Source organism: Ectothiorhodospira mobilis (assembly GCF_900114895.1).
Classification (GTDB): Bacteria; Pseudomonadota; Gammaproteobacteria; order Ectothiorhodospirales; family Ectothiorhodospiraceae; genus Ectothiorhodospira; species Ectothiorhodospira mobilis_A.
In genome coordinates, this window is the sequence record NZ_FOUO01000014.1 from 1 (window position 1) to 55514 (window position 55514).

The window sequence follows — 55514 nt, forward strand, 5'->3', positions numbered from 1 at the left end:
AGAACGGGGTGAACCCCCGTCACTATCTGATCGATGTGCTTGAGCGCATCCAGGATCATCCCGCCAATCGCCTCCAAGAACTGCTGCCCTATCACTGGGCACCGCTGGCCCAGAGTTGCGGGGAGCATGCCAGCCCCGACTGACGGCTGGCTATACGGGGGCTACCGGACGGATACAGTTCTCCGCCGCCCTGACGGGGCTGGTGGGGGAATCCCTGGACGTGCCGCCGGAGCGGGTCTATATCGAATTCGCCTCCCCCGCCCGGCATCTGTTCGGTTTCAAGGGGGGCACCTTCTGAGCCCCACCTGGCGGAAGATGGGGCCGCCTCAACGCACCCGTGGCAGGGCATCCCAGCGGGTGGTGTAGGCGGGGGAGAGATGGGCGCGGCGCATGGCCCAGGGCCGCTGCATGCCCTGGCCGGCCAGCCACACCCGGCCCCTGCCCTGCCCGTTGATGCGGTCCATCACCCGCATCAGTTCGTCGCTGCGGGCGGTATCCCCCGCCGGGGCGAAGAGATCGGACTGCCAGGTGCCGGGGGCGTGCAGATCGGCCAGCAACACCCCCGCCTTGGCATAGGCATGGCCTTCCTTCCAGATCCCGTCCAGCAGCTCCAGGGCCAGGCGGCTCAGCACCCGAATATCCCGGCTGGGCTCCGCCAGGGCCCCGGTGGCGGTGCGGGCATAGCGGGGTTCGTCCTCCCGGTACAGGGCGGTCTGGATGAACACGCTCACCTGCCGGGCCAGGCGGTCGTCCTGGCGCAGCTTCTCGGCGGCCCGGGCGACATAGGTGCTCACGGCCTCGCGCATGCGGCCCTTGCAGGTGATGCGCTCGCCAAAGGAGCGTGAGCACAGCACCTGCTGCCGGGCCTCGTCCCCGGGGTCAAGATCCAGGCAGGACTCCCCGCGCAGCTCCCGTACCGTGCGCTCCAGCACCACGGAGAAGCGCCGCCGGATCCAGCCCGGTTCCGCTCGGGCCAGTTGCCCGGCCGTGTCGATCCCTGCGGCCTGCAACCGCGCCCCCAGGCGCCGCCCCACCCCCCAGACCGCGGTCACCGGCATCCGCGCCAGGGCGGCCTCCCGCTGGCGGGGATCCTGCAGCAGCATCACCCCACCGGCGCCCGCATCCGCCTTGGCCAGGGCATTGGCCAGCTTGCTCAGGGTCTTGGTGGGGGCGATGCCCACGCAGGTGGGGATGCCGGTCCAGCGCCCCACCGTCTCCCGCAGCTCGCGCCCGAATCCCTCCAGATCCCGCCCCCCGAAGCCGGAGAGATCCAGGAACGCCTCGTCGATGGAATACACCTCCACCCGCGGCGCCAGCCCCTCCAGGATCTGCATCACCCGCGCGGACAGATCCGCGTACAGGGCATAGTTGGACGAGAATACCGCCACCCCGTGGCGCCGGATCAGGGACCGCACCTGGAACACGGGCACCCCCATGGGGATCCCCAGGGCCCGGGCCTCCGGCGAGCGGGCCACGACACAGCCATCGTTGTTGCTCAGCACCACCACCGGGCGATGGCGCAGGTCCGGACGGAACACCCGCTCGCAGGCGGCATAGAAGTGGTTGCAGTCCACCAGGGCGAACAGGCCGGACCGGCTCATGACGACCGCGCCAACTGCCGCACCACCCCCGTGACCACGCCGAAGACCTCGAACCCCGAGTCCTCGGTGATCTCGATGGGGGCATAGTTCGGGTTGCGCGGTACCAGCCGCGCCCGGGGGCGCAGCTCCAGCGCCTTGACCACCATCTCACCGTGGATGCTGGCGATGACGATATCGCCATGGCGGGCCTTCAGCGAGCGGTCCACCACCAGCACGTCCTCCGGCTGGATGCCGGCCCCGGCCATGGAATCCCCAGACACCCGCACGAAGAAGGTGGCCGCCGGCCGCCGGATGCACAACTCGTTGAGATCCAGGGTCTGTTCCACGTAATCCGCGGCCGGCGACGGGAACCCCGCCGACACCCGCTCCAGGAACAGGGGAATGCGCAACGCACGACCAGGACCCGCCCGGCCCAGCACGCAAGCGGACACAGACACCTCCTGCAAATACTGTTTATTTTTACAGTATAGCAGGAGAGGGATGCACATAAACCACGCCCGGCCCGCGGGACCGCGCCGGGGGAGATCCGTTGCCAGCGCCGCCCCTTCAGCCGGCGGCGTCGTCAGCAGATATCATCCCGCAGCATGAGTTCGTCGGCCATATCGGCCTGCAGGACGTCGTGGTCGTACTCGCTCAGATGCAGATACTCCAGGACCGGGCCGCCGACGGCGGGCCATTCGGTGTCTTCCTTCTGGTACTTCACCCGGCTCAGCACGTTGACGGCCACCTTGGCCAGGGCATACAGGGTCTTCTGCGCCTCGGATACGCGGGTGTCTTCGAGGAAGGATGGATCGTGGTGGCGCAGGATGAGCTGGGCCAAGGCATCCGGCAGGTGCCAGGACTGGGTCACATAGTAGCCGATGATGGCGTGATTGACGGGGTAGTGCCGTTCCTCCACGTCGGTGAAGACCTGCTGCGGGGCGTCGTTGGCCTCCATCAATACCTCCCGGTAATCGGGATAGCGGATGGCCATGATGGGGATGCCGCAATCCCGGAACAGGCCAAAGCTGTAGGCATCTTCCGAAGGGCAGGCCGAGCGCAGACCCAGGTGCTCCCTGAGCACGAGCATGACCTGGGCGGTCTGAGTGGCCGTGTCCCAGAACTTCTCCAGGGAGATGGACGACTTGCCCCGGATGGACTGGCGCAGTAACTGCCCCGCCACCAACTGGCTCACCACCCGGGTGCCGAGCAGATTCACGGCATTGTGGATGTCCGTGATCTGCCGCCCCAGGCCGAAGGCGGGGGCATTCACCGTCTTGAGCACACTGGCGGAGAGCCCCACATCCCTGGCGATGAGGTCGGCGAACTGCCCCAGGGAGGCATGGGGGGATTGATTCAATTGCTGAAGTTCCGAGAGCACAGCGGGGTGGGCGGGGATGCTGAATTCCCGGAAGGCCTGTTCTTGGTGCATGCATCACTCCATGTCCATGGGGGAATGTCCTGCAAAGCAGGACAGCGGTGGGGGCATCTCACCGAGCTGGGCCGGCACACATCGAACCAACGGACGCCAGGGACAGCAAAGCCCCGGGTGCACACTACACCGACATGGGGCCGATGCATCCCCGCTCAGCCCGTACCATACCAAACCCACCGACCTGCCAAGCGAGTCGAGTCATGAACTACTCACCTCAAAATCCACACTCATCGGTCCACTGCCTTGGTGCTTGAGATACCGCACCGGCCCGTAATAGGTGAATGGCGCGGCCTTCCCCTGCTCCAGCTTATGTTCCCGGATGAAGAGATGGATACCGATGCCCATCTCCTCATGATGGATGATCTCGCGGCCCCGCTTGCTCTGGGGCGTTGTCTGATTCTGGGTCTGCCAGTGGAAATGGCTGTCGTCCACCCAATGGTCCAGATAGCGATGATCGGCCACCCTGCCCTGCTTGTTCAGGGTCACCAGCAGCACATGGACCTTTTGCTCCCCAAGCACCACATGACCGCTGTTCCAGCTGCCCGGATTGAATTCCACGTTGAAAAGGCCGGGGATCTCTTCCCGGGCAAACCGCTCCCCCACCGCCATCCACAACGGATCCAGCACGCCCTTGAAGCGGGCAAAGGTGCGGAGCTGCCCCTGTAGCTCCGGCGTGACCACGATATCCTCGTAATCCGGATTGCTGGCCCGGAGCCGGTACTGACCACTGGGGTCCTTGAGCACCTTGCGCAGCAGGTACTGGTTGTCGCCCGCCCCGTCCTGACGCTCGATGGCCAGGATCTCGCCGGTGATCCGGCCCGCACTCTCGGCACTGGCCAGTTCCAGCAGCAGATAGTCGCCATCCTTCACCGGCTGCTTGCCGCCGTTCATGGAGTTTCCGGAGGCGCGGGCGATGAAGTGCCGACCGGGATCCAGACGACCGTAACCCTCCAGCGGCAGACTGCGGTATTCCTCACAGTCGGCGGTACCCGTCTTGAAGTGGCCACAGGCGATCTTAAGGTTGGAGAAATACGGCAGCGAGACCTGCTCCGGCCTGCGGCTGGACAAAGACGTGACCGTGGCGCCACCCAAACCCTGCCTGACCTCATAGGTGGCCAACCGGTAATCCACCACTTCCTGCACCAAGGCCGTCAGGGTGGAAATGCGGTCTGGAGAAACCGCTGTCGCACCGATGAAACGATCTCCCTCAAGGGTGAAAAAAGACCCTCCGGCCCAGGCCGCCACCGGATTCTTCCGCCAATAGCTCAGCCAGTCATCCGGCGGTTCGGCAAGCCCCTGATACGCCTCCGGCAGGTCCGCTAGCAGCGGGCGTCGGCGCTGCAACACCTGCCAGGAGCGCGTGGCCAGATCCGCCAGGGTGGGCGCCTCCCGCCAGCCATCCAGCTCCTGGAAGGCCTCCAGTAGGACCATCTTGTAACTCTTGGTCATGGCGGTGTTCTCCAGCTCCCGGAGCAGGTCCGCCTGCTGCTGGATCACCGCCTGCGTCTCGGCATCCAGCTCCGTTTCCAGAGCGGCAATCAGTCCGAACCAGTCACCATACTGCCGGCGCACCGCTTTCAGGCTGGCACCGGCGCGGTAGAACTCGGTCAGGGTCGGCCGACGGCCTAGGGTGTCGCGCAGGCTGTGGTACTGATCCTGAAGCTCGGTGCCGCCCGCACCCAACGACTTGAGAAAATCAATGAACCGCAGGTCGTAATTGACGTAGCAACCCTTGGGCAGATCCAGGGTCTGCTTCTCCAGGTCGCGGGCAAACCGGGCCAGTTGTTGATGGGTCATGGTCCGGTTCATCAGCGCCATGGGCTTGTGCAGAAAGCTCTGGTGATTGGCCACGAAATCCAGCACCACCAGTCTCTCCTTCGCCTCGGCCTTGCGCAGGCCCCGACCCAGTTGCTGCAGGAACAGGATGCGGGATTCGGTGGGACGCAGCATCATCACGGTGTCGATGGCCGGCAGGTCCACCCCCTCGTTGAACAGATCCACGCAGAACAACACCTGCAGATGGCCACTGGCCAGCTGCTCCAGGGCCTCACCCCGGGACAGCTGGGAATCGGCATAGACCGCCGCCGCCCTCACACCCTGCCCGGCAAATTGCTCTGCCATGTAATCGGCATGGCGCGTGGAGGCGCAAAAGGCCAAGGTCCGGTGCTGGGCCTGCGCCCGCCAGGTCTTCAGGGCATGTCGAGCGCGGGCCAGGGTGGCCAGCCGGTTGCCCAGCAGATCCGGGTCGAAACGGCCGTTGCGCCAGGGGATGCCTTGGTAGTCCACATCCTCATCAAAGACCCCGTAGTAGTGGAACGGCACCAGCAGATCCGCGTTCACCCCGGCAAACAGATCGCTCTCGAAGACCAGATTATCGTCACACAGCGACAGGATGCTGGCGTTGTCGGTGCGGTCGGGGGTGGCGGTGAGGCCCAGCAGGAAGGTGGGGGCAAAATGGTTCAGCAAACGGTGATAGGTGGGCGCGGCGGCGTGGTGGAATTCATCCACGACCATGTAATCGAAATGCCCCGCCCCGAAGCGCTCCAGGTGATCGACCCGGCCCAGGGTCTGGATCGAGGCGCAGAGGATATCCACTTGGGTGTCGCGCTGGCGGCCGTGATAGAAGCCGATCCGGACACTGGGGTGGATGCGGGCGAGGGTGGCGGCGGCCTGGTTGAGAATCTCTTCACGGTGGGCCACAAACAGGATCCGGCGGGCGCCCATCTGCTGCGTATCGAAGGCAGCAAGCCAGGTCTTGCCCAGGCCGGTGGCCATCACCACCAGCCCGCGCTGGTAGCCGTCCCGGCGTGTCTGCGCCAAAGCCTCCAGGGCCTGCGCCTGGAGATGGGTGGGCGTGGGCGGCGGCTCCGACTCGGTGCTGCCTGGCTCCCATGAACGATCCGGCGGGATGCGGCGGGCATCGTAGGCATCGATCCACTCATCCGACAGGGCCACCGTGGCCGGATCGTTGAACAGGGCCTGGAAATGCTCACGGGCCTCGAGAAATCCCTTGTCCCCCGGATAGTTGATCCGGTAGTTCCATTCCAACCCCTGCTGCAGTGCCTGACGGCTAATGTTGCTGGAGCCGATGAAGGCGCAGCCCCAGTGGGCATCGCCATCCTGCGAGCCGGCAAACAGGTAGGCCTTCAGGTGAAAGCTCCCTCCCTGGCTCTGGTAGACCCGCACCTGAGCGCCCCGCTCTTGCAGCAGCATGAGGGTGCGCAGGGCCTGGGGATCGGTGATGTCCAGATAGTCGCTGGTGAGGATGCGGATACGGACGGGTGTGCGGCCAGTGGCTTCGCGATCCAGCGCAGCCTGCAGATCGGGCAGCAGCAGGCGCAGGCCGGTGTGCTTGATGAAGGCCACCGCCATGTCGATGGCATCGGCCCGATGGATGCTGCTGCACAGATGGGGCAGGAAGGGATGGTCATCACCGCCAGTGATCAGCTTTTGGGTGGCCTTATGGAGCAGACAGTTCAGCCAGTGCTCTTCCCGATCCGGGCGCCGATCCTCGGTGAGCCAGCATTCCAACTCGGCCAGCCCGGTGAGATCCTGGGCCCAGGCGCGGATCTGCTCTTCGTTGGCATCGGTGAAGTGGCGGCCCTTACGGGTCCGCTCGCCCGTACCCAGTTTGAATCTGCAATAGAGGACACCGCCGGGTTTCAGGGCCTGCCAAAGCGCCTGGAAGTTGGCGGGCATGTGGGCGGCAGGCACATGCAGCAGGCTGGCGCAGGCCCAGATGCCATCGTACCGCTCAATCTCGTCCACCTCATCGAACCGGCGAACGGGCACCGGCTGGCCAAGCAGTTGTGAGGCATAATCCGCCAAGGCCTGGCTGGCATCGAATGCACTGACGCGATAACCCCGCCGCTGGAAGGCCAGGGCATCGCGCCCGGCACCGCAACCGGCATCCAGTACCCGCGCGCCGGCCGGCAGGTGGCTGAGAAAGCGCTGGTACAGGGGGTCCATATCCACGTGCAGGGTGTCGGCGATGAACTGGCCTGCGTGCTGGTTGTAGTGGTTGATGGTGCTGTTCACGTCCCTGATGCCCTGGGTTTAGCGAGCCGGTACATCTTATTGTCCCGTCTCATCCACCGTATCAAGACCCAGCGCGCTGCGCAGATAGGCCACCAGGTCGGCCTGCTTCCCGGGATCGTAGGGCTCCGGATCGCCGTATCCCCAGACAGGCCCCGGCCAGGCGGGATCACCCGCGTGGCGGCCCACCACATGCCAGTGCAACTGCGGCACCAGGTTGCCGAGTGTGGCCAGGTTCGTCTTTTCAACGCCAGGCAGGACTGCCAGCACACGGGCACACTCGGCAAGCACCCCGTCCATCACCATGCGCTGACCGGGGGCGAGTTCCCACCATTCGCGAAAGCAACCCATCGCCGGGATCACCAGTAGCCAGGGATAACGCGCGTCCCGAAACAGTCGCACCAGACAGCCATCCCGCGTTCCCACGGACACGCTGTCTGCCTCCAGACGTTCATCCAACTCGAACAAGGTCATTCCTCCTGTCTATCCATGCGCACCCGGGAGCTGTGTATCATTCTGCACCCTGGGCACACAGTACCATCCCAAGTAACCAGGCAGCGCCCGGTTGACCTTTAGCCCCTTCCGGATACCTGGCCATCAAGGGATGTCGGCGCGCCTTTGAGGTATCCTCCCGGGAGGATCCGGCAATGACTGCGGTCGAGTATTGGCGCCACCGCATCCCGTCCCCGGGCATCACCCCAGGCGAGACCAGCTTCCCCATGACCCATCACGACAACAGCTACAAGCTGCTCTTCTCCCATCCGCGTATGGTGCACGATCTGTTGACCGGCTTCGTCCGGGAAGCCTGGGTGGAGCAGCTCGATTTCACCAGCCTGGAGAAGGTCAGTGGCTCCTACGTGACCGATGAGCTGCGGGATCGCGAGGACGACGTCATATGGCGCATCCGCTGGGGGGAGGACTGGGTCTACGTCTATCTCCTGCTGGAGTTTCAAAGCAGCGTGGACCGGTTCATGGCGGTGCGCATCATGAGCTATGTGGGACTGCTCTACCAGGATCTGATCCGGCAGAAGGCGCTGACCCCCACAGGCAGGCTCCCGCCTGTCCTGCCGGTGGTGCTCTACAATGGGGAGGAACGCTGGCATGCGGCACCCAACGTCGCCGAACTGGTCGAACAGGTACCGGGAGGACTGGAGCACTACCGCCCTGCCCTTGGCTATCTCCTGCTGGACGAGGGTGCCATCGTCAACGACCCGGCCTGGTCGGAGCCGGCACGCAATGTGGTCGCCGCCCTGTTCCGGCTGGAGAACAACCGGGACGAGCAGGACATGCTCCATGCCCTAGGCAGGCTGGTGGACTGGCTCAAGGCCCCCGAACAGACCAGCCTGCGCCGGGCCTTCGTGGTCTGGATACGGCGCGTATGGCTCCCCCATCGGGCACCCGGCATGGAGCTGCCCGAGTTGAACGATCTACAGGAACTGCATGAGGTGCACACCATGTTGGCTGAACGCATCAAGAAATGGCCCGAACGCTGGCGCCAGGAGGGCCTTGAACAGGGCATTGAGCAGGGCCTTGAGCAGGGGCGGGAAGAAGGCACCCGCCGCATGCTCACCCGACTGATCGTCAAGAAGTACGGCGTGATCCCCACCTGGGCGCAGAACCGACTCGACCAGGCCGGTACCGAGCAGTTGGAAACCTGGGCCGAGGCCATCCTGGAGGCCGAGACGCTGGAAGCGTTGCTGAGCGGGACGCCCGGACACTGATTCCCATCATCAGTGATGGGATCGGCCATTTCGGTGCCGACGGAGAGGCTATAAGCCTTTGATCTTAGGGGAGATGGCGCGCCCGGCAGGATTCGAACCTGCGACCCCTGCCTTCGGAGGGCAGTACTCTATCCAGCTGAGCTACGGGCGCGTTACGAAGGAATTGTACCACACCCCAACCGGGCCGTGGACCAGGCCGGTGGGTCAAGGATGCGGGAGCATAGCCCAATAGACCCCGTTCGCCAAGCCCCCGGCCCCGGTCCTTCCCTGAACGGGGTCAACGCGCGTCGGGGCCGGGGCGCTCCCGCACAGGATCGAGCCGGTAGAGTCCGCCATCGGGCATGTCGGTCAGGAGGTAGAGGCGGCCATCCGGACCCTGGGCCACGTCGCGGATGCGTCCGATCTCGCCGCGGAGCAATGCCTCCTGGTGGACCACCCGGTTGTGCGCATTGAGTTCGATGCGCAGGATCTGCTGCTGGGCGAGGGCCCCCATAAAGAGGTGGTTGCGCCAGCGGGGGAAGGCTTCCCCCGTGTAGAACGTCATGCCCGAGAAGGCGGGGGAGGGGTCCCAGGACGCCACGGGGTCCGTGACACCGGGGGCCGAGGGCACACCGATGGGCCGCTGATCCGAATAGGTGTCGCCGAGGCTGACGTCGGGCCAGCCGTAGTGGTTGCCGGGCTCGATGAGATTGAGTTCGTCGCCGCCGTGGGGCCCGTGCTCGTGCTGCCAGATGGCGCCGGTCTCCGGGTGGATGGCCATGCCCTGGGCGTTGCGGTGGCCATAGCTGTAGACCTCCGGGCGGGCCCCCTCCTGCCCCACGAAGGGGTTGTCGTCCGGTATCGAGCCGTCCGGATGGAGGCGCACGGTGGTGCCCACCGAGGTGCTGGGCGTGGGGATATCCACCACCCTTTCCCGCCGCTGCCCCCGCTCCCCCAGGGTCACCAGCAGGGTGCCGTCTTCCAGGAACGCGATGCGGGAACCGAAGTGGTAGTTGGGCGCAAGGAATGGCGTCTGCCGGTAGAGCTCCTCCAGCTGGGTGAGCCTCGTGCCCTCCAGGCGCGCGCGGGCGAGCACGGTACCCCCCTTGCCGTCCTCCCGCAGGGTGTAGGTGAGGTAGATCCAGCCCGTCTTTGCGTAGTCCGGCGCCACCGCCACGTCCAGGAGACCGCCCTGATTCTCGGCCCAGACCTGGGGCACCTGGGAAACTGCGGTGGCCTTGCGGCCATCCACCAGGTAGAGGCTACCGCCGCGCTCGGTGATGAGCATGCGGCCATCCGGCAGCCAGTCCACGGCCCAGGGGTGCCGCAGGCCGTCCACCACCCGTACCACGTGAAACGTCGCCAACTCGGACTCCACCCGCGCCCGGACGATCTCCCCCTCCGGAAAGACCCCGTCCGGAGCGGAATGCGCAAGGGACGCAAGGCACAGGAGCGGTAACGACCACAGGAAAAGGCGTGCCATGGACATGATGTGCACCATCCATTGATTCCGATCTCAACCTATCGGCGGGGCGTTTTGGGCGATGGATGGGGCCTTCGGGGCTGAACTCCAACGCCGCGCTGCCGACCAATCAGTACTGGGACTGCCTGCAAGCGGTCCCTGCCCATCCATCCGTCCAGACAGGTGTTTCCATGGATTCCAGCCCCATCGCCGCCCTTTCCACCCAGCTCGTACAACAGCAGACCGCCCAGTCGGCGCAGATATCCGTGGCCAAGAAGGCCATGGACAGCCAGGCCCAGACGGCTGCGGGTCTGATCGAGGGCATGAACAAGACCGCCGCCGCCCTGCCCGATCACCTGGGCAACACCATCAACACCACCGCCTGAGGCCATCCCGGCCCGGAAGAGGGCCCGGCCCCGACGCCCGCAGCTGATGCACGGGTCGGGGCCGGCTCATGCCCCTTCCTCCAATTCCAGCACCGTATAGCGCCAGAAGGCCAAGTCCCCGAACCCGTGGTGCGGGGACAGGCCCGCCTTGCGCCCCAGGGCCGCGACAAAATCCGCCGGATCCGGCAGGTCCTGCCACACCGCGGGCAGGAAGGTGGCCCGCAGCGCCCCGCAGGAGAGGATCAACCCGTCCACACCGGGGCGCAGGGTGCGCAGCAATTCCGACTCATCCTCCACCTCCAGGGGCTGCGCCGGTCCCAGCAGCGAGAGGACGATGCGCACCGCCGTCGCCTCCTCCCGCTCCAGGGGCGGGAAGCGGGGATCCCGGAAGGCGGCGGCCCAGGCGTTGTGGGCCACGTCCCGGGCCAGGGGCCGGTGGGCCTCCAGGGTGCCGATGCAGCCCCGCAGTTGCTCCTCCTTCTTCAGGGTGACGAAGGTGGCCGCCGGCCGGGTCAGGGGTTCAGGCAGGCGTTCCTCCTCCACCGGCGGCGGGGCCGGCGGGTGCTCCAGGGCGCCCCGCGCCAGATCGAACAGCAGCCGGCGTTCCGCTTCCCGCAACTCAATGGAATGCATAGGCACCGTACCCCACCACGGGCTCCCGCGGACCGGCGGTATCCCCGGAACTGCGCTGATCCAGCACCCGGGCCTCGAGACCGTGGCGGCGGGCGCTGAGCAGCAACCCCTGCACGGGCACATGGCCGCAGGCCTGGCCGGGCTGGATGGCCTCGGGGCGCAGGGCGGCGATGGCCTCGGAGGTGCGGGTGTCCACCTCCCGGGCGGTGGCGTAGTCCAGGTAATGGCTCAGGTCGGAACTCACCACCACCAGGGTGTCCTCGCCCCCCCATACGGTCTCCAGGGCCCGGGACATCTCCTCGCCGCTGGCGCTGCCCACCAGCAAGGGCACCACGGTGAAATCCTCCAGCAGACACTGCAGGAAGGGCAGCTGCACCTCCAGGCTGTGCTCACTCTCGTGGGGATCATCGAAACGGAATACCGTAGGCAGGCGCACCACCCGCTCCACGGTCTCCTGGTCCACCGGCACAGCCCCCAGGGGGGTCTCGAAGGCCTCGGCGGTGGGGGCGGCGATGCCGTAGAAGCCCACCCGGTGGGCCGGCCCCACCAGCACCACTCGGCGGATGGCGGCGAGTCGCTCTTGCGGAAGGGCGTTGTAGGCGCTGCCCGCCACCGGCCCGGAGTAGATATAGCCCGCGTGGGGGGCGATGAGGGCCTTGGGGGGTGCCGGCAGCGCGGCGCGCCCGCGGGATTCTTCCAGATAGCCCCGCACCGTGGAGGCCAGGGCCTCGGGTCGGGCGGGATAGAACTGCCCCGCAACGGCGGGGGGACGAACGCTTGCCACGATCATCTCATCCTCCTGAGGCCTTGTATCGCCGGCTCACACTGCCGGCGCGTAACAGGATCGGGAACCTTTCCCCTTGGGACCGTATCGGATGCGGATGGATCCCTGGACCCGGGCCCCGGAAGGCCCGGCCCCGGCAGACCGTACGGGGTCATCAGGAAGAAGTGTAATACCCGACTGATCTACTTGGTTTGACGCAGGTCTCACCCCGAACCGAAAGGGGATGCTAGAAGAGCATCATGCAGATCGACGCCGACACCCCCATGGTCCCCACCCGCCACTGGCACCGCCTGGCGGACGGGCGCCTGCAATGCGATGTCTGCCCCCGGGAGTGCAAGCTACAGGAGGGGCAGCGGGGGCTGTGTTTCGTCCGGGGCCGCTATGGCGATCAGGTGGTGCTCACCAGTTATGGCCGCGCCTCCGGCTTCGCGGTGGACCCCATCGAGAAGAAGCCCCTCTACCACTACCTGCCCGGCAGCCGGATCCTGTCCTTCGGCACCGCCGGCTGTAACCTCAGCTGCCGCTTCTGCCAGAACTGGGACATGAGCCGTTCCCGGGAGATGGACCGCCTGCAGGCCCGGGCCACCCCGGAGGAACTGGCGCAGATGGCCCGGCAACACGGCTGCCGCAGCGTGGCCTACACCTACAACGATCCGGTGATCTTCCTGGAATACGCCACCGACACCGCCCGCGCCTGCCACGAGGCGGGGATCCGCAGCGTGGCGGTCACCGCCGGCTACATCAACCCCGGGGCACGGGAGGACTTCTTCGCCCCCATGGACGCCGCCAACGTGGACCTGAAGTCCTTCGACGAGGCCTTCTACTGGAAGCTCTGCGGCGGCCATCTGGAACCGGTGCTGGAGACCCTGCGCTACCTGCGGCGGCATACCGGCATCTGGCTGGAGCTGACCACGCTGCTGATCCCGGGCCAGAACGACGACCCGGCAGAACTGGATGCCATGACCCGCTGGGTGGTGGAGACCCTGGGGCCGGACGTGCCCATGCACTTCACCGCCTTCCACCCGGACTGGCGCATGACCGACCTGCCGCCCACACCGCCGGAAACCCTGCGCCACGCCCGGCGCATCGCCCGGGACAACGGCGTGCACCACGCCTACACCGGCAACGTGCGCGATCCCGAGGGCAGCACCACCTGGTGCCCTGCCTGCGGTGCCCCCCTGATCCGGCGCGACGGCTACCGCATCCTGGAGATGCGCCTGAAACCGGGAGGGCACTGCCCCGACTGCGGCAGCGTCTGCGCCGGCGTCTTCTGAAGGCCCCCTGAAGGCTCAGCCGCCCCCGCCCAGGGGGCGGTCGCCATAGCGGACCCGGTACCAGGCCAGCCCCAGGTATTCGTGCAGGGCGAAGCGGGTGCGCTCCATGGCCTGCGCCTGGGGGATCAGGCCGCGCCAGTCGAAGCCGGATTCCTCCTGCGGACGGCTGCAATAGACGGGCATGGCCCGGATCTGCAGCGGCGTGCGCCGAAAGCACCAGCGGGCCCGGGGCACATGCAGGGCGTGGGTCACCAGGATGGCCTCCCCGATGCCCTCGGCGGCCAGGAGGCGCGCCGTGTAAAAGGCGTTCTCGCAGGTGTTGCGGCTCTCCTCCTCCCGCCAGCGCACCGGCACGCCGAATTCCGCCTCCAGCACATCGGCCATGAGCGCCGCCTCGCTGCGGGGCTCATCCCCCTCCACGCGCCCGCCGCTCACCAAAAGGGGCAGCCCCGTACGCCGCTGCAGCACCGCCCCGTAGCGGGCCCGTGCCAGGGAATAGCGGTTCACCGTATCGCCGCCGTACTCCGGGGCATCGCTGCGCCGCCCCCCGGCCAGGACGACGATGGCCTCCGCCTGGGGGGCCTTGGCCACCGCCCCGGCCCGTTGTTGCAGGCCCCCCACCAGGGCATGGGAGACCATGGGCAGGGAGGCCAGATACAGGCTCCCCAGCCCCAGCAGCACCAGGAGGCGCCCCGCGCCGCGGCGCCACAGGGCGAGCCCCAGCAGGGTCAGGATCAGGCCGCTGGCGGGGGGCATCAGCAGGAGTTCGAGGGTGTGCATGCGGATTTCCTTGCCCTTGGGTCCGTGCCGTCCAGGCCCACCTTCCCCTAGAATGGCGGCGGGAGGTGCCCCGGCATGAAGAGCCTGCGACAACGGCTGGCGGAACACGGGTTCGTGGCCAACGAGGAGTATGACCATGCGGTGCGCTGTCTGCTCGGTGCCCGGCACGATCACCTGCGCTGTCTCAATGTGGAGGGCACCCAGGGGGGACGCCGCACCGCCTTCGCCCATGCCCTGGGCCAGGCCCTGGGGTATGCCCACATCCTCTACCACGAGTTCACCCCGCCGCCGCCCGAAGAACCCGTACGCCTGGTCCCTGCGCAGGAGGCGGAAGAGGCCGTGGGGGAGCCGCCGGTGGCCCCCCTGGACCGGGTGATGGCCGAGGCCTGTGCCCTCAGCGAGGGGGATCCCACCCTGCTCATCCTGGACGCCCTGCACCGGGCCCCCTTTCGCGAGCACCTGCGCCTGGCGGAATTTTTGGGCAACGGCCTGTGGCGTTACGGCGAGATCAGCCTCAAGGCCCACCGGCGCCACCTGATGGTCTGCCTCCTCAGCGACGACCCCCTCTACCACACCCTGGGACGGCGATGCTTTCGCATCTGGGTGGACCCGGACCCGGCGCAGGCCGTGCGTCCCGCGCCGGCGGACCTGGATCTGCCCGAGACCGCCGCCCCCATGCTGGAGGCCCTGGCGTCCCTCTTCAGCGAACTGAAGGTGAACCCCACCCTGGAGGAGTACCGCCGTCTGCTGGACGACCTGCAACGCAACGTGCACTCCCTGGAGGACCTGCGCCTGTCCATCTACGGCTGGGTGGAGGGGGTGGACCGGGAGCACCTGATGTCGGCCCCCATGCGCCGTTTCCTGGAAGGGAAGCTCCCCGACCTGGGGATCCCGCCGGCGCAGCCGCCCCCGGGGGATCGCTGACGCATGCGGCCGAATTCCGCTATCATGAACCCCTTGCAACATCCCTTGCCGCGGCACGGACGGGCCGCGAGACCGTCTTCGTCCTGAACGGTGGCGGAACGGATTCCCACCGCCCGCCCCACCCCGCGCCGCTTCGGGGGACGGGACTTCCCGTGGAGGAACCGATGAAATTCGAGACCCTGGCCGTGCATGCGGGCTTTCGCCCGGACCCCACCACCAAGGCCGTGGCGGTACCCATCTACCAGACCACCTCCTACGCCTTCGACGACACCCAGCACGGGGCCGACCTGTTCGACCTGAAGGTCGAGGGCAACATCTACACCCGCATCATGAACCCCACCACCGACGCCCTGGAAAAGCGGGTGGCGGCCCTGGAGGGAGGGGTGGGGGCCCTGGCCCTGGCCTCGGGCATGTCGGCGGTCACCTACGCCATCATGACCCTGGCGGACGCGGGTCACAATATCGTCACCACCAGCACCCTCTATGGCGGCACCTACAACCTCTTCGCCCACACCCTGCCCCGCTACGGCATCCAGGTGCGTTTCGCCCCGCCGGGGGACCTGGACGCCATGCGCGCCCTCATGGATGAGCACACCCGCGCCGTCTTCTGCGAGACCATCGGCAACCCGGCGGGCAACGTGGCGGACATCCAGGCCCTGGCGGACCTGGCCCATGCCCACGGCGTGCCCCTGATCGCCGATAACACCGTGCCCACGCCCTACCTGTGCCGCCCCTTCGAATTCGGCGCCGACATCGTGGTGCACGCCCTTACCAAGTACATGGGGGGCCACGGCACCACCATGGCCGGCGCCATCGTGGACTCCGGCCGCTTCCCCTGGGACGAGTACAAGGACAAGTTCCCCCAGATGTGCGAACCGGACCCCTCCTACCACGGTGTGGTCTACACCGAGGCCTTCGGGGAGGCCGCCTATATCGGCCGCGCCCGGGTGGTGCCGCTGCGCAACATGGGGGCCGCCCTGTCGCCGTTCAACAGCTTCCTCATCCTGCAGGGCATCGAGAGCCTGCCGGTGCGCATGGACCGCCACTGCGACAACGCCCTGGCGGTGGCCCGCTTCCTGCGCGACCATCCCAGGGTGAACTGGGTGCACTTCTCCGGCCTCGAGGACCATCCCGAGCATGCCCTGGCGCAGAAATACATGGGCGGACGGCCCGCCAGCATCCTCTCCTTCGGCATCCAGGGGGGCCGCGAGGCGGGGGCCCGCTTCATCGACGCCCTGCAGCTGACGGTACGCCTGGTGAACATCGGCGACGCCAAGACCCTGGCCTGCCACCCGGCCACCACCACCCACCGCCAGCTCTCCGCCGAGGAGCTGGAGCGGGCCGGTGTGGGGGAGGACATGGTGCGCCTCTCCATCGGCCTCGAGCACGTGGACGACATCCTGGAGGACCTGGACCAGGCCCTGCAGGCGGCGGCCTGAAGACGCCCGCCCCCATCCACCCGCGGACCCGGACCATGCCCGCAGCCATCCGAACGGAACTCCTCAAACCCCTCAGCCCCATCCGGGAACTCTCGGAGGCCGGCCTGGAACAGCTGCGACAGCAGGTCCAGACCCGGGGACTGCGGGCCGGGGCCAAGTTCAGCCCCGCCGATGACCGGGATCACCTGCTCTACCTGGCGGCGGGGACGGTGAACCTGGTCCGGCGCGGCACACCCACCTCCGTGGACAGCCGATCCACCCGCGCCCACCTGCCCCTGTTCAGCGAGCGCGGCCAGGGGGAGTTCGCCGTGGCCGAGACCGACTGCGTATTGCTGTGCGTCGACAAGGAGGCCTTCGCCCGTCTGCTCAACGCCGAGCGCACCCGCGGCTTCGAGGTGGAGGACACCGAGACCACCACGGAGGAGGCGGCGATCCTGCAGCGGGTCTACGAGGCCACCACGCGCAACCGCCTGGAACTGCCCACCATGCCCGAGGTGGCCATGAGCATCCAGCGCCTGACCCGCGATCCGGATGCCGGCATCGACCAACTCACCCAGGTGATCCAGACCGACCCCTCGGTGGCCGGGGCCCTGATCCACGCCACCAACAGCCCCGTCTACCGCTCCACCAAGCGCATCACCAACATCCGCGAGGCCGTGGTGCGCCTGGGCTTTCGCACCACCGAACGGCTGGCCTTCAACCTGGCCATGCGGCACACCTTCTCCGGCGGCCCGCCCGCCGTGCGCCAGCGCATGAACCACCTCTGGCAGCACAGCGTGGACGTCTCCGCCATCGCCCATGTGCTCGCCCGCCATGTGCGCGGTTTCGAACCGGAACGGGCCCAGCTGGCAGGCCTGATGCACCGCATCGGCGCCATCCCCATCCTGCATCACGTGGCCCGCCAGGGCCTGGAGGTCTCCCCCGCCGCCCTGGAGGCCACCATCGACAAGCTGCACCCCCTCACGGGGGTGATGGTGATGAACTACTGGGGCATGGACCCGGAGATGGTCACCGTGGCGGAGCAATCCGAGCGGTGGCAGCGGGACCCCGCCCCGGAGCCGGACTACTGCGACCTGATCATCGTCTCCCAGCTGCTCAGACAGGGCCGGCAGGGGGACGGGCAGGACCTGCCCCGACCGGACCAGGTGCCCGCCTTCGCCAAGCTGAGCCTCGGCCCGCTGGAGGAGGACATGAACCTGGCGGTGCTGCGGGAGGCCGAGGAAGAGATGGCCATCATCCGACAGGTGCTCCATGGCTGAACGCATCGACCCCGCGATCCTGGACCGGCTCACCCCCGTGGCGGAGCTGGACCCCGCTGCCCGGGAACACCTGGCCCGCAAGGCGGTGTACCTGGAACTGGCCCCCGGCGAAAAGCTGCAGGCGGCCGATACCACCCGCTGGATGCTCTACCTGCTGGAGGGCAAGGTCAGTCTGTTCAGTGAGGGCCGCCCGCTGATCATCGAGGCCCATGGACCACGGGCACAACAGCCCGTCTTTGGCAGCGGACGGTTGCGGGAATACGCCACTGCCCTCACAGAAAGCCGCCTGCTGCGCCTCGACCGCAACCTCTACGAGACCCTGATCCGGCAACAGACGGAATCCGGCTACGAGATCCGGGAGACCCCCCTCAGCGAGATGGAGAGCGGCCTGTTCGGGGCCATCTACCAGCGCATCATCACCGGCCAGCTGGTCCTGCCCGCCCTGCCGGAGGTGGCCATGCGCATGCAGGCGGCCATGAACGACCCGGAGATCGACGCCGCCCGCCTGGCGCGCATCGTCCAGACCGACATGGCGGTGACCGGGGGGCTGCTCAAGGCCGCCAAGAGCGCCCGCTACGGGGGTAGCAGCCCCATCCACAACGTGCGCGACGCCATCGTGCGCCTGGGCTTTGACACCACCCGCCAGTTGGTGACCGCCATCGCCCTGAAGCAGGTCTTCCGCACCCAGATCCCCGCCATCCGGCAGCGCATGCACGCCCTCTGGGAGCGCAGCGTGCACGTCTCGGCCCTGAGCCACATCCTGGCGCGCCACGGCCAAGGCTTTGACGCGGAGCACGCCATGCTGGCCGGACTGCTGCATCAGGTGGGCATGGTGCCGCTGCTGGACGACCTGGCCCGCCTCCATCCGGATCTGCCCGAGGAGGAACGGGAGCAGATCCTGCAGCACCTGCACCCGGTGGTGGGGGAACTGGTGATCAACGACTGGGGTCTGGATGCGGACATCGTCCAGGTGATCTGCGAGGGCGGACGCTGGGACCGCAACGGGACCCGTCCCCCGGACTACTGCGACGTGGTGCTGGTGGCCCAGCTCTATTACCTGGCCCATTCCGGCGACGCCGCCCGCGGGGAGATCCCCCGCTACGACCAGGTGCCGGCCTACACCAAGCTGGGCCTGCCGGAGCCCGACCGGGAACTGAAACTGGACCTGTTCGAGGAGGCCCGGGAGGAGATCCGCGAGGTGCTGGATCTGCTCGGGGCCTCCACCGCCTGAAGGGGCGCCCTGCGCCACGGCGCCCCCTTGTCACCGCCGCCCCGGGCGGCACGAACATGGAATACGCCATGACCGAAACCACCCATAAGCGCCCCGCACGGGGCGAGAAGCAGCGGGCCGCCGAGAAGGTGGCCCGCATCCCGGTGAAGATCGACCCCACCCGGCGCCCGCAGCGCAAGCCCCCCTGGATCCGGGCCCGGGCCCAGGGGAGTGCGCAGGTGCAGCACCTCAAACGGGTGCTGCGGGACAGCCACCTGCACACCGTCTGCGAGGAGGCCTCCTGCCCCAACCTGGGGGAATGCTTCAGCCACGGCACGGCCAGCTTCATCGTCATGGGGGACATCTGTACCCGCCGCTGCCCCTTCTGCGACGTGGCCCACGGCCGCCCCGAGCCCCTGGACCCGGAGGAACCCATGAACCTGGCGCGCACGGTGCAGGCCATGGGCCTGCGCTACGTGGTCATCACCTCCGTGGACCGGGACGATCTGCGGGACGGCGGCGCGGGCCATTTCGTGGAATGCATCCGCCGCACCCGGGAGCTGAGCCCGCAGACCCGGGTGGAGATCCTGGTGCCCGACTTCCGCGGACGCATGGAACTGGCCCTGGAGGTGCTGGAGGAAGGCCTGCCGGATGTCTTCAACCACAACCTGGAGACGGTGCCCCGCCTCTACCGTCAGGCGCGGCCGGGGGCCGATTACGCCTGGTCCCTGCGCCTGCTCAAGGACTTCAAGGCCCGCCATCCCCACATCCCCACCAAATCCGGGCTCATGCTGGGTCTGGGGGAGACCTCGGAGGAGGTGGAGGCGGTGCTCCAGGACCTGCGGGCGCACGACTGCGAGATGCTCACCCTGGGACAGTACCTGCAGCCCACCCGGCACCACCTGCCCGTGGACCGCTACGTCACCCCCGAGGAGTTCGACCGCCTGGCCCGGGTGGCCTATGACCTGGGCTTCTCCCAGGTGGCCAGCGGCCCCATGGTGCGCTCCTCCTACCACGCGGACCAGCAGGCCGCCGCCTACGACGCCGCCCGCAAGGCAGGGGCCTGAAGCGGGTCATGGACGATCAGCAGCTCCTGCGCTATAGCCGCCAGATCCTGCTGCCCCAGGTGGGGGTGGAGGGCCAGCGCCGCCTGCAGGCGGCGCGGGTCCTGATCATCGGCCTGGGGGGGCTGGGCAGCCCGGCGGCCCTGTACCTGGCTGCGGCGGGGGTGGGCCGGCTCACCCTGGTGGACTTCGACCAGGTGGACCTGTCCAACCTGCAGCGCCAGATCCTGCACACCACCGACCGCATCGGCCAGCCCAAGGTGGAGTCGGCGCGGCAGGCCATCGCGGCAATCAACCCCCAGGTGGAGGTAAAGACGCAGGCACAGGCCCTGGAAGGGGCCGCCCTGGAGGCGGCCATGGCGGCGGCGGATCTGGCCCTGGACTGCAGCGACAACTTCGCTACCCGCTTCGCCGTCAACCGGGCCAGCGTGGCCACGGGCACGCTGCTGGTGTCGGCGGCGGTGATCCGCATGGAGGGCCAGCTCACGGTATTCGAACCGGGGGTGGCGGACAGCCCTTGCTATCACTGCCTCTACGGCGAGGCGGAGGAGGCGGAGGCGGAGGGATGCACCCAAACGGGGGTGCTGGCCAGCCTGCCCGGGGTGCTGGGCAGCCTGCAGGCCACCGAGGCCCTGAAGGCCCTTTTGGGGCTGCCCACCCTGCGGGGACGTCTGCTGCTGCTGGATGCCCTGGCCATGGAGTGGCGCACCATCCGCATCCGCCGCGATCCCGCATGCCCGGTGTGCGGGGCGCGCCCGGCGGGCTAGAACCGCTGCACCGGGCCGGGACGGATGGCCCGGCCTGGGGCCGGGCCGCACCTGCAGGCCTTAGAGTTTCCCTTTCAGCAGGTCGTTCACCTGCGCCGGATTGGCCTTGCCGCCGGTGCGCTTCATCACCTGCCCGACGAAGAAGCCGAAGAGCTTGTCCTTGCCTGCGCGGTACTGTTCCAGCTGCTGGGGATGATCGGCGATCACCTGATCAATGACCTGCTCGATGGCACCGGTATCGGTGATCTGCTTGAGCCCCTTGGCCTCGATGACGGTATCCGCGTCCCCCTCGCCGGCCCACATGGCCTCGAAGACCTCCTTGGCGATCTTGCCGGAGATGGTGTTGTCGTGGATGCGGCGCAGCAGGCCGCCGAGGGCCTCGGCGGTCACGGGGCTGTCGCCGATCTCCAGGCCATCCTTGTTCAGGGCGGCGGAGAGCTCCCCCATGACCCAGTTGGCCGCTGTCTTGGCCGGGCCCTGGCAGGCCGCCGCCACCGCCTCGAAGTAATCGGCCATCTCCCGGCTGGCGGTGAGCACACCGGCGTCATAGGCGGAGAGGCCGTACTGCTCCATGAAGCGGTGCTTCTTCTCGTCCGGCAGTTCCGGCAGGGTGGCCCGCACCGCCTCGATGAAGGCGGCGTCGATATCCAGGGGCAGCAGGTCCGGGTCCGGGAAGTAGCGGTAGTCGTTGGCCTCTTCCTTGGAGCGCATGGGGCGGGTCTCCCCCTGGTCGGGGTCGAACAGGCGCGTCTCCTGCACCACCGTGCCGCCCCCCTCCAGGACGTCGATCTGCCGCTCCACCTCGTAGTCGATGGCCCGCTCGACGAAGCGGAAGGAGTTGAGGTTCTTGATCTCGGTGCGGGTGCCGAAGGTGTCGCTGCCCCGGGGGCGCACGGAGACGTTGGCGTCGCAGCGGAAGGACCCCTCCTGCATGTTGCCGTCGCAGATCCCCAGGTAGCGTACCAGGGAGTGGAGCTTCTTCATGTAGGCCACCGCCTCCCGGGCCGAGCGCAGGTCCGGCTCGGAGACGATCTCCAGAAGCGGCGTGCCGGCGCGGTTGAGGTCGATGCCGGTCATGCCGTGGAAGTCCTCGTGCAGGCTCTTGCCCGCGTCCTCCTCCAGGTGCGCCCGGGTGATGCCCACGGTCTTGGCCTGGCCGTCCTCCAGCTCGATCTCCAACTGCCCGCGGGAGACCACCGGCAGTTCGTACTGGGAGATCTGGTAGCCCTTGGGCAGGTCCGGGTAGAAGTAGTTCTTGCGCGCGAACACGGAGCGGGGGGCGATGTCGGCCCCGATAGCCAGGCCCAGCTTCACCGCCATGCGCACCGCGCCCTCGTTGAGCACCGGCAGCACCCCCGGCAGCCCCAGATCCACGGCGCAGGCCTGGGTGTTGGGGGCGGCGCCGTAGGCGGTGGCGGCGCCGGAGAAGATCTTGGATCTGGTGGCGAGCTGGGCGTGGATCTCAAGCCCGATGACCGTTTCCCATTGCATATTCAATGCCCGGTAGAAGGGTGAGGAGTCGTGTTCGTGGAGGCGGCTTACTTGAAGCCGCCCGGCGCCATGCGGTGCCACTCGGTGCCCATCTGGTACTGATGGGCCATCCCCAGGAGGCGCGCCTCGTCGAAGTAGTTACCGATGAGCTGCATCCCCACGGGCAATCCGTCGGCCAGGCCAGCGGGCAGGGACATGCCCGGAAGCCCGGCCAGGTTCACGGCGATGGTGTAGATGTCCGAGAGATACATGCTCACCGGATCGTCCGTCTTCTCGCCGATGCGGAAGGCGGTGTCCGGGGTGGTGGGCCCCAACAGGACATCCACCTCCTGGAAGGCGCGGGCGAAGTCGTCGGCGATGAGGCGGCGGATCTTCTGCGCCTTGAGGTAGTAGGCGTCGAAGTAACCGGCGGAGAGGGCGTAGGTGCCCACCATGATGCGCCGTTTCACCTCGGCGCCGAAGCCCTCGCCGCGGCTGCGGGTGTAGAGATCCAGCAGGTCCTTGGGGTCCTCGCAGCGGTAGCCGAAACGCACACCATCGAAGCGGGCCAGGTTGGAGGAGCACTCCGCCGGGGCCACCACATAGTAGGCGGGCACGGCCAGCCCCGCGTTGGGCAGGTCCACCTCACGAAACTCCACCCCCAGGCCCTTGTAGTGGTCGATGGCCTCCTCCAGCACCCGGGCCACACCCGGGGCCATGCCCTCGCCGAAGAAGGGTTTCGGCAGGCCCACGCGCAGGCCCTTGACGGGACGGTCCAGGGCCGCCGTGAAATTCTCCTCGGGGCGCTCCAGGCTGGTGGAGTCGCGCCGGTCGAAGCCCGCCATGACGTTGAGCAGCAGGGCGCAATCCTCGGCGGTGCGGGCCATGGGGCCGCCCTGGTCCAGGCTGGAGGCGAAGGCCACCATGCCCCAGCGGGAGACCCGCCCGTAGGTGGGCTTGAGGCCGGTGATGCCGGTGAGGGCCGCCGGCTGGCGGATGGAACCGCCGGTATCGGTGCCGGTGGCCCCGGGGGCCAGCCGGGCCGCCACCACGGCGGCGGAGCCGCCGGAGGAGCCCCCCGGGACCCGTTCCGTGTCCCAGGGGTTTCTCACCGGGCCGTAGTAGCTGGTCTCGTTGGAGGAGCCCATGGCGAACTCGTCCATGTTGGTCTTGCCCAGCACGGGGCAGCCGGCGGCCTTGAAACGCTCCACCACACCGGCGTCATAGGGGGCAACGAAGTTGTCCAGCATGCGCGAACCGCAGCTGGTGCGCACCCCTTCCGTGCAGAAGATGTCCTTGTGGGCCATGGGCACACCGGTGAGCGCCCCGGCCCGGCCCTGGGCGCGGGCGTCGTCCGCCGCGCGGGCGGCCTCCAGGGCCTGTTCCGCGGTGACGGTGATGTAGCCGTTGAGGGCATCGTCCAGGGTCTCGATGCGCCGCAGGTAGTGTTCGGTGAGCTCGACACTGGAGACCTCCCTGGCCTGGAGGGCGGCGGCGAGTTCGGCGATGGTCTTCTCGTGCATGGGTCGTTCCGTTGTCGGGGCTGGGGTCGTCGGGGTCACACCCTGGGCGGTGCCCTCACTCGATCACCCGGGGCACCAGGTACAGGCCCGCCTCCACGGCCGGGGCGATGGCCTGGAACCGGTCGCGCCGGTCGGGCTCGTTGGGTTCGTCCGGGCGCAGCCGCTGGGAGGCCTCCACCGGATGGGCCATGGGGGTCACGCCTTCGGTATCCGCCGCGTCCATCTGCTCCACGAAGGCCAGGATCCCGGACAGTTCCCGGGCGTAGCCCTCCAGGTCCTCCGGGCGCACCGCCAAGCGGGCCAGATGGGCGATCTTCTCCACTTCGTCGCGGGACAGGGACATGGAAATGCTCCGAACGTGCTCAAGGGCTGGACAGGCGGGATAACGTAGCACAAGTCCCGCCTTGCCCAAAGCGTAGCGGCATTGCTAGAGTTACCGCTTTCGCAGGCGTCGCCACACCGGATCCCATGCTCAGCCGCATCCTCGGTCTTCTCTCCAACGACATCTCCATCGATCTCGGAACTGCCAACACGCTGATCTACATGCGGGGCAAGGGGATCGTCCTCAACGAACCGTCGGTGGTGGCCATCCGCCAGGACCGGGGGCCGGGCGGGCCGCGTTCCGTGGAGGCCGTGGGCATCGCCGCCAAGAAGATGATCGGCCGCACCCCCGAGAACATCCAGGCCATCCGCCCCATGAAGGACGGCGTCATCGCCGACTTCACCACCACGGAGAAGATGCTGCAGCACTTCATCCGCAAGGTGCACCACCATCGCATGTTCCGCCCCAGCCCGCGGGTGCTGGTGTGCGTGCCCTGCGGCGCCACCCAGGTAGAACGCCGCGCCATCCGTGAGTCCGCCGCCGGCGCCGGCGCCCGCCGCGTCTATCTCATGGAGGAGCCCATGGCCGCCGCCATCGGCTCCGGCATCCCGGTGGACGAGGCACGGGGCTCCATGGTCCTGGACATCGGCGGCGGCACCTCCGAGGTGGCGGTGATGTCCCTCAACGGCATCGTCTACTCCGCCTCGGTGCGCATCGGCGGCGACACCTTCGACGACGCCATCACCGCCTATGTGCGCCGCAACTACGGCATCCTCATCGGCGAGGCCACCGCCGAGCGCATCAAGCACGAGATCGGTTCCGCCTATCCGGGCAAGGAACTGGAGGAGATCGAGGTCAAGGGCCGCAACCTGGCCGAGGGGGTCCCCCGCGCCTTCACCCTCAACAGCAACGAGATCCTGGAGGCCCTGCAGGAACCCCTGCACGGCATCGTCAGCGCCGTGCGCACCGCCCTGGAACAGACCCCGCCGGAACTGGGTTCGGACGTGGCCGAACGCGGCATCGTCCTCACCGGCGGCGGCGCCCTGCTGCGGGACCTGGACCGCCTGCTCATGGAGGAGACGGGCATCCCCGTGGTGGTGGCCGACGACCCCCTCACCTGCGTCGCCCGGGGCGGGGGCAAGGTACTGGAGATGATCGACGAACACGGGACCGACTTCCTGTCGCTTGAATAACGCCGGGAGGAGGATCCGCCATCAAACAGCCGCTCTTTAACCTGGGGCCCTCCCCGGCGTTACGGCTGGTCCTCTGTGCCGCCCTTTCCCTGGTCCTCATGACCCTGGACCATCGTCACCAGCACCTCCAGGAGTTGCGCTCCGCCCTGGCCACCCTGGTCTATCCCGTGCAATACGCCGCGGACCTGCCGCTGCGCATCGGCCGCTGGACCTCCGAGCAGTTCACCACGCATCAGACCCTCATCGCCCGCAACGCCCGCCTGCGGGCGGAGAACCTGCGCCTGCAGGGGCGGATGCTGCGCTTCGAGGCACTGCAGGCGGAGAACGCCCGCCTGCGGGCCCTGCTGGACACCTCGTCCCGGGTGCGCGAGGAGGTGGTGATCGCCGAACTCCTGTCCGTGGACCTGGACCCCTTCCGCCAACAGGTGGTGCTGGACAAGGGCCGGGTGCACGACGTCTATCCGGGACAACCGCTGATCAATGCCCAGGGGGTGGTGGGACAGGTGCTGGAGGTGCACCCGATGCACAGCATCGCCCTGCTCATCTCCGACCCCAGTCATGCCCTCCCGGTGCGCATCCAGCGCACGGGACTGCGCACCCTGGCCATGGGCACGGGCAATCCCAAACGCCTGGAACTGCGCTTCATCCCCCCCAGTGAAGACGTGCGCGTGGGGGATATGGTGCTCACCTCCGGCCTGGGCGGGCGCTTCCCGGCGGACTACCCCGTGGCCCAGGTGGTGCATGTGGAACGCCCCGAGGGGGCGGAATTCGCCGTGGTCCAGGCCCGCCCCCTGGCCCGCCTCGACCGTTCCCGGGAGGTGCTGCTGCTGTGGAGCCGGCGGCAGGAACAGGCCCCGGAGCCGTCATTGGAGGGGGCCTCCCCGGCCCGCACCCCGCAACCGGGATCTGCCCCACCCACCGAGGCGGATCCGCAGGGGGGTGAACCGCAAGGGCAAGGAGAAGGCGATGCCTAACCCGGCCGCACCGCTGCTCGCCATCCCGGCCACCCTGGTCCTGGCCCTGGGGCTCATGATCATGCCCCTGCCGGAATGGCTCAGCCCCTGGCGCCCGGAGTGGCTGGCCATGGCCGTGCTCTACTGGAACATGGCCCTGCCCCGCCGCGTGGGCGTGGGCACGGCCTGGATCGCCGGCCTGCTGCTGGACGTGGCCCGGGGGGCCCTACTGGGACAGCACGCCCTGGCCCTGGCCCTCATCGCCTGGATCGCCATCCGCCTGCACCAGCAGGTGCGCTTCGCCCCCCTGTGGCAACAGGCCATCACGGTGGGGGGGATGCTGGCCCTGTACCTGCTGGTGATCCTGTGGGTGGATGGCATCACCGGTCATGAACCCGGCACCTGGCGCTACTGGGCCCCCCTGCTCACCAGCATCCCCTGCTGGCCCCTGGTCTTTGTCCTGCTGCGGGGGGTACGCCGGCGCTGGTGCCCCCAGCTGGCCTGAGGCCGGCACTCAACCACCCGGCTCCTGGCCCATGCCCTCCAACTGCTGGCGAAACGCCTCGCAGGGGTCGGTGACGCGCACCCGCGGCGTGAACCAGACGATATCGTACCGCCCCTGCAGGGTATCGCCGTAATTGGCCATGCGTCTGCGGTCTTCGGAGACCTCCAGGAAGCCCAGGCTCAGCACCCCGTCCCCGGGCAGATAGAACGGCACCCCGTAGTCGCGACGGACATGACCGTTACCGGCGATGAGCACGGCGGGCCGGACCGCCAGGGTTTGCAGGGACTGGGCCATGACCGCGTCCCGGGCCCGTTGGGCCTGCACCATGCCGCCCACCCGATGCGTGGGCAGATAGCCGCAGTGGGCCTCCTGGATGTCCTGTACCAACTGCCGGCCGGCGGCCGGCAGGGGCCGGTCCAGACCCAGCCGATGGACCGCCTCCGCACCCAGCACCGCCTCCGCCCCCTCCCGGGCGATGCGCGCCGCCCGGGGTGCGGACAGGTTGGCCGCCACCAGGGGCCGATCGTGATCCAGGACCCACTGCACCAGGGGGCGGTACAGGGGCCAGGGCCAATGGCGTGCCGCCACCTCCAGTTCCCGTCCCAGGCGCTCGGCCTCCCGCACCCCCTCGGCGCGCATGCGCTCGATCCGCGGCTGCTGCTCCCGGTCGAAGATCTCGAAGGCCACGCCGGGCCCTTCCCCCGCCCCCCGGGCAAGCCATTGCAGGACCTGGCCGTGGAGACGGTGATGGTCCGGGTTGTCGTGCACCTCCCCCAGGAGCACGTACGCGGCACCCTGCAGGTGCCGGCGCAGGTCCTCCCGGGACAGGGTCCGAGCCTGCTCCACGGACCAGATGCGGCCCACCAGGGGATGATCCTGCAGATGCGGGGCCTCCCATTCACTGGCCGGTGCGGGCTGCAGCGCCAGGATCGCCGCCAATGCGACAGCCGCGAACAGGGCGAGGGGTCTGCGGGACATGGGGCCTCCGGGGCTGGTACGGGGGGCGGTGGACGGTATACTGTCGCCCGCCCGCCGGGACGGTCAAGCGGCCCGGCCACACCCACCCAGACCCGCCGGAGTCCCCATGACACCGCCCATCCCCCCTGCCCCTAAAGGCACCGTCTGCCCCACCGGGAGGCGCTGAACATGGAAGCCCCCCGGTTCATCGACCAAGGAGGCGCCCTCCAGGCCCTCTGCGCCCGCCTGCAGAAGGCCCCGTGGATCGCCCTGGACACGGAATTTTTGCGGGAGAAGACCTATTACCCGCGCCTCTGCCTGGTGCAGGTGGCCACCGAGGAGGAGGTGGCCTGCATCGACCCCCTGGCCCTTAAGGACCTCGCCCCCCTGACCGCCCTGCTCCAGGATCCGGCCATCCTCAAGGTGCTGCATGCCGGTGCCCAGGACCTGGAGATCTTCTTCCACCGGGATGGTCGCGTCCCCACCCCCGTCTTCGACACCCAGGTGGCGGCGGCGCTTCTGGGGCACGGGGACCAGATCGGCTATGGCCGTCTGATCCAGGCGGTGCTGGGGGTGGAGCTGGAGAAGGGGCATTCCCGCACCGACTGGAGCCGCCGCCCCCTGGAACCGGAGCAGCTGCGCTACGCCGCGGATGACGTGCGGTACCTGGCCCAGGCCTATCCGCGCATGCGCGAGGCCCTGGAGGCCAAGGGGCGCCTGGCCTGGCTGGAAGAGGACTTCCGCCGCCTGGAGGATGCCGGCAGCTACCGGCCGGACCCGGAGACGATCTGGCAGCGGGTCAAGGGGCTCAACACCCTGCGCCGGCCCCGCCAGATGGCGGTGGTGCAGGACCTGGCCCGCTGGCGCGAGCAGGAGGCCATGCGCTGCGACCGCCCCCGTCGCTGGCTGCTGCAGGACGAGGTGATCCTGGATCTGGCCCGCCGCCAGCCCCAAGACCTCCAGACCCTGGCGAAGGTGCGCGGCCTGGCGGAGGCCACGGTACAGCGCCACGGCGAGACCCTGCTGGGTCTGATCCGCGGGGCGATGGCGCGCCCCCAGGAAGACTGCCCCACCCCGCCGTCCCGCGGCGGCCGCCCGGATGCCCAACAGGAGGCCCTGGTGGACGTGGCCATGGGGCTGCTGCGCCACCAGGCCCTGGCCAACGACATCAGCCCCGCGGCCATCGCCACCCGCAGGGATCTGGAGGCCCTGGTGGCGGGAGACCCCCGCTCACCGCTGTTACGGGGCTGGCGGGCCCGCCTGGCGGGGGATGCCCTGCATGCCTGGCTGCGGGGCGAGACCCGACTGGAGGTGGCCTCGGGCGCCCTCACGGTCACCCCCCGTCATTGATCCCGTATGGGGGCAATCGACCCAACGGATGGTGAACTACGGTCCCCATGCGGGTTAGACTGGCCGCTCATTCAAAAAGAGCAGTTGGAGGCACGGCCGCATGCAGATCGGCAGCAACAAGGTGGTGAGCATCGATTACAAGCTCACCGATGACGAAGGCCGGGTGATCGACGATTCCTCCGAACGGGGCCCCCTGGACTATCTCCACGGGGCGGGCAACATCATCCCGGGCCTGGAACAGGCCCTGGAGGGGAAAGAGGAAGGCGAGCAGGTGCAGGTACGGGTGGAGCCGGCCGATGCCTACGGCGAACGCGATGAGGAGATGATCCATACCCTCCACCGCGACCAGTTCCAGGGCGTGGATGAGCTGGCGGTGGGCATGCAGTTCCAGGCGGGCACCGAGAACGGGGGTGCCCAGATCGTGACCATCACCGCCATCAACGGCGACGATGTGGTGATCGATGCCAACCATCCCCTGGCCGGCACCCCGCTCAACTTCGATGTGAAGGTGCGGGGCATTCGTGAGGCCAGCGAGGAAGAGGTGTCCCACGGCCACGTGCACGCGGACGAAGGCTGACAACCGACACAACCCGTGTGTCAGGGGCCGCAACGGTCCTCCATCCCCAATCAAAAAGGGCCCCGCCTTGCGGCGGGGCCCTTTTTCATTCCCTCGTTTTTTTCAATCCCTTGCGGTTGCGGCGAAGACCGTGCTCAGCCTTCCACCGTGACATTGACCGCCTGCAGGCCCTTGGGACCCTGCTGCACTTCGTAGTTCACCCGCTGGCCCTCGGCCAGGGTCTTGAAACCGTCGGCCTGGATCGCCGAGTAATGCACGAACACGTCGGCACCGCCATCCGCAGGGGCGATAAACCCGAAGCCCTTCGTTTCGTTGAACCACTTCACAGTACCGGTAGACATGAATCCTAACCTCAATCTTCTCTTTCAGATGAATACAGCTCCATGCAGCGTGCCTGTGCCGACGTAAAACGCACAACTCATTCCGCTACACGCGATGCAGTCTAGCCGCTTCGGGTCCGTCATGCCATAGCAGAAGCGGGACAGCGGGGACCGCCCCCCCCGGAAAACCCCTTCCCAGCCATCGTTTTCCCTTTCTTTTCATCGTATTAGCCGGCAAGGGAATTTTTCCCGGCAAGCGCCGCCATGGCGCTGCCGAAGGGGTTCACAGCGGCCCGTAGACACCACGACCCCGGTTCTGCAGGCGGCCCTGGCGCTTGAGATAGGAAAGGGTCTGGCTGATGTTGCGGGCCTCCAGCCCACGGGACTCCAGCTCCGCCCTGATCTGCCGGGTGTTCATCTCCCCCTTCTCCTGCAGCAGCTCCACCACCTTGCGGCTGAGATTGGTGCTGCTGCCATTGGCGCGGCGGGCGGGGGACCGCCTGCGGCCGCCCCCGAGGCGTTTGATCTCCTTGTCCAGGGCCGCCAGCTCGGCCTTGTGCCGGGCCACCATCTCGCGGCGCTGGGCCATGAGCTCCTCCAACTTCTCCCGCCGTTCCTGCTCGATCTTTTCCCGTTCCTCTTCCTCACGGCGGCGGGCCAGTTCGTAGAGTTCCTGGGCCGAAAGATTCTCCAATGCCTGATTCATATCTGTCTATCTCCCCATGGATCCTTCGTGAAAGACGCAGAACGCAGACCGGAAGGTCTCCCCGGAAATACATTTCACCCGGCGCATTCGCCATCGTATTCCCTATGGCCCACTGCCGGGAAAATCAACCGCATCAGCCAGGGGCGATGATTCGCATTACCATGCCTACGTCCTACAGCAAAAACACGATCCATTTTATTTTTGGCGAGAAATCATACAATGTCAAAGTCGATTCAAAAAGGATATGGACACGGGGAACCCCGGCGCACGCATGAACAATAAAAACAATGGATGCGCAGCGCCTTTTGGGGCATCGCTTTGCGGCCTGGAAACAAAAACCCTCTGAACCGGGATGCCCTTATGGGACTACATGGAGAAAGGAATGACGCAAAGTCCTGCAACCCGACCGGGGACACAGGACCCTGCATTGCGTCTCCCGGGACGGGCGTTCAGAATCACCGCTCCCGATTCCGCAAGACATCCCGCCAGCACACGAACCGATGCCCCTCGACGACGCACAGCAGCAGGCCATCCGCGATGCCGTACAGGCGTTCTACCGCAGGGCAGGGCCCCATTACGGGGTGGACCCGGCCCCGCCGGCGGTGCGCTTCGATCTGCGCGGCCGGGCCGCAGGCCAGTGGCGGGTGCTGCGCGGGGAAGAGGCCCTGCGCTTCAATGCCCATCTCTTCGCCATGGACTGGGCACGGCAGTTCCCCGATACGGTGGCCCACGAGGTGGCCCACAGCATCATCTACCGGCGTTTCGGCCTGGGGCGGGACCGGCGCCGCCCCCACGGGCCGGAATGGCGGGAGGTGATGCAATGGCTGGGATTCGAGCCGCGGGTGACCCACGACTCCGACCTCAGGGGGGTGCCGGTGCGCCGCACACGGCGCTATGCCTACCGCTGTGGCTGTCAGGTGTACGCCCTGGGGGCCCGGCGGCACCGCTCCGCCCAGTCGGGGGAACGGATCTACTACTGCCGCCGCTGCGGCCAGACCCTGGTCTACGCCCCGGAGGCGGAGCTGCCGGAGGACGCGGCCTGAGGGCCCAAGGGGGGGCGAAGGCGCCGATTCAGCCGCCGCCCTCCTCCAGGGCCTCCCAGCGGGCGTAGGCCTCGGCCAGGGCCCGCTCCTTCTCCTCCATGGCCGCCTGGGTGGCGGTGATCTCCTCCCGGGGGCGTTGATAGAAGGCCGGGTCCCCCAGGGTCTGCTGCAGGGCGGCCAGTTCCGTCTCCAGGGCCTCGATGCGCCCCGGCAGGGCCTCCAGTTCCCGCTGGTCCTTGTAACTGAGCTTCTGCGCCGGGCGGCGCGGGGCCTGGCCTGCGGGGGTTGCCTCCTTCCCGGCGGCATCCCCACCCGGGGGGGCCTTGGCGGCAGGGGCCCCGCCGTTCCCCTCGGGGGGCGACGGGGCCTTGCCGGCGCTGCGGGCGCGCTGGCGCACCCAGTCACTGTACCCCCCCACGGATTCCTCGAAACGCCCGTCGCCGGCCCAGGCGAGGACGCTGGTGGCCACATTGTCGAGAAAGGCCCGGTCGTGGCTCACCACCAGCACCGTGCCCGGGAACTCCACCACCCGGGCCTCCAGCATCTCCAGGGTCTCGGCGTCCAGGTCGTTGGTGGGTTCGTCCAGCACCAGGACATTGGCGGGACGGATGAAGAGCTTGGCCAGGAGCAGGCGGTTGCGCTCGCCGCCGGAGAGGGCCTTCACCGGCTGCCGGGCCCGGGCGGGCTCGAACAGGAAATCCTGCAGGTAGGAGAGCACATGGCGGCTCTCCCCGCCTACGTCGATGCGGTCGCGGCCCTCCCCCACGTTGTCTACGACGCTGGCCTCCTCGTCCAGGGCGGCGCGGTGCTGGTCGAAATAGGCCACCTCCAGGCGGGTGCCGCGGCGGATGTGGCCGGCATCGGGCTCCAGCTGGCCCAACAGCAGGCGCAGCAGGGTGGTCTTGCCCGCGCCGTTGGGACCGAGGATACCCACCTTGTCCCCCCGCAGGATGAGGGTGGAGAAGTCCCGGATCACCGGTTTGCCTTCGAAACCGAAGGACACCCCCTCCGCCTCCACCACCATGCGCCCGGTATCCCCGGCGGACTGCAGGGTGAGCCGGGCGCTGCCCTGACGCTCACGGCGCTCGGCGCGCTCGGCCCGCAGGGCCTTCAGGGCCCGCACCCGGCCCTCGTTGCGGGTGCGGCGGGCCTTGATGCCCTGGCGGATCCAGGCCTCCTCCTGGGCCAGCTTCTTGTCGAAACGCTCGTTCTGGCGCGCCTCCGCCTCCAGGGCCTCGGCCTTGCGCCGCAGATAGGTGTCGTAGTCCCCGGGCCAGCTGGTGAGGTGTCCCCGGTCCAGTTCCACGATGCGGGTGGCCAGGCGGCGCAGGAAGGCGCGGTCGTGGGTGATAAACAGCAGGCTGCCCTCGAACCCCAGCAGGAAGGATTCCAGCCACTCGATGGCCTCCACGTCCAGGTGGTTGGTGGGCTCGTCCAGCAGCAGCAGGTCCGGCTCCGTCACCAGGGCCCGGGCCAGCAGGACGCGGCGCTTGAGCCCCCCGGAGAGGGCGGAGAATGTCGCCTCCGGGTCCAGTCCCAGGCGCGAGAGCACCATCTCCACCCGTTGCTCCCGGTTCCAGCCGTCGGCGGCCTCCAGTTCGTTCTGGCAGCGTTCCAGGGCGGAGAGCTGGGCCGCGTCGGCCCCCTGCTCCATGGCCCGCACCAGTTGGTGGTAGCGCCGCACCAGCGCCCCCAGGGCCCCCAGGCCATCGGCCACCACGTCGAAGACGCTGCCCTCCAGCCCCCCGGGCACGGCCTGTTCCAGCCGGGCCACCCGCAGGCCTTCGCCGCGCTCGATCTGGCCATCATCAGGGGGGATCTCGCCGCTGATGACGCGCATCAGGGTGGACTTGCCGGCGCCGTTGCGGCCCACCAGGCAGACCCGCTCCCCCGGCTCGATGCTCAGGTCCACCCCGTCCAGCAGGGGCGGATGACCATGGCTGAGCTGGATGTTGCGCAGGACCAGTGACGGCATGACGGGATCCGGGATGATGAACTGGACGCCCATTGTAACCCGAGGGCGGCCCGGGCCTCGCGGAGGGATGCGGGCAACCTGTTAAAATGCCCGCATATCCCATTGCGACGGAACCACCCCGTGAAACTCACGCCTTCCGAATACCGGCTGTGGAGAAACAAGTGCATCACCCTGCTGGGGATGTCCGGTGTGGGCAAGACGCGGCTCGCCCATCTGCTGCGCCGCGCCCACTGGTTCCACTTCTCCGGCGACTACCGCATCGGCAGCCGGTACCTGGACGAGCCCATCCTGGACAACATCAAGCGCCAGGTGATGCATATCGAGTTCCTGCGGGACCTGCTGCGCTCGGACTCCATCAGCATCGTGAACAACCTCTCCGTGGACAACCTGCAGCCGGTATCCAGTTTCCTGGGCAAGCTGGGCAACCCGGAGCGGGGCGGGCTCTCCCTGAAGGAATTCAAGCGCCGCCAGCGCCTGCACCACGACGCCGAGGTGGCGGCCATGCGCGATGTGCCCGAGTTCATCCGCAAGGCCCACGAGATCTACGGCTACGACCATGTGGTCAACGACGCCGGCGGCAGCGTCTGCGAGCTGGAGGACCCCGGGGTCATGGAACTGCTGGCGGAGCACTCCCTGATCATCTACATCAAGGCCACGGAACGGGATGAGCAGCAACTGATGCAACGGGCGGAGGAAAGCCCCAAACCCCTGTTCTACCGGGAGGACTTCCTGGACCGGGAACTGGACATCTATCTCCGGGAGAACCACCTGGACTACGTGGCCCAGATCGACCCGGACGCCTTCGTGCGCTGGATGTTCCCGCGCCTGTTCCGCGACCGCCTGCCCCGCTACGAGCGCCTGGCGGAGCAGTACGGCTACACCATCACCACCGATGAACTGGCCCGGGTGCGCAACGAGGCCCAGTTCAACCAGCTGATCGAGCTGGCCCTGGAACGGCGGCCGGACTGAACGGCCGCCCCGACCCCAGACCGGATCCACACCATGCCCCTTGTCGCCCACACCCCGCTACCCACCTTCCAGCGCCTGAAGCAGGAGGGCCAGACCGTCCTCACGGGGGACTACGCCCTGCGCCAGGACATCCGCGCCATGCACATCGGCCTGCTGAACATGATGCCGGACGCCGCCCTGGCGGCCACGGAGCGCCAGTTCTTCCGGCTGGTGGGGGAGAGCAACCAGATTGCCCAGTTCTACCTCCACCCCTTCACCCTGGACGCCCTGGAACGGGGCCCCAAGGGCCGGGAACACGTGCAGCGCTTCTACGAACCCTGGGAGAAGATCCAGGAAGAGGGCCTGGACGCCCTGATCATCACCGGCGCCAACGTCACCCAGGTGGACCTGTCCCTGGAGCCCTTCTGGGAGCCCCTGATCGAGGTGATCGACTGGGCCTACGAGAACGTCACCTCCACCCTGTGCTCCTGCCTGGCCACCCATGCGGTGATGCAGTTCCGCTACGGACAGACCCGCCGGCCCCTGGGCTTCAAGCGCTGGGGGGTCTATCCCCATCGGGTGGTGGATCGGGCCCACCCCCTGGTGGCGGGGGTGAACACCCGATTCGACGTCCCCCATTCCCGCTTCAACGAGATCTCCCGGGAGCAGTTCGAGGCCGCCGGGCTGAAGGTGCTGGTGGAGAGCGAGGAGGCCGGGGTGCACCTGGCGGTAAGCGAGGACCAGTTCCGCATCGTCTTCTTCCAGGGGCATCCGGAGTACGACATCATCAGCCTGCTCAAGGAATACAAGCGGGAGGTGCGCCGCTACGCCGAGGGCGGCCGTCCGGACTACCCGCCCATCGTGCAGAACTACTTCACCCTCAAGGGCGAAGCCATCCTGGAGGAATACCGGGAGCTGCTGAACTGCGCCCTGGCCCGGGGGGAGACCCCGTCGGAATTCCCCGAGGGGCTGCTCATCGAGCAACTGGACAACACCTGGCACGACACCGCCGAGGCGGTGATCAACAACTGGATCGGCAACGTCTACCAGTCCACCCACATCGACCGCAAGAAGCCCTTCCGCGACGAGGTGGATCCCCAGGACCCCCTGGGACGGCGGCACGGCGCCTGAACCCCGTCCCCCAACCCACAAGGAACCCGCAGCAAGCGCCATGACGGACACCACCGCCCACGCCCCCCATCCCCCCCATCCGCCGCGGCCGGTGGTGGAGCTCTACGAGGCCATCACCGGCGACGAGGATGCCCGCGTCTGCAAGGACATCCCCGAATCCGCCTGCCGTGTGCAGCCGGCCAGCTTCTTTATCCACCTGATCTCCAACACCGCCACCAAGATCGGCGACGAGCTGGCCAGCGCCAAACTGGTACTGGCCTGGCTCATGGCGGCCCTGGGGGCACCGGCGGCCCTGGCGGGCCTGCTGGTGCCCATCCGCGAGGCGGGGGCCCTCATGCCCCAGTTGCTGGTGGCCGCCTTCATCCGCCACGCCCCGGTGCGCAAGTGGTTCTGGATCTGGGGCAGCATCGGCCAGGCCCTGGCGGTGGCGGGCATGGGCCTGACCGCCCTCACCCTCACCGGGGCCGCCGCCGGCTGGGTCCTCGTCGCCCTCACGGTGGTGTTCGCCCTGGCCCGGGGCATGAGCTCCGTGGCCTCCAAGGACGTACTGGGCAAGACCATCAGCAAGCAGCGCCGCGGCACCCTCATGGGCTACGCCTCCGCCGCCGCCGGGGCCGTCACCCTGCTGCTGGGGCTATGGCTCACCCTGCAGGGCGGTGCCGATGCCGATGCGGGATTCTTCGCGGTCCTGCTGCTGGCGGCGGCCGCCCTGTGGCTGCTGGCGGCGGCCGTCTTCACCACACTGCAGGAGGAGCCCGGGGCCACCGGGGGCGGCGGCAACGCCCTCACCGAAAGTCTGCGCTCCCTGGGCCTGTTGCGTACGGATGCCCCCTTCCGGCGTTTCGTCCTCACCCGCGCCCTGCTCATGAGCACGGCCCTGGCCCAGCCCTTCTACGTCATGCTGGCGCAGCAGCAGGGGGACGGCGGTCTTGCGGACCTGGGGCTGCTGATCCTGGCCACGGGACTGGCGGGGACCCTGAGCGCCCCCATCTGGGGCCGCCTCTCCGACCGCTCCAGCCGCCGCGTGCTCATGGCCGCCGGCACCCTGGCGGGAGTGCTCGGGGTCGCGGTCTTCCTGCTGGTGAACCTGGGGGTGCCCTGGGCCCTCAGCCCCTGGGCCTTCGCCGCCTTTTTGCTGATCATGGGCATCGCCCACGCCGGTGTGCGCCTGGGGCGCAAGACCTACCTGGTGGACATGGCCACCACCGAGACCCGCGCCGCCTACACCGCCGTGAGCAATACCGTCATCGGGATCCTGCTGCTGGCGGGAGGGGTCTTCGGCCTGGTGGCCCAGCTGGCGGGCACCGCCACGGCCATCCTGGCGCTGTCGCTCCTCGCCCTGGCGGGGGCCGTCAGCGCCGCGCGTCTGGGGGAGGTGCAGCAGGACTGAAAACGGTTCACCCGGGCGGCGGCAACCAGCGCGCCAGGGCCCCGCGCAGCAGGCGGATGACGCCACGGCGGCCGTGCACCCGTGCATGCCGTGCCACCGCGTCCCAGTCCCGGTGCTGCAGCACGCGCATCACCAGGGCATCCCGCTCACACGCATCCAGGGCCGCGGCCCGCGCCGGATCCGACAGGCCCCAGGGCACCGCTACCGCCAGTTCCGGCAGGCAGGCCTCGAAGACGCGCTGGTCATGGGCAAACCCCGCCAGGGCCCGGGCCTGGTCCGGGTCCGGCGGCGCCACCGCCGCGCCCCGCCAGAGTCCGGCGGCCAGGGCCGGTTCCATGCCCGCCAGGGGGTCCGCCAGCAGGGGGGCCAGGGCACGGGCGAAGCGCTGCCGGGCCGCGGTGGCCAGCCCCTCCCCGGCGGGGGTCAGCGGGCGCAGCACCGTCACCCCCCAGCCGCCGCTGCTCACCTCCGGCTTCACCCCCACGCGCACCGGCGCGAAGCCCTGCCCCCGCCAGAAGGCCAGCAATTTCGCGCTCGCGCCGAAGGAGGCCCCCACGGCATCCGCCCCGGCATCCCCGGCCCGCTGCACCACCGCGGCCAGCAGCCGCCCACCCAGGCCCCGGCCCTGCAACCCCGGGTGCACGGCGATGCGCACCACCCGGTGATAGCGCAGCCGCCCCGCATCGGGGGCCAGCCCGCCGTGCAGGATCAGCCCCACCGGCAACAGGTGTCCCCGGGGCCGGCGCCGCCCCGCCCACACCTGCCGGCACAGGTCCGGCTCCAACCCCCCCTCCCGAGCCACCAGGGCCACGGCCGCCACCGCCCCTCCCGACCACAGCACCGTGGTCTCCATGGCCGCATCCTCCAGCAGGCGCTGCAGGTCCGAGGGGCGGGTACGGTAGTGGGCCAGGGCCAGCAGGCCGTACACCGCCTCCAGCAGGGCCTCGTCCCCGGCCAGGCGCTGCGGGGACAGGCGCTCCACCCGCCCCTCTGCCACCGGCGGCACCTCCCGGGGCCGTGCCCCCAGCAGCAGCAGGCGCTCCAGCAGGGCCTCCAGGGGATCCCCCGCCGCCCAGCGCACCGGCCGCTCCAGGTGAAGGAAGCGGGTGCCGGGGAAACGCCGGTACAACAGGGGGCAAAAGCGGGCGGCAAAGCCCTGGCCCGTACCCTCGTAGCCATGCAGCGTGGTGGTGAAGGCGATGCGGCCATGGGCGTCCAGCAGGCGCTGCAGCCACTGCACCGGGATCCCCCCCGCCTCGTCCACCAGCACCAGTTCCGCCGGGACCCGGCTGGCGGCCTCCGGGGGCAGGTATTCCATGTGCCCGCCGGGACCGGTGAGGGGCGCCGTCTCCCGGCGGCCCTGCCCCGGCGGCAGGGCCGCCCGCGCCCGTTCCAGTACCGGGGCCACGGCCGTCAGGCGCGGCGCGGTGAGCACCATGCGCAGGGGCGGCCTTCCCCCGGGGCGGGCGCGGGCCAGCAGGCGTCCGGCGGCGATCCCCAGGGCCGCCGACTTGCCCCGCCCCCGATCGGCGGTGAGCACCAGGGGGCGTCCGCCCCGCCCCCGGGAGAGGCGTTCCAGGGCCGCCACCGCGCGGCGCTGATCCGGGGTGAGGCAGCCGTCCCGATCGGGCTGGATGGCCCCCGGCGGGGTCCCGGGCAGCGGCAGGGGGGTGTCCCCGGGGGCCGCCTCCAAGGCCGCCTCCAGGATGCGGCGCATGCGCCGGCCGAAGGGGGATGACAGGCCGGCGACCGGCAGGATCAGCAACAGCACCCCGCCCCCGCACAGGGCCCCGGCGGCGGCCCCGAGGGCATCGGGGGCGATGCCTTCGGCGGCGTCGAACACCAGGGCATCCAGACTGCGCCCCAGGAGGGTGTCCGCCTGGGGCGGCGGGCAGACGGATACGGGCAGGTGTGCGGGCGGCGCCATCCCCACCCAGGCGGCCCGCTGCGTATGCGCCAGCTGCCGGCACCAGGCCGCCGCCCGGGCGCGGGCCGTCTCTGCCGGGCCGCGCAGCCAGACCAGGCGGCGGTGGGCCGGATCCCCGGCGGGGAGGAGGCGGATCTCGTCAGACGGCATGGGGCGGTTCCGATCCCGGGGCGCGGGTCAAGGGATATGCGGCGTTTCCGGGGGGCGCCATCGACCGTTCGTCGGAAAGAGGCCGATTCATCGTCCCCGGGACAAAAAATGTGAATCGGTTATGGCTTCTGCCCTGGGGGCGGCGTATAGTCGGTCCTGCAGGGGTTGCGGGTTTCCCGTGGCACCGGGGGCAAGCCTCCGTGCGCGACCCGACATCCGGACGCCTGCGCATAGTGTATCTTTTTCATCGAGGTAATACGCAGTGCTGACCGGTACCGTGAAGTGGTTTAACGAAAGCAAGGGATTTGGGTTCATTACGCCGGATGATGGGGGCAAGGACGTGTTCGTCCATTTCTCCGCCATCGACGGCGGCGGCTTCCGCACCCTGGCCGAGGGGCAAAAGGTGTCGTTCGACACCCAGACCACCCCGAAGGGCATGGCGGCGGCCAACGTCAAGGCCATCTGACCCCGACCCCCGGGTCCGACCGAATTTGAGTGGAAGCAAACCCCGCCATCGGCGGGGTTTTCTTTTTTTCGCCCCCCGCCCTTCAGGAGGCGGTGAGCAGCTTCTCGATCTCGGCGAAGCTCTGCACCGGCCCCTCGGCGGAGATCTCCACCCCCAACTGGCGCCCGATCTGGGTGAGGGAGAACAACCCGCGCAGGACCTCATGCCGGTCCTCGTCGTGCTCCACCACCAGGGCATGCTGCCGTCTCGACTCCCGCAGGGTGGCCACCACATCCCCCACCCGGGCCACCACCACGTCGAAGTGATCCAGCACCGTGAGCTCGGCCCGGGGGGTCATGACGTGCTGCACCTGGAGCTCCCCATGGGTGATGCGCTCGCCGGAGACCACCTGCACCGGCTTCTCCCCCAGGATGTCCCGCGCCGTCACCACCCCCTGCACCCGGTCCTCCGGGGTGACGACGATGAGCAGGCGCACCCCGGTGTGGATCATCTTCTGCAGGGCGGTCTCCATGGGGGTCTCGGGGGAGACGGTCATGGCCTCCACGCGGCGCAGGTCGGTCATGACGTCCGTGGCCGGGTCCTCCAGGGTCACCCGCAGCGGCAGGCCCTGGCGGTAGCGGTGGACGAGGACATCGTCGGAGACGGGATGGGACGGGATGGATTCATAGCGCGCGGTCATGGCAAGCCTCCTTCGCAACGATGTACGGCCCGTGGGGCCGCAGGTCTCCCCTCAGGCCCCGCGGCCCATGAGCCGCGCCAGGGCCGCGCCGGGATCCGGGGCCTTCACCAGGGCCTCCCCCACCAGGAAGGCCTGCACGCCGGCCCGGCGCATGCGCTGCACGTCCTCCGGGGTATGGATACCGCTCTCGGTCACCAGGAGCCGGTCCGCAGGCACCCGCTCCACCAGGTCCAGCGTGGTCTCCAGGCGCGTCTCGAAACTGCGCAGGTCCCGATTGTTGATGCCGATGAGTTCGGCGTCCAGGGCCAGGGCCCGTTCCAGCTCGGCGGCGTCATGGGTCTCCACCAGGGCGTTCATGCCCAGTTCGTGGGCCAGCATGAGCAGGTCCTTCAGGTTCACGTCCCCCAGGGCGGAGACGATGAGCAGGATGCAGTCGGCCCCCATCACCCGGGCCTCGTAGACCTGGTAGGGGTCGATGATGAAGTCCTTGCGCAGCACCGGCAGGCCGCAGGCGGCGCGGGCGTCTTCCAGATGGGCCTCGTGCCCCTGGAAGAAGTCGTGATCGGTGAGCACCGACAGGCAGGTGGCCCCCGCCCCCTCGTAGGCGCGGGCGATGGCCGCCGGGTCGAAGTCCGGGCGCAGCACCCCCTTGCTGGGGCTGGCCTTCTTGATCTCGGCGATGACCGCCGCCTCGCCGCCATGGATGCGGTCCCGCAGGGCCTGGAGGAAGGGGCGCACCGCCGGGGCGGCGTCGACGAAACGGGTGAGCTCCTCCAGGGGGGTGCGGCGGCGGCGCTCGGCCACCTCCTCCCGCTTGCGGGCCAGGATCTTCTTGAGGATGTCGGGGGTGTCGGTCATGGCTGGGGGATTCCGGGTTGCCGGGGGATCACGGCCTGAAGCTGCGGGAGAAGGAGGCCAGTTGCTCCAGCCGGGCGGCGGCGGCGCCTTCGTCGATCACCTGCGCGGCCCGGCGCACGCCCGCCTCCATGGACTCGGCCAGCCCGCTGACGTAGATGGCGGCGCCGGCGTTGAGCAGGACGATGTCCCGCGCCGGTCCCGGCTGGCCGGCGAATACGCCCCGGATCAGGGTCAGGCTCTCGTCGGCGCTGTCCACCCGCACCGCATCCAGGGGGGTGCGCGCCAGGCCGAAGTCCTCGGGGGCAATGATGCGACTGCTCACCCGGCCGTCGCGCAGTTCCGCCACCCGCGTGGGGGCGCCGATGCTGATCTCGTCCAGGCCGTCCTCGGCGTGCACCACCATCACGTGGCGGCTGCCCAGGCGTCCCAGCACCTGGGCCAGGGGCTCCAGCCAGTGGGTGCTGAAGACACCGAGGACCTGGTTGGGGGCCCCCGCCGGGTTGGTCAGCGGCCCCAGGACGTTGAACAGGGTGCGCACGCCCATCTCCCGGCGGGGGCCGACGGCATATTTCATGGCGCCGTGGTGATGCGGTGCAAACAGGAACCCCACCCCCACGCGGTCGATGCACTGGGCCACCGCCTCCGGATCCAGCTCCAGGTTCACCCCGGCGCTCTCCAGGACATCGGCGCTGCCGGAGCGGCTGGAGACGGAGCGGTTGCCGTGCTTGGCCACCCGCCCGCCGGCAGCGGCCACCACGAAGGCGGCGGCGGTGGAGATGTTGAAGGTGCCGGAGGCATCCCCGCCGGTACCGCAGGTGTCCACCAGGTGCTCGGGGGAGACCTCCACCTTCGTGGCCAGCTCGCGCATGACCGCGGCGGCGGCGGCCACCTCATCCACCGTCTCTCCTTTCATGCGCAGGCCCACCAGGAAGGCCCCCATCTGCGCCGGGGTGGCCTCCCCGGTCATGATCTGGCGCATGACCTGGGTCATCTCCGGGCCGGTGAGATCCCGGCGCTCGGTGACCGCGCGGAGGGCTTCCTGCATGTTCATGGGCGGGGATGGCCTCTTTCGTGATCGTTTCCGGGATTGTCAGCGGCCCCGTGCGGGCGGTCAACCACCGCGGGGATGCGCAGGAAGTTCTGTAACAGCTCGTGGCCCTGGCGGGTGAGGATGGACTCGGGGTGGAACTGCACCCCCTCCACCGCCCATTCCCGGTGGCGCACCCCCATGATCTCGTCCAGTTCCCCCTCCGGGGTCTCGGTCCAGGCGGTGACCTCCAGGCAGTCCGGCAGGCTGGCCCGGTCGATCACCAGGGAGTGGTAGCGGGTGGCCTCCAGGGGGTTCTCCAGGCCCTGGAAGACGCCGAGATCCCGGTGGTACACCGGCGAGGTCTTGCCGTGCATGATCCGGCGGGCATGGACGATGCGCCCGCCGAAGACCTGGCCGATGCACTGGTGGCCGAGGCAGACCCCCAGCAGCGGCACGCGCCCGGCGAAGCGGCGGATCACCTCCATGGAGATGCCCGCCTGATCCGGGGTGCAGGGGCCGGGGGAGAGGACGATGCGCTCCGGCTGCAGGGTCTCCACCGCCTCCACGCTGAGGGCGTCGTTGCGATGCACCTCCACCTCCGCCCCCAGTTCCCCCAGGTACTGCACCAGGTTGTAGGTGAAGGAGTCGTAGTTGTCGATCATCAACAGCATGGGCGCGGCATCCTCGGCCGATGGGCGGCGACGATAGGGCAATACAGGGCATTACCGGATTCATATCACAGGGCCAAGGGACGGGTCATGCCCGGCCTCTCCCCCGTGCCCTGGGATTACCTTACCATGGATGCACGGCCCTTCCGGGCCGATGCCGGAGACGATCCCATGAAGATCTTCAACTGCGGCGCCTGCGGGCAGCTGATCTACTTCGCAAACACCGCCTGCACCCGCTGCGGCCATACCCTGGGCTTCCTGCCGGACACCACCGAGCTGGTGGCCCTGGAGCCCGCGGGGGGGGACCTCTGGCACCCGGTGGGGGCGCCGCAGCGGACCTACCGCATGTGCACCCACTACTGGCGGGAGGGGGTGTGCAACTGGATGATCCCGGCGCATGAGGCCGGGGAGGCCTTCTGCGCCGCCTGCCGCCTCAACGAGGTCATCCCCGACCTGTGGGTAGAGGGCAACATGGGCCGCTGGGGGCAACTGGAGGCGGAAAAGCGGCGTCTGGTGTACAGCCTGCTGCGCCTGGGCCTTCCAGTGGTCCCCCGGGCCCGGGATCCTGCGGGCCTGGGCTTCGCCTTCCTGGCCGATGCCGACCCGTGTTTCTCCGAGGCGAACCGGGTCATGACCGGCCACAACGCCGGTCTCATCACCCTCAACATCGCCGAGGCGGACCCGGCCCAGCGGGAACGCCTGCGCCAGCAGATGGCGGAACCCTACCGCACCCTCCTGGGCCACTTCCGCCACGAGTCCGGGCACCACTACTGGGAGCGGCTGGTGCGGGACACCCCCTGGCTCGGCCCCTTCCGCGCCTGTTTCGGGGACGAGACCCGGGACTACCACCAGGCCCTGCAGCAGCACTACGCCACAGGCCCGCCGCCGGATTGGCGGGAGCGCTTCGTCAGCGCCTATGCCAGCAGCCATCCCTGGGAGGACTGGGCGGAGACCTGGGCCCATTACCTGCACATCGTGGACACCCTGGAGACGGCCCACCAGTGGGGCCTGCAGGTGCGGCTGGAGCGGGGGGCAGGGCCGGTGCTGCAGGCGGCCCCGGACTTCGATCCCTATGACCAGGAGGATTTCGATGCCCTGATCCGCCACTGGCTGCCCCTGAGCTATGCCCTCAACACCCTCAACGAGAGCATGGGCCATGCCCCGGCCTACCCCTTCGTGCTGCCCCGGCCGGCCCTGGAGAAGCTGGCCCTGGTGAACCGCATCATCCATGGACGGGACACCCCACCGGCCCCGGGTTGAAGGAGCGGGGCTTCAGGCACATTCATCCCCCTCCCCCGGCCCCCCTGCGGCGGGTGTCGATCGCAGGGATGCGATCGTCAAGCCTCCAGGGAGGGATCTACGGCGTCCCGCCTCCGGGGAACCGGGCCGGGGGACGCTTTGCAGAGATCGTGAAGACGCCTTAGAGATCACCCCTGGTCGCGGCCGGCGACCTCCAGGCCCGCTTCGGCCATGGCCACGGCGCGGAAGATGGCGCGCCCCTTGTTCATGGTCTCGGCCCATTCGCTTTCCGGCACCGAGTCGTGGACGATGCCGGCTCCGGCCTGGATGTGCAGGGTGCGGTCCTTGATGACGGCGGTGCGGATGGCGATGGCGGTGTCCATGTTGCCCTGCCACGACCAGTAGCCCACGGCGCCGGAGTAGATCCCCCGTTTCACCGGCTCCAGCTCGTCGATGATCTCCATGGCGCGGATCTTGGGGGCGCCGCTGACGGTGCCTGCGGGGAAGGTGGCGCGCAGGACGTCCATGGCCCCCAGCCCAGGGCGCAGCTCGCCGATGACGTTGGAGACGATGTGCATGACGTGGGAGTAGCGCTCCACCACCATGCGGTCGGTGAGGCGCACGCTGCCGATGCGCGAGACCCTGCCGGCGTCGTTGCGCCCCAGGTCGATGAGCATGAGGTGTTCGGCGAGTTCCTTGGGGTCGGCCAGCAATTCCCGCTCCAGGGCCCGGTCGGTGGCCTCGTCCCCGCCCCGGGGCCGGGTGCCGGCGATGGGGCGCACGGTGACGATGTCGTCCTCCAGACGCACCAGGATCTCCGGCGAGGACCCCACCACGTGGTGGTCCCCCAGGTCCAGGTAGAACATGTAGGGGGAGGGGTTGAGGCTGCGCAGGGCGCGGTAGAGATCCAGGGGACGGGCGTGGTAGGGGATGGACAGACGCTGGGAGAGCACCACCTGCATCACGTCGCCGTCGAGGATGTAGCGTTTGCAGCGCTCCACCGCCGATTGGAAGCCCGCCTCGGTGAAGCCGGAGACGAAGTCGGTCTCGTCCACCCGCCGCGTGGTGGCCTCGGCGGTGGGGAGCTCGGTGGGGCGGCGCAGGCCCGCCTCCAGGGCATCCAGGCGTTCCTGGGCCCGCTCGTAGCCGTCGGGCGCGGCGTGCACCACCAGGTAGAGCCGGCCGGCCAGGTTGTCGTAGGCCACCAGTTCGTCGGAGACCATGAGCAGGATGTCGGGCACGCCCAGGGGATCGGGCTTGTCGCCGTCCGCCAGGCGCGGCTCGATGTAGCGGATGGTGTCGTAGCCGAAATAACCCACCAGGCCGCCACTGAAGCGCGGCAGGTGGGGCAGATCGGGGACGCGGAAGCGGGCCCGGAAGGCCTCCAGCCATTCCAGGGGATCCTCCACCTGGGCCTGTTCCACCACCCGGCCGTCCTCCTCAAGGCTCACCTGGTGGCCGTGCACCCGCACCACCTGCCGGGCCGGCAGGCCGATGAAGGAGTAGCGCCCCCACTTCTCCCCCCCCTGCACCGATTCCAGCAGGTAGGAATAGGGCCTGCCGGCCAGCTTCATGTAGACGCTCAGGGGGGTGTCCAGGTCGGCCAGGATCTCCCGCACCACGGGGATGCGGTTGTAGCCCTGGGCGACCAGGCGGTGGAAGGTCTCTGGGGTCATGGGCGGTGTATCACGGGCAATGGCTCAGGGGGCCTGTGGGGCGAGCAGGTCCGGCAGTTGGGTGAGGCGGTCGATGACCGCATCGGGCCGCTCCTCGCGGATGTCGATGCCGTGGTTGTAGCCGTAGCTGACGCAGACGATGCCAAACCCCGCGGCGCGGGCCGCCTCCACGTCGCTGCGGGAATCCCCCACCATGAGGGCGTCGCCGGGGTCCACGTCGAACTGCCGCGCGGCGAACAGGAGGGGGGCGGGATCCGGCTTCTTCCGGGGCAGGGTATCACCGGCCACCACCACTTCAAAGTAGTCATCCAGCCCCATGGCGCGCAGCAGCGGGGCGGTGAATCGGGCGGGCTTGTTGGTGACGCAGCCCATGGAGAACCGGCCCCGCAGGGCCTCCAGCCCCTCGTGCACACCGGGATAGACCCGGCTCTGGACGGCATGGCGGTCGCGATAGCATTCGAGGAACCGGGCCAGGCCCCGCTCCCGCAGCCCCGGTTCCACCTTCCCCTCCATGTCATCGGCCAGGGCCCGCTCCACCAGGCGCTCCACGCCGTTGCCCACCCAGAGACGGACCTTGTCCTCACCGCAGGGCAGCATCCCCAGGGACTGCAGCATGTCGTCGACACAATGGGTGAGGTCGGGCACGCTGTCCACCAGGGTGCCGTCCAGGTCCATGAGGAGCATCTTGGGATGGGGCAGGGTCATGGGTCTCGTTCGCTGGGGCCGCAGGCTGCGGGATGAAGGGGCCGCCCGGGGCAGGTGTGCCCCGGAACGGGCCGAAGGGGGATCAGGCCCCCCGGGCAAGGGCCTCGCGCATGGCCCGGATGACGCTGTCGTAGCGGTTGGGATCTTCGTCCCGACCGGCGCCGAAGATGGCGGAACCGGCCACGAAGGTATCGGCACCGGCGGCCTTGATCTCGGCGATGTTGTCCACCTTCACCCCGCCGTCGATCTCCAGGCGGATGTCCAGGCCGGAGGCGTCGATGCGCCGGCGGGCCTCCCGCAGCTTGTCCAGGGTGGCGGGGATGAAGCTCTGGCCGCCGAAGCCCGGGTTCACCGACATGAGCAGGACCATGTCCACCTTGTCCATGACATAGTCCAGGTAGGACAGGGGTGTGGCGGGATTGAACACCAGGCCGGACTTGCAGCCCTCGGAGCGGATGAGCTGCAGGGTGCGGTCGATATGATCGGAGGCCTCGGGGTGGAAGGTGATGTAATCGGCACCGGCCTTGGCAAAATCGGGGATGATGCGGTCCACGGGCTTGACCATCAGGTGCACATCGATGGGGGCGGTGATCCCGTGCTTGCGCAGGGCCTCGCACACCAGCGGGCCGATGGTCAGGTTGGGGACGTAGTGGTTGTCCATGACATCGAAGTGGACGATGTCGGCGCCGGCGGCCAGCACCTGGGTGACCTCCTCTCCCAGGCGGGCGAAGTCGGCGGAGAGGATGGACGGTGCGATCAGGTCGGCTTTTGCCATGGGTCGTGCCTCTTGTTCTGTGCATCCCCCGCCCCGGGCGGGCGCCCTACCATCCAGACGGGACGCCCCGTGCGCGGCATCGGGGCCGGCGCACGGGGAGACCGGGGTTCGGGGTGCTGTGTGGATCCTCGGGTGGTGCGGGCAATGTAACCCATGCCGCGGGGAATTTTAACCCGGACCGGCTCGATCCTGCGGCCGCTGCGCCAGGGCCACGGTGTAGTCCCGCCCCTGCTTCACCTTGTCGTAGTTGCCAAAGACCTCCTTGAAGGCCCGCTCGATGAAGCGCCGCAGTCCGGTGATGGTGACCACGTAGATGCGCCCGCCGGGGTGCAGGCGCTCCAGGGCGTCGTACAGATAGAGGTAGAGCATCTCCTTGCCCACCTTGGCGGGGAGGTTGGAGGTGATGAGGTGGAAGCGCCGATCCCCGGCGTGGGAGAAACCGTTGCTCAAAAAGCAGTCCACGTTGTCGATGCCGTTGATGCGGGCATTGCGGGCGGCGTAGTCCACGGCGACGAAGTCCTTGTCCACCAGGCAGGTGCGCCCCCCGGGGGCGAGACGGGCCAGGGTCAGGCCGATGGGGCCGTAGCCGCAGCCCAGGTCGAAGCAATCGTCATCGGGGTTCACCTGCACATGGTCCAGGAGCAGACGGGTGCCGGCATCGATCCCCCGGGGGGAGAACAGGCCCCAGGTGGTGTGGAAGGTCAGGGGCTGATCCCGCAGCCGGTCTTCGAAGACGATGTCCTCGCGCAGGCTGCGGATGTAGGCGTCGCGGTCCAAGGGGAGATGTCCGTTGGTTGGGGGCTCAGGGGGCCGGGTCGGGCTTCTTCGGGCGCTGCCAGTCCTCCCGGGTGTGCTGCTCGGCCCGGGTGAGGGTGAGGCGGCCGGCAGGGGCGTCGCGGTGGATGACGGAGCCAGCGCCGATGGTGGCGTCCTCCCCCACGGTCACCGGCGCCACCAGGGCGGTATTGGAGCCGATGAAGGCCCCGTCCCCGATCACCGTGAGGTGCTTTGCGGCGCCATCGTAATTGCAGGTGATGGTGCCGGCGCCGATGTTGACGCCGCGCCCCACGCGGGCGTCCCCCACGTAGCTCAGGTGGTTGATCTTGGAGCCCTCCCCCACCCGGCTCTTCTTCACCTCGACGAAGTTGCCCACGTGTACCCCGGCGGCCAGATGGGCACCGGGACGCAGGCGGGCGAAGGGGCCGATGCAGGCCCCCGGGCCGACGCGGGCCCCTTCCAGATGGCTGTGGGCCTGGATGACGGCATCGGCCTCCACGTGGCAGTCCCGCAGGCAGCAGTGGGGGCCCACCCGGACCCCCTCCTCCAGGGTCACCTCCCCCTCCAGCACCACGTTCACGTCCAGGATCACGTCCCGGCCCGCCTGCACGCGACCGCGGATGTCCAGCCGCGCCGGGTCCATCACCGTCACCCCGGAGCGCATCAGTGCCTCCGCCAGGCGCCGCTGGTGCACGCGCTCCAGGCGCGCCAGTTGCACCCGGTCGTTCACCCCCATGAACTGCTCCGGGTCGTCGGCCACCACGGCGGTGACCGCGGCGCCGTCGGCCACGGCCAGGGCCAGGCAGTCGGTGAGGTAGTACTCCCCCTGGGCGTTGTCCCGGTCCACCCGCTGCAGCCAGGCCGCCAGGCGCTCGCCGCGGGCGGCCAGAAAGCCGGTGTTGACCTCGTCGATGGCCCGCTGCGCCGCACTGGCATCCTTCTGCTCGACGATGCCCACGGGCCGGCCCGTGTCGTCCCGCAGGATGCGGCCGTAGCCGGACGGATCCGAAAGGCGCATGGACTGCACCGCCAGGTCATGTCCGTCCAGGGCCGTCAGCAGGGCCCGCAGGGCGTCGGCACCCACCAGGGGGACATCGCCGTAGAGCACCAGGATACGCTCTGCGCCTTGCGCCGCCGGCAGGGCCTGGGCCACGGCGTGGCCGGTGCCCAGCTGCTCCCCCTGCTCCACCCAGGTGACCGGGGCATCCGCCAGGGCGGCCCGCACCGCCTCACCACCGTGGCCGTGCACCACGACGATGCGCGCCGGCTCCAGGGCGCGGGCGGTGTCGATGACATGGGCCAGCAGGGGACGCCCCCCCAGGGGGTGCAGCACCTTGGGCTGGCGCGAGCGCATGCGCGTGCCCTGTCCGGCGGCGAGGATGATGACGGTGGTGTCGGGGTTCACCTGGTGGTCCTGCATCGGCTGCATGGATGGCATGGCTGGGCTCGTCCGGGGGGCGCCTCGCCCCCCGTGCAACACGAAAAGGGCCCGGATGCCGTGCAGCCGGGCCCTGTCCGTCCTCTACGCTGCCCCAGGGGCGGCGGATTCACTGCTGGCTGGAGGAGCGGCGCAGCTTCTGGATCATGCGCAACCGCGCCGCGGCCTCGGCCAGCTCGGACTGGGCCCGGGCGTAGTCGAAGTCCGCCCGCTGATTGGCCAGGGCGTCCTCGGCACGGCGCTTGGCCTCCAGGGCCTCGGCCTCATCCAGGTCCTTGGCGCGGATGGCCGTGTCCGCCAGCACCGTCACCACATGGGGCTGCACCTCCAGCACCCCGCCGGAGATGTAGATGTTCTGCTCCTCGCCGGAGTCGGAGAGACGGATGCGCACCTCCCCCGGCTTGAGCAGGGACACGTACTGGGAGTGACGGGGCAGGATGCCCACCTCGCCGTGTTCCGCAGGTGCCACCAGCATGTGTGCCGTGCCGGAGAAGATGGACTCCTCCGCACTCACGATATCGACGTGGAACGTCATGGACATGCGTGCCCCCGGTTACTTGTTGAGCTTTTCGGCCTTCTCGACGGCTTCCTCGATGGTACCCACCATGTAGAAGGCCTGCTCGGGGAGGTGATCGTACTCACCGTTGACGATCCCCTGGAAGCCCCGGATGGTGTCCTTCAGGGACACGTACTTGCCGGGGGCGCCGGTGAACACCTCGGCCACGAAGAAGGGCTGGGACAGGTAGCGCTGGATCTTGCGCGCCCGGGAGACCACCAGCTTGTCCTCTTCGGAGAGCTCGTCCATGCCGAGGATGGCGATGATGTCCTTGAGTTCCTTGTAGCGCTGCAGGGTGTTCTGCACGGCGCGGGCGGTGTCGTAGTGCTCCTGGCCGATGACCAGCGGGTCCAGCTGGCGGCTGGTGGAGTCCAGGGGGTCCACCGCCGGGTAGATGCCCAGCTCGGCGATCTGGCGGGACAGCACCACGGTGGCGTCCAGGTGGGCGAAGGTGGTGGCCGGGGACGGGTCGGTAAGGTCGTCCGCGGGCACGTACACCGCCTGGATGGAGGTGATGGAGCCCTTCTTGGTGGAGGTGATGCGTTCCTGCAGGACGCCCATCTCCTCGGCCAGGGTGGGCTGATAGCCCACGGCGGAGGGCATGCGGCCCAGCAGCGCGGACACCTCGGTGCCGGCCAGGGTGTAACGGTAGATGTTGTCGATGAACATCAGCACGTCCCGGCCCTCGTCGCGGAAGTACTCCGCCATGGTCAGACCGGTGAGGGCCACGCGCAGACGGTTGCCCGGCGGCTCGTTCATCTGGCCATAGACCAGGGCCACCTTGTCCAGCACGTTGGAGTCCTTCATCTCGTGGTAGAAGTCGTTGCCCTCACGGGTACGCTCCCCCACGCCAGCGAACACGGAGTAGCCGGAGTGCTCGATGGCGATGTTGCGGATGAGCTCCATCATGTTCACGGTCTTGCCCACGCCGGCGCCGCCGAACAGGCCCACCTTGCCGCCCTTGGCGAAGGGGCAGAGCAGGTCGATGACCTTGATGCCCGTCTCCAGCAGTTCGGTGGAACCCGCCTGTTCCTCATAGCTCGGCGGCTCGCGGTGGATGGACCAGGTCTCTTCGGCCTTCACGTCACCGGCGTTGTCCACCGGCTTGCCGAGGACGTCCATGATGCGCCCCAGGGTGGCCTTGCCCACCGGCACGGAGATGGGCTTGCCGGTGTTGGACACCTGGATGCCACGGCGCAGGCCGTCGGAGGAGCCCATGGCGATGGTGCGCACGACGCCGTCCCCCAGCTGCTGCTGGACCTCCAGGGTGAGGCCGACCTCGTCCACCATGAGGGCATCGTAGACCTTGGGCACGGCGTCACGGGGGAACTCGACGTCCACCACCGCGCCGATAATTTCAACGATGTTTCCAGCACTCATGTTGATAATCCTCTAGTCTCGAAATCTTGAACCGGCCCGGCCTCAGACCGCCGCGGCGCCGCTGACGATCTCGGAGATCTCCTGGGTGATCGCGGCCTGACGCGCCTTGTTGTACACGAGCTGCAGTTCATCGATGAGATCGCCCGCGTTGTCGGAGGCGGACTTCATGGCCACCATCCGGGCGGCCATCTCGCAGGCCACGTTCTCGACGACGGCCTGATAGACCACCGACTCGATGTAGCGGGTCAGCAGCGTGTCCAGCACGGGCGCGGTGTCCGGCTCATAGATATAGTCCCAGTGATGCTCCAGCGAGGGCTCCTCGGCGGGCTCCACGGGCAGCAGCTTGGTGACCCGGGGACGCTGGGTCATGGTGTTGACGAACTCGTTCTCCACCAGGATCAGCCGGTCGATGCGGCCTTCGTCGTAGGCGCTGAGCATGGCCTTGATGGGACCGATGAGGTCGCTCAGACGCGGCTTGTCCCCCAGGTTGGCCACATTGGCCACCACATTCCCGCCCATGCGGCGGAAGAACTGCTGGGCCTTGCTGCCCACGAGGCACAAATCGATCTCCGCGCCCTGCGCCTGCCATTCCTTCATGGTCTGCGCGGTCTTCTTGAAGAGGTTGACGTTCAACCCGCCGCACAGGCCACGGTCGGTGGAGATGACGATGATCCCCACCCGGTGCGCCTCCCGTTCGATCAGGTAGGGATGACGGTACTCGGCGTTGGCCATCGCCACGTGCCCGATCACCTGCCGGATCTTCTCGGCATAGGGACGGGTCTCCAGCATGCGGTCCTGCGCCTTGCGCATCTTGCTGGCGGCCACCATCTCCATGGCCTTGGTGATCTTCTGAGTATTCTTGATACTCTTGATCTGGCCGCGGATCTCTTTTGCGCCTGCCATAACTCAGCCCCCGATTACCAGCTGTGGTTTGCCTTGAAGTCGTCCAGGGCGGCCTTCATGCCGGACTTGATGTCGTCCCCGTAATCACCGGTTTCGTTGATCTTGTCCAGCAGTTCCCGCTGGCTGGAGCGCAGGTAGTCGTGCAGGGCGGTCTCGAAGTCCACCACCTTCTTCACCTCGACGTCGTCCAGGTAACCCTCTTCGGCAGCGAAGAGGGAGAAGGCCATCTCGCCGATGGACAGCGGGGCGTACTGCTTCTGCTTCATGAGCTCCATGACGCGCTGGCCGCGCTCCAGCTGCCGGCGGGTGGCCTCGTCCAGATCGGAGGCGAACTGGGAGAATGCGGCCAGTTCCCGGTACTGGGCCAGGGCCAGGCGCACGCCGCCCCCCAGCTTCTTGATGATCTTGGTCTGGGCCGAACCGCCCACACGGGACACCGAGAGACCGGCGTTGATGGCCGGACGGATGCCCGAGTTGAACAGGTCGGTCTCCAGGAAGATCTGCCCGTCGGTGATGGAGATCACGTTGGTGGGCACGAAGGCGGACACGTCGCCGGCCTGGGTCTCGATGATGGGCAGGGCCGTCAGGGACCCGGTCTGGCCCTTCACCTTGCCGCCGGTGAACTGCTCCACGTAGTCGGCGTTGACCCGGGAGGCCCGCTCCAGCAGGCGCGAGTGCAGGTAGAAGATGTCCCCCGGATAGGCCTCGCGACCCGGCGGACGGCGCAGCAGCAGGGACACCTGGCGATAGGCCCAGGCCTGCTTGGTAAGGTCGTCGTAGACGATCAGGGCATCCTGGCCGCGGTCGCGGAAGTACTCACCCATGGCGCAACCGGCGTAGGGGGCGATGTACTGCATGGCGGCGGATTCGGCGGCGGTGGCGGCGACGACGATGGTGTGCTCCATGGCGCCGTGTTCTTCCAGCTTGCGCACCACGTTGGCGACGGAGGAGGCCTTCTGGCCCACCGCCACGTAGATGCACTTCACGCCGGTGCCCTTCTGGTTGATGATGGCATCCACGGCCAGGGCGGTCTTGCCGGTCTGGCGGTCGCCAATGATCAGCTCACGCTGGCCCCGGCCCACGGGGACCATGGCGTCCACCGCCTTGAGGCCGGTCTGCACCGGCTGGTCCACGGACTGGCGATCGATCACGCCGGGGGCGATCTTCTCGATGGGGGCGGTGCCGTCGCCATCGATGTTCCCCTTGCCGTCCAGGGCCATGCCCAGGGAGTTGACCACACGGCCCAGCAGGGCCTCGCCCACGGGCACCTCGAGGATGCGGCCGGTGCACTTGACCGTATCGCCTTCCTTGATGTGCTTGTAGTCGCCCAGGATCACCGCACCCACGGAGTCCCGCTCCAGGTTCAGGGCCAGGCCGTAGGTGTCACCGGGGAGCTCGATCATCTCCCCCTGCATGACGTCCTCCAGCCCGTGCAGGCGCACGATGCCGTCGGACAGGCTGACCACGGTGCCCTCGGTGCGCGTCTCGGCGGCCGGCTCGTAGCTCTTGATGCGCTGACTGATCAGCTCACTGATTTCAGACGGGTTGAGTTGCATAGTTCGGAATCCTCTTAGCTCGAATCCTCTTAGCGGCTCAGACTGCTGGCCAGGCGCTCCAGGCGCCCTCGGACCGAGCCATCGATGACCAGATCGCCCGCGCGGATGACGGCGCCGCCGATGAGGCGGTCGTCCACCTCGCAGGTGAGCTCCACCTCGCAGCCGAGACGCTGCTTCAGCGCCCTGGCGATGCCTTCCTTCTGCTTGGCGTCCAGATCCCGGGCGGCGACCACCCGGGCCTCCACCTTCTTCTCCGCCTCGGCCTTCATCTCCTCGAAGAGGTCGGCGATCTCGGGCAGCAGGGCGAGGCGCCCGTTCTCCGCCAGCAGGCGCAGCATATTGCGGCCGTGGTCGTCGATGTGCCCCTCGCAGACCTCGATGAAGGCCTGGGCCCGGGCCTCACGGGTGATCCGGGGGTTGTCGAGAAACCCGCGCATGTCCGGGTCCCGGGCCACCGCCGACATGAATGCCAGCCGTTCGGACCAGTCGGCCAGCTTGCCGGCCTCCCGTGCGACCTCGAACACCGCCTTGGCGTAGGGTCTTGCAGCCGTGGTTTGTTCAGACATGGCCGCGCACCTAGATCTGGCTCACCAGGTCGTCGATCACCTGATTGTGGGACTTGGCGTCGATCTCCTTTTTCAGGATGCGCTCGGCGCCGGAGACGGCCAGACGGCCCACCTGCTTGCGCAGTTCCTCACGGGCGCGGGCGGCGTCCTGCTCGATCTCCGCCTGGGCGGATGCCTTGATCCGCTCGCTCTCCTGCCGCGCGGTATCCTTGGAGGATTCCACGATCTCGTTGGCCCGCTTCTGTGCGTTGGCCACGATATCGGCCGCCTGCTGCTTGGCCTCCTGCAGCACCTTCTTGGCCTTCTCCTCGGCAAGCTGCTGTTCATGCTTGCCGCGCTCGGCGGCCGCCAGACCGTCCGCAATCTGCTTCTGACGCTCCTCCATCGCCTTCATGATGGGGGGCCACACATATTTCATGGTGACCCACACCAATCCGGCGAAGGTGATCATCTGACCGAGCAGCGTGAGATTGATATTCACGTTGCTACCTCCCCTAGTGACGGTTGTATCGGGTGAATGGCGCGGGCACTGCGGCCCCGCGCTTTAACCGGTCACCGCACCCAGGAAGGGGTTCGCAAAGGTGAAGAACAGGGCCAGACCCACGCCGATCATGGTCACGGCGTCCAGCAGACCGGCGACGATGAACATCTTCACCTGCAGCATGGGCACCATCTCGGGCTGACGCGCGGCGCCTTCCAGGAAGCGGCCACCCAGCAGGCCGAAGCCGATGGCGGTGCCCAGCGCACCCAGACCCAGAATCAGACCCACGGCGATGGCGGTCATGCCCTGAACGTTAGCGATGGCGAGTTCCATAACTTCCTCCAGATAGTCAAAGACAGGGATTACAAGGGAAACAAACAGGCAAAAGGGTCCATGCCCGGGAGCAATGTCCCGGGCGGGGGGTTCATCAGTGATCCTCGTGGGCCAGACTCAGGTAGACGATGGTCAGCACCATGAAGATGAAGGCCTGCAGGGTGATGATCAGCAGTTTGAACAGGGACCAGGGCAGGCCCAGGGTCCACTGCAGATACCAGGGCAGCAGGGCGATGAGGGTGAAGATCAGGCCGCC

Annotated in this window: 56 protein-coding genes and 1 tRNA gene (1 of these 57 running past the window's edge); 22 read left to right on the top strand and 35 right to left on the bottom strand. The window is 68.5% G+C overall.

Going from position 1 to position 55514, the window contains the following annotated elements; all coding sequences use genetic code 11:
* Both BM214_RS09860 and BM214_RS13030 read left to right on the top strand, forming a co-directional pair.
* Positions 1–143, top strand: a 143-nt coding sequence (locus BM214_RS09860) for a transposase domain-containing protein (protein WP_143096381.1), incomplete at its 5' end; no start/stop codon positions are given.
* Positions 116–298, top strand: a complete 183-nt coding sequence (locus BM214_RS13030; RefSeq protein WP_090486429.1) for a phenylpyruvate tautomerase MIF-related protein — start codon at positions 116–118, stop codon at positions 296–298. The genes BM214_RS09860 and BM214_RS13030, both read left to right, overlap by 28 nt.
* A gap of 28 nt (positions 299–326) precedes the next feature.
* Here BM214_RS13030 and umuC read toward each other — a convergent pair whose 3' ends face one another.
* From umuC to BM214_RS09890, 5 genes are all read right to left on the bottom strand, one after another.
* Entirely contained in the window at positions 327–1601 is a 1275-nt protein-coding gene (gene umuC / locus BM214_RS09870) for a translesion error-prone DNA polymerase V subunit UmuC (protein WP_090486432.1), read from the bottom strand.
* Positions 1598–2032 (bottom strand): translesion error-prone DNA polymerase V autoproteolytic subunit, encoded by a 435-nt coding sequence (gene umuD, locus BM214_RS09875; protein WP_244887942.1) that lies wholly within the window; start codon positions 2030–2032, stop codon positions 1598–1600. The genes umuC and umuD overlap by 4 nt, the downstream gene beginning before the upstream one ends.
* Before the next feature lie 131 nt (positions 2033–2163).
* A complete protein-coding gene (locus BM214_RS09880) occupies positions 2164–3012 on the bottom strand; it encodes an HDOD domain-containing protein (protein ID WP_090486440.1) in 849 nt (282 codons plus the stop codon).
* A 201-nt stretch (positions 3013–3213) separates the two neighbouring features.
* Positions 3214–7053, bottom strand: coding sequence for a DUF3427 domain-containing protein (locus BM214_RS09885; protein WP_090486443.1), 3840 nt, complete (start codon positions 7051–7053; stop codon positions 3214–3216).
* Positions 7054–7089: 36 nt separating this feature from the next.
* The gene (locus tag BM214_RS09890) at positions 7090–7518 is read right to left on the bottom strand and encodes an HIT family protein (protein ID WP_218149053.1); all 429 of its coding nucleotides are present in this window, start codon (positions 7516–7518) and stop codon (positions 7090–7092) included.
* 251 nt (positions 7519–7769) lie between these two features.
* Between BM214_RS09890 and BM214_RS09895 the strand changes: the two genes are divergently transcribed.
* Positions 7770–8771, top strand: a complete 1002-nt coding sequence (locus BM214_RS09895; RefSeq protein WP_090486586.1) for an Rpn family recombination-promoting nuclease/putative transposase — start codon at positions 7770–7772, stop codon at positions 8769–8771.
* A gap of 74 nt (positions 8772–8845) precedes the next feature.
* On the opposite strand, the gene BM214_RS09900 is transcribed toward BM214_RS09895, so the two are convergent.
* Both BM214_RS09900 and BM214_RS09905 read right to left on the bottom strand, forming a co-directional pair.
* Positions 8846–8922, bottom strand: a tRNA-Arg gene (locus BM214_RS09900).
* Positions 8923–9048: 126 nt separating this feature from the next.
* On the bottom strand, positions 9049–10239 hold the full coding sequence (locus BM214_RS09905) for a PQQ-dependent sugar dehydrogenase (protein WP_218149054.1): 1191 nt from the start codon (positions 10237–10239) through the stop codon (positions 9049–9051).
* A gap of 164 nt (positions 10240–10403) precedes the next feature.
* On the opposite strand from BM214_RS09905, the gene BM214_RS09910 reads away from it, so the two are divergent.
* The gene (locus BM214_RS09910) at positions 10404–10598 is read left to right on the top strand and encodes a YjfB family protein (RefSeq protein WP_090486452.1); all 195 of its coding nucleotides are present in this window, start codon (positions 10404–10406) and stop codon (positions 10596–10598) included.
* A gap of 66 nt (positions 10599–10664) precedes the next feature.
* Here the strand turns inward: BM214_RS09910 and amrA are convergent, their stop codons facing one another.
* Positions 10665–11231: an AmmeMemoRadiSam system protein A gene (amrA, locus tag BM214_RS09915; RefSeq protein WP_090486456.1), complete on the bottom strand. Its 567-nt coding sequence runs from the start codon at positions 11229–11231 to the stop codon at positions 10665–10667.
* Positions 11218–12021, bottom strand: a complete 804-nt coding sequence (amrB, locus tag BM214_RS09920) for an AmmeMemoRadiSam system protein B (protein WP_342351311.1) — start codon at positions 12019–12021, stop codon at positions 11218–11220. The genes amrA and amrB overlap by 14 nt, the downstream gene beginning before the upstream one ends.
* 233 nt (positions 12022–12254) lie before the next feature.
* Here amrB and amrS point away from each other — a divergent pair, with 233 nt between their 5' ends.
* Entirely contained in the window at positions 12255–13289 is a 1035-nt protein-coding gene (amrS, locus tag BM214_RS09925) for an AmmeMemoRadiSam system radical SAM enzyme (protein WP_090486460.1), read from the top strand.
* Between the two features lie 15 nt (positions 13290–13304).
* On the opposite strand, the gene BM214_RS09930 is transcribed toward amrS, so the two are convergent.
* The gene (locus BM214_RS09930) at positions 13305–14069 is read right to left on the bottom strand and encodes a YdcF family protein (RefSeq protein WP_090486463.1); all 765 of its coding nucleotides are present in this window, start codon (positions 14067–14069) and stop codon (positions 13305–13307) included.
* 75 nt (positions 14070–14144) lie between these two features.
* On the opposite strand from BM214_RS09930, the gene BM214_RS13035 reads away from it, so the two are divergent.
* The 6 genes from BM214_RS13035 (at position 14145) to BM214_RS09960 (ending at position 20732) form a co-directional block, all read left to right on the top strand.
* Positions 14145–14993, top strand: a complete 849-nt coding sequence (locus BM214_RS13035; protein WP_090486466.1) for a hypothetical protein — start codon at positions 14145–14147, stop codon at positions 14991–14993.
* A gap of 164 nt (positions 14994–15157) precedes the next feature.
* Positions 15158–16432, top strand: coding sequence for a bifunctional O-acetylhomoserine aminocarboxypropyltransferase/cysteine synthase (locus BM214_RS09940; protein ID WP_090486469.1), 1275 nt, complete (start codon positions 15158–15160; stop codon positions 16430–16432).
* 35 nt (positions 16433–16467) lie between these two features.
* Positions 16468–17691 carry an HDOD domain-containing protein gene (locus BM214_RS09945; protein WP_090486472.1) on the top strand — a complete coding sequence of 408 codons (1224 nt, stop codon included), beginning with the start codon at positions 16468–16470 and terminating at the stop codon, positions 17689–17691.
* Positions 17684–18922 (top strand): HDOD domain-containing protein, encoded by a 1239-nt coding sequence (locus BM214_RS09950; RefSeq protein WP_090486474.1) that lies wholly within the window; start codon positions 17684–17686, stop codon positions 18920–18922. The genes BM214_RS09945 and BM214_RS09950 overlap by 8 nt, the downstream gene beginning before the upstream one ends.
* Positions 18923–18990: 68 nt before the next feature.
* A complete protein-coding gene (gene lipA, locus BM214_RS09955) occupies positions 18991–19968 on the top strand; it encodes a lipoyl synthase (RefSeq protein ID WP_090486477.1) in 978 nt (325 codons plus the stop codon).
* A gap of 8 nt (positions 19969–19976) precedes the next feature.
* Positions 19977–20732 (top strand): HesA/MoeB/ThiF family protein, encoded by a 756-nt coding sequence (locus BM214_RS09960; RefSeq protein WP_090486480.1) that lies wholly within the window; start codon positions 19977–19979, stop codon positions 20730–20732.
* A gap of 60 nt (positions 20733–20792) precedes the next feature.
* Here BM214_RS09960 and gatB read toward each other — a convergent pair whose 3' ends face one another.
* Genes gatB through gatC form a run of 3 tightly spaced genes read right to left on the bottom strand, consistent with a single transcriptional unit; the run spans position 20793 to position 24068 of the window.
* Positions 20793–22223, bottom strand: coding sequence for an Asp-tRNA(Asn)/Glu-tRNA(Gln) amidotransferase subunit GatB (gene gatB / locus BM214_RS09965; RefSeq protein WP_090486483.1), 1431 nt, complete (start codon positions 22221–22223; stop codon positions 20793–20795).
* 47 nt (positions 22224–22270) lie between these two features.
* Entirely contained in the window at positions 22271–23725 is a 1455-nt protein-coding gene (gene gatA / locus BM214_RS09970) for an Asp-tRNA(Asn)/Glu-tRNA(Gln) amidotransferase subunit GatA (protein WP_090486486.1), read from the bottom strand.
* 55 nt (positions 23726–23780) lie between these two features.
* Positions 23781–24068: an Asp-tRNA(Asn)/Glu-tRNA(Gln) amidotransferase subunit GatC gene (gene gatC / locus BM214_RS09975; RefSeq protein ID WP_090486489.1), complete on the bottom strand. Its 288-nt coding sequence runs from the start codon at positions 24066–24068 to the stop codon at positions 23781–23783.
* A gap of 125 nt (positions 24069–24193) precedes the next feature.
* Here gatC and BM214_RS09980 point away from each other — a divergent pair, with 125 nt between their 5' ends.
* From BM214_RS09980 to mreD, 3 genes are read left to right on the top strand one after another with little or no spacing between them, the layout of a single operon-like run.
* Positions 24194–25240: a rod shape-determining protein gene (locus BM214_RS09980; protein ID WP_090486492.1), complete on the top strand. Its 1047-nt coding sequence runs from the start codon at positions 24194–24196 to the stop codon at positions 25238–25240.
* On the top strand, positions 25237–26214 hold the full coding sequence (gene mreC, locus BM214_RS09985) for a rod shape-determining protein MreC (RefSeq protein ID WP_090486495.1): 978 nt from the start codon (positions 25237–25239) through the stop codon (positions 26212–26214). Before BM214_RS09980 ends, mreC begins: the two co-directional genes overlap by 4 nt.
* The gene (gene mreD, locus BM214_RS09990) at positions 26207–26698 is read left to right on the top strand and encodes a rod shape-determining protein MreD (RefSeq protein WP_090486497.1); all 492 of its coding nucleotides are present in this window, start codon (positions 26207–26209) and stop codon (positions 26696–26698) included. Before mreC ends, mreD begins: the two co-directional genes overlap by 8 nt.
* Positions 26699–26707: 9 nt before the next feature.
* Here the strand turns inward: mreD and BM214_RS09995 are convergent, their stop codons facing one another.
* Positions 26708–27676 carry a ChaN family lipoprotein gene (locus BM214_RS09995; RefSeq protein WP_090486500.1) on the bottom strand — a complete coding sequence of 323 codons (969 nt, stop codon included), beginning with the start codon at positions 27674–27676 and terminating at the stop codon, positions 26708–26710.
* 168 nt (positions 27677–27844) lie between these two features.
* Between BM214_RS09995 and rnd the strand changes: the two genes are divergently transcribed.
* Both rnd and BM214_RS10005 read left to right on the top strand, forming a co-directional pair.
* A complete protein-coding gene (gene rnd, locus BM214_RS10000) occupies positions 27845–29005 on the top strand; it encodes a ribonuclease D (protein ID WP_090486503.1) in 1161 nt (386 codons plus the stop codon).
* Between the two features lie 100 nt (positions 29006–29105).
* The gene (locus tag BM214_RS10005; protein ID WP_090486506.1) at positions 29106–29582 is read left to right on the top strand and encodes an FKBP-type peptidyl-prolyl cis-trans isomerase; all 477 of its coding nucleotides are present in this window, start codon (positions 29106–29108) and stop codon (positions 29580–29582) included.
* A gap of 134 nt (positions 29583–29716) precedes the next feature.
* Here the strand turns inward: BM214_RS10005 and cspE are convergent, their stop codons facing one another.
* Both cspE and BM214_RS10015 read right to left on the bottom strand, forming a co-directional pair.
* Positions 29717–29923 (bottom strand): transcription antiterminator/RNA stability regulator CspE, encoded by a 207-nt coding sequence (cspE, locus tag BM214_RS10010; protein WP_090486509.1) that lies wholly within the window; start codon positions 29921–29923, stop codon positions 29717–29719.
* 262 nt (positions 29924–30185) lie between these two features.
* Complete coding sequence (locus BM214_RS10015; protein ID WP_090486512.1) at positions 30186–30608, bottom strand: hypothetical protein; 423 nt, start codon at positions 30606–30608, stop codon at positions 30186–30188.
* A 500-nt stretch (positions 30609–31108) separates the two neighbouring features.
* Between BM214_RS10015 and BM214_RS10020 the strand changes: the two genes are divergently transcribed.
* Entirely contained in the window at positions 31109–31651 is a 543-nt protein-coding gene (locus BM214_RS10020) for a SprT family zinc-dependent metalloprotease (protein WP_090486515.1), read from the top strand.
* Positions 31652–31679: 28 nt separating this feature from the next.
* Here BM214_RS10020 and BM214_RS10025 read toward each other — a convergent pair whose 3' ends face one another.
* Positions 31680–33626 (bottom strand): ATP-binding cassette domain-containing protein, encoded by a 1947-nt coding sequence (locus tag BM214_RS10025; protein WP_090486592.1) that lies wholly within the window; start codon positions 33624–33626, stop codon positions 31680–31682.
* A gap of 120 nt (positions 33627–33746) precedes the next feature.
* Between BM214_RS10025 and BM214_RS10030 the strand changes: the two genes are divergently transcribed.
* Genes BM214_RS10030 through BM214_RS10040 form a run of 3 tightly spaced genes read left to right on the top strand, consistent with a single transcriptional unit; the run spans position 33747 to position 37095 of the window.
* Positions 33747–34595 carry an ATPase gene (locus BM214_RS10030; protein WP_090486518.1) on the top strand — a complete coding sequence of 283 codons (849 nt, stop codon included), beginning with the start codon at positions 33747–33749 and terminating at the stop codon, positions 34593–34595.
* A 33-nt stretch (positions 34596–34628) separates the two neighbouring features.
* A complete protein-coding gene (gene metA / locus BM214_RS10035) occupies positions 34629–35705 on the top strand; it encodes a homoserine O-succinyltransferase MetA (protein ID WP_090486521.1) in 1077 nt (358 codons plus the stop codon).
* A 40-nt stretch (positions 35706–35745) separates the two neighbouring features.
* Complete coding sequence (locus tag BM214_RS10040; RefSeq protein WP_090486524.1) at positions 35746–37095, top strand: MFS transporter; 1350 nt, start codon at positions 35746–35748, stop codon at positions 37093–37095.
* Positions 37096–37102: 7 nt separating this feature from the next.
* Here the strand turns inward: BM214_RS10040 and BM214_RS10045 are convergent, their stop codons facing one another.
* Positions 37103–39172 carry a GNAT family N-acetyltransferase gene (locus BM214_RS10045; RefSeq protein ID WP_090486527.1) on the bottom strand — a complete coding sequence of 690 codons (2070 nt, stop codon included), beginning with the start codon at positions 39170–39172 and terminating at the stop codon, positions 37103–37105.
* Positions 39173–39434: 262 nt separating this feature from the next.
* On the opposite strand from BM214_RS10045, the gene BM214_RS10050 reads away from it, so the two are divergent.
* Positions 39435–39638, top strand: coding sequence for a cold-shock protein (locus BM214_RS10050; RefSeq protein ID WP_090486530.1), 204 nt, complete (start codon positions 39435–39437; stop codon positions 39636–39638).
* An 82-nt stretch (positions 39639–39720) separates the two neighbouring features.
* On the opposite strand, the gene BM214_RS10055 is transcribed toward BM214_RS10050, so the two are convergent.
* The 4 genes from BM214_RS10055 to BM214_RS10070 are packed head-to-tail and all read right to left on the bottom strand — an operon-like array spanning position 39721 to position 42876.
* Complete coding sequence (locus tag BM214_RS10055) at positions 39721–40317, bottom strand: CBS domain-containing protein (protein WP_090486533.1); 597 nt, start codon at positions 40315–40317, stop codon at positions 39721–39723.
* A 51-nt stretch (positions 40318–40368) separates the two neighbouring features.
* Entirely contained in the window at positions 40369–41175 is an 807-nt protein-coding gene (gene trpC, locus BM214_RS10060) for an indole-3-glycerol phosphate synthase TrpC (protein WP_090486536.1), read from the bottom strand.
* 28 nt (positions 41176–41203) lie between these two features.
* Positions 41204–42226 (bottom strand): anthranilate phosphoribosyltransferase, encoded by a 1023-nt coding sequence (trpD, locus tag BM214_RS10065; RefSeq protein ID WP_090486539.1) that lies wholly within the window; start codon positions 42224–42226, stop codon positions 41204–41206.
* Positions 42223–42876 (bottom strand): anthranilate synthase component II, encoded by a 654-nt coding sequence (locus BM214_RS10070; protein ID WP_090486542.1) that lies wholly within the window; start codon positions 42874–42876, stop codon positions 42223–42225. The genes trpD and BM214_RS10070 overlap by 4 nt, the downstream gene beginning before the upstream one ends.
* A gap of 168 nt (positions 42877–43044) precedes the next feature.
* Between BM214_RS10070 and BM214_RS10075 the strand changes: the two genes are divergently transcribed.
* The gene (locus BM214_RS10075) at positions 43045–44133 is read left to right on the top strand and encodes a zinc-binding metallopeptidase family protein (RefSeq protein ID WP_090486595.1); all 1089 of its coding nucleotides are present in this window, start codon (positions 43045–43047) and stop codon (positions 44131–44133) included.
* 167 nt (positions 44134–44300) lie between these two features.
* Here BM214_RS10075 and trpE read toward each other — a convergent pair whose 3' ends face one another.
* From trpE to atpB, 13 genes are all read right to left on the bottom strand, one after another.
* Entirely contained in the window at positions 44301–45788 is a 1488-nt protein-coding gene (gene trpE / locus BM214_RS10080) for an anthranilate synthase component I (RefSeq protein WP_090486545.1), read from the bottom strand.
* A gap of 24 nt (positions 45789–45812) precedes the next feature.
* Positions 45813–46493: a phosphoglycolate phosphatase gene (locus tag BM214_RS10085; RefSeq protein WP_090486547.1), complete on the bottom strand. Its 681-nt coding sequence runs from the start codon at positions 46491–46493 to the stop codon at positions 45813–45815.
* 82 nt (positions 46494–46575) lie between these two features.
* Positions 46576–47268, bottom strand: a complete 693-nt coding sequence (gene rpe, locus BM214_RS10090) for a ribulose-phosphate 3-epimerase (RefSeq protein ID WP_090486549.1) — start codon at positions 47266–47268, stop codon at positions 46576–46578.
* A gap of 168 nt (positions 47269–47436) precedes the next feature.
* Complete coding sequence (locus BM214_RS10095; protein WP_090486551.1) at positions 47437–48045, bottom strand: class I SAM-dependent methyltransferase; 609 nt, start codon at positions 48043–48045, stop codon at positions 47437–47439.
* Between the two features lie 25 nt (positions 48046–48070).
* On the bottom strand, positions 48071–49483 hold the full coding sequence (gene glmU / locus BM214_RS10100; RefSeq protein ID WP_244887943.1) for a bifunctional UDP-N-acetylglucosamine diphosphorylase/glucosamine-1-phosphate N-acetyltransferase GlmU: 1413 nt from the start codon (positions 49481–49483) through the stop codon (positions 48071–48073).
* Between the two features lie 109 nt (positions 49484–49592).
* Positions 49593–50024, bottom strand: coding sequence for a F0F1 ATP synthase subunit epsilon (locus BM214_RS10105; RefSeq protein ID WP_090486552.1), 432 nt, complete (start codon positions 50022–50024; stop codon positions 49593–49595).
* Between the two features lie 12 nt (positions 50025–50036).
* On the bottom strand, positions 50037–51419 hold the full coding sequence (gene atpD, locus BM214_RS10110; protein WP_090486556.1) for a F0F1 ATP synthase subunit beta: 1383 nt from the start codon (positions 51417–51419) through the stop codon (positions 50037–50039).
* Between the two features lie 42 nt (positions 51420–51461).
* On the bottom strand, positions 51462–52322 hold the full coding sequence (atpG, locus tag BM214_RS10115; protein WP_090486559.1) for a F0F1 ATP synthase subunit gamma: 861 nt from the start codon (positions 52320–52322) through the stop codon (positions 51462–51464).
* Positions 52323–52336: 14 nt separating this feature from the next.
* Positions 52337–53878 carry a F0F1 ATP synthase subunit alpha gene (gene atpA / locus BM214_RS10120; protein ID WP_090486562.1) on the bottom strand — a complete coding sequence of 514 codons (1542 nt, stop codon included), beginning with the start codon at positions 53876–53878 and terminating at the stop codon, positions 52337–52339.
* A gap of 29 nt (positions 53879–53907) precedes the next feature.
* Positions 53908–54444: a F0F1 ATP synthase subunit delta gene (locus BM214_RS10125; protein WP_090486565.1), complete on the bottom strand. Its 537-nt coding sequence runs from the start codon at positions 54442–54444 to the stop codon at positions 53908–53910.
* A gap of 10 nt (positions 54445–54454) precedes the next feature.
* On the bottom strand, positions 54455–54925 hold the full coding sequence (locus BM214_RS10130; protein WP_090486568.1) for a F0F1 ATP synthase subunit B: 471 nt from the start codon (positions 54923–54925) through the stop codon (positions 54455–54457).
* 63 nt (positions 54926–54988) lie between these two features.
* Positions 54989–55258 (bottom strand): F0F1 ATP synthase subunit C, encoded by a 270-nt coding sequence (gene atpE, locus BM214_RS10135; RefSeq protein WP_025283074.1) that lies wholly within the window; start codon positions 55256–55258, stop codon positions 54989–54991.
* A 94-nt stretch (positions 55259–55352) separates the two neighbouring features.
* Positions 55353–55514 carry the 3' portion of a F0F1 ATP synthase subunit A gene (gene atpB, locus BM214_RS10140; protein WP_090486571.1) on the bottom strand. It continues 612 nt past the right edge of the window, so 162 of the gene's 774 nt are visible here — the last part of the coding sequence; its start codon lies off the right edge, out of view; its stop codon occupies positions 55353–55355.

Excerpts from the sequence above, each read along its gene's own strand:
- BM214_RS10105 (WP_090486552.1), bottom strand. The coding sequence starts at position 50,024 with ATGTCCATGACGTTCCACGTCGATATCGTGAGTGCGGAGGAGTCCATC.
- BM214_RS10015 (WP_090486512.1), bottom strand. The coding sequence starts at position 30,608 with ATGAATCAGGCATTGGAGAATCTTTCGGCCCAGGAACTCTACGAACTG.
- rnd (WP_090486503.1), top strand. The coding sequence starts at position 27,845 with ATGGAAGCCCCCCGGTTCATCGACCAAGGAGGCGCCCTCCAGGCCCTC.
- BM214_RS09995 (WP_090486500.1), bottom strand. The coding sequence starts at position 27,676 with ATGTCCCGCAGACCCCTCGCCCTGTTCGCGGCTGTCGCATTGGCGGCG.
- trpC (WP_090486536.1), bottom strand. The coding sequence starts at position 41,175 with ATGACCGACACCCCCGACATCCTCAAGAAGATCCTGGCCCGCAAGCGG.
- gatA (WP_090486486.1), bottom strand. The coding sequence starts at position 23,725 with ATGCACGAGAAGACCATCGCCGAACTCGCCGCCGCCCTCCAGGCCAGG.
- BM214_RS09940 (WP_090486469.1), top strand. The coding sequence starts at position 15,158 with ATGAAATTCGAGACCCTGGCCGTGCATGCGGGCTTTCGCCCGGACCCC.
- atpA (WP_090486562.1), bottom strand. The coding sequence starts at position 53,878 with ATGCAACTCAACCCGTCTGAAATCAGTGAGCTGATCAGTCAGCGCATC.
- rpe (WP_090486549.1), bottom strand. The coding sequence starts at position 47,268 with ATGGCAAAAGCCGACCTGATCGCACCGTCCATCCTCTCCGCCGACTTC.
- atpD (WP_090486556.1), bottom strand. The coding sequence starts at position 51,419 with ATGAGTGCTGGAAACATCGTTGAAATTATCGGCGCGGTGGTGGACGTC.
- gatC (WP_090486489.1), bottom strand. The coding sequence starts at position 24,068 with ATGTCCCTGTCCCGCGACGAAGTGGAGAAGATCGCCCATCTGGCCCGC.
- BM214_RS10020 (WP_090486515.1), top strand. The coding sequence starts at position 31,109 with ATGCCCCTCGACGACGCACAGCAGCAGGCCATCCGCGATGCCGTACAG.
- BM214_RS10040 (WP_090486524.1), top strand. The coding sequence starts at position 35,746 with ATGACGGACACCACCGCCCACGCCCCCCATCCCCCCCATCCGCCGCGG.
- glmU (WP_244887943.1), bottom strand. The coding sequence starts at position 49,483 with ATGCCATCCATGCAGCCGATGCAGGACCACCAGGTGAACCCCGACACC.
- BM214_RS09930 (WP_090486463.1), bottom strand. The coding sequence starts at position 14,069 with ATGCACACCCTCGAACTCCTGCTGATGCCCCCCGCCAGCGGCCTGATC.
- BM214_RS09905 (WP_218149054.1), bottom strand. The coding sequence starts at position 10,239 with ATGTCCATGGCACGCCTTTTCCTGTGGTCGTTACCGCTCCTGTGCCTT.
- BM214_RS10070 (WP_090486542.1), bottom strand. The coding sequence starts at position 42,876 with ATGCTGTTGATGATCGACAACTACGACTCCTTCACCTACAACCTGGTG.
- BM214_RS10085 (WP_090486547.1), bottom strand. The coding sequence starts at position 46,493 with ATGACCCTGCCCCATCCCAAGATGCTCCTCATGGACCTGGACGGCACC.
- BM214_RS10055 (WP_090486533.1), bottom strand. The coding sequence starts at position 40,317 with ATGACCGCGCGCTATGAATCCATCCCGTCCCATCCCGTCTCCGACGAT.
- amrB (WP_342351311.1), bottom strand. The coding sequence starts at position 12,021 with ATGATCGTGGCAAGCGTTCGTCCCCCCGCCGTTGCGGGGCAGTTCTAT.
- mreD (WP_090486497.1), top strand. The coding sequence starts at position 26,207 with ATGCCTAACCCGGCCGCACCGCTGCTCGCCATCCCGGCCACCCTGGTC.
- BM214_RS10005 (WP_090486506.1), top strand. The coding sequence starts at position 29,106 with ATGCAGATCGGCAGCAACAAGGTGGTGAGCATCGATTACAAGCTCACC.
- BM214_RS10025 (WP_090486592.1), bottom strand. The coding sequence starts at position 33,626 with ATGCCGTCACTGGTCCTGCGCAACATCCAGCTCAGCCATGGTCATCCG.
- umuC (WP_090486432.1), bottom strand. The coding sequence starts at position 1,601 with ATGAGCCGGTCCGGCCTGTTCGCCCTGGTGGACTGCAACCACTTCTAT.
- BM214_RS10045 (WP_090486527.1), bottom strand. The coding sequence starts at position 39,172 with ATGCCGTCTGACGAGATCCGCCTCCTCCCCGCCGGGGATCCGGCCCAC.
- atpG (WP_090486559.1), bottom strand. The coding sequence starts at position 52,322 with ATGGCAGGCGCAAAAGAGATCCGCGGCCAGATCAAGAGTATCAAGAAT.
- BM214_RS09880 (WP_090486440.1), bottom strand. The coding sequence starts at position 3,012 with ATGCACCAAGAACAGGCCTTCCGGGAATTCAGCATCCCCGCCCACCCC.
- BM214_RS10125 (WP_090486565.1), bottom strand. The coding sequence starts at position 54,444 with ATGTCTGAACAAACCACGGCTGCAAGACCCTACGCCAAGGCGGTGTTC.
- lipA (WP_090486477.1), top strand. The coding sequence starts at position 18,991 with ATGACCGAAACCACCCATAAGCGCCCCGCACGGGGCGAGAAGCAGCGG.
- amrA (WP_090486456.1), bottom strand. The coding sequence starts at position 11,231 with ATGCATTCCATTGAGTTGCGGGAAGCGGAACGCCGGCTGCTGTTCGAT.
- BM214_RS09945 (WP_090486472.1), top strand. The coding sequence starts at position 16,468 with ATGCCCGCAGCCATCCGAACGGAACTCCTCAAACCCCTCAGCCCCATC.
- BM214_RS10075 (WP_090486595.1), top strand. The coding sequence starts at position 43,045 with ATGAAGATCTTCAACTGCGGCGCCTGCGGGCAGCTGATCTACTTCGCA.
- gatB (WP_090486483.1), bottom strand. The coding sequence starts at position 22,223 with ATGCAATGGGAAACGGTCATCGGGCTTGAGATCCACGCCCAGCTCGCC.
- trpE (WP_090486545.1), bottom strand. The coding sequence starts at position 45,788 with ATGACCCCAGAGACCTTCCACCGCCTGGTCGCCCAGGGCTACAACCGC.
- trpD (WP_090486539.1), bottom strand. The coding sequence starts at position 42,226 with ATGAACATGCAGGAAGCCCTCCGCGCGGTCACCGAGCGCCGGGATCTC.
- BM214_RS13035 (WP_090486466.1), top strand. The coding sequence starts at position 14,145 with ATGAAGAGCCTGCGACAACGGCTGGCGGAACACGGGTTCGTGGCCAAC.
- cspE (WP_090486509.1), bottom strand. The coding sequence starts at position 29,923 with ATGTCTACCGGTACTGTGAAGTGGTTCAACGAAACGAAGGGCTTCGGG.
- amrS (WP_090486460.1), top strand. The coding sequence starts at position 12,255 with ATGCAGATCGACGCCGACACCCCCATGGTCCCCACCCGCCACTGGCAC.
- BM214_RS09980 (WP_090486492.1), top strand. The coding sequence starts at position 24,194 with ATGCTCAGCCGCATCCTCGGTCTTCTCTCCAACGACATCTCCATCGAT.
- BM214_RS09895 (WP_090486586.1), top strand. The coding sequence starts at position 7,770 with ATGACCCATCACGACAACAGCTACAAGCTGCTCTTCTCCCATCCGCGT.
- metA (WP_090486521.1), top strand. The coding sequence starts at position 34,629 with ATGCCCCTTGTCGCCCACACCCCGCTACCCACCTTCCAGCGCCTGAAG.
- BM214_RS09960 (WP_090486480.1), top strand. The coding sequence starts at position 19,977 with ATGGACGATCAGCAGCTCCTGCGCTATAGCCGCCAGATCCTGCTGCCC.
- BM214_RS09910 (WP_090486452.1), top strand. The coding sequence starts at position 10,404 with ATGGATTCCAGCCCCATCGCCGCCCTTTCCACCCAGCTCGTACAACAG.
- atpE (WP_025283074.1), bottom strand. The coding sequence starts at position 55,258 with ATGGAACTCGCCATCGCTAACGTTCAGGGCATGACCGCCATCGCCGTG.
- BM214_RS09950 (WP_090486474.1), top strand. The coding sequence starts at position 17,684 with ATGGCTGAACGCATCGACCCCGCGATCCTGGACCGGCTCACCCCCGTG.